47 protein-coding genes, 2 tRNA genes, 1 other RNA gene and 1 pseudogene (2 of these 51 only partly in view) are annotated in these 57,671 nt (G+C 71.3%); 22 read left to right on the forward strand and 29 right to left on the reverse strand.

Features of this window, described 5'->3' with window-relative positions:
• Positions 1–74 carry the beginning of an HAD domain-containing protein gene (locus ACH4PY_RS03570; RefSeq protein ID WP_398176070.1) on the reverse strand. The gene continues 433 nt to the left of window position 1, outside the view, so 74 of the gene's 507 nt are visible here — the first part of the coding sequence; it begins with the start codon at positions 72–74; the stop codon falls past the left edge of the window.
• Between the two features lie 565 nt (positions 75–639).
• On the opposite strand from ACH4PY_RS03570, the gene ACH4PY_RS03575 reads away from it, so the two are divergent.
• The 4 genes from ACH4PY_RS03575 (at position 640) to ACH4PY_RS03590 (ending at position 9,466) form a co-directional block, all read left to right on the forward strand.
• A complete protein-coding gene (locus ACH4PY_RS03575) occupies positions 640–2,661 on the forward strand; it encodes an ATP-dependent nuclease (protein ID WP_398175444.1) in 2,022 nt (673 codons plus the stop codon).
• Positions 2,654–4,126 carry a UvrD-helicase domain-containing protein gene (locus ACH4PY_RS03580; protein WP_398175446.1) on the forward strand — a complete coding sequence of 491 codons (1,473 nt, stop codon included), beginning with the start codon at positions 2,654–2,656 and terminating at the stop codon, positions 4,124–4,126. The genes ACH4PY_RS03575 and ACH4PY_RS03580 overlap by 8 nt, the downstream gene beginning before the upstream one ends.
• An 88-nt stretch (positions 4,127–4,214) precedes the next feature.
• Complete coding sequence (locus ACH4PY_RS03585) at positions 4,215–7,901, forward strand: hypothetical protein (RefSeq protein ID WP_398175448.1); 3,687 nt, start codon at positions 4,215–4,217, stop codon at positions 7,899–7,901.
• 341 nt (positions 7,902–8,242) lie between these two features.
• A complete protein-coding gene (locus tag ACH4PY_RS03590; protein WP_398175450.1) occupies positions 8,243–9,466 on the forward strand; it encodes a hypothetical protein in 1,224 nt (407 codons plus the stop codon).
• A gap of 80 nt (positions 9,467–9,546) precedes the next feature.
• On the opposite strand, the gene murF is transcribed toward ACH4PY_RS03590, so the two are convergent.
• The 7 genes from murF to ACH4PY_RS03625 form a co-directional block, all read right to left on the reverse strand.
• A complete protein-coding gene (gene murF / locus ACH4PY_RS03595; RefSeq protein ID WP_398175452.1) occupies positions 9,547–10,935 on the reverse strand; it encodes a UDP-N-acetylmuramoyl-tripeptide--D-alanyl-D-alanine ligase in 1,389 nt (462 codons plus the stop codon).
• Positions 10,932–11,570, reverse strand: coding sequence for a C39 family peptidase (locus ACH4PY_RS03600; protein WP_398175454.1), 639 nt, complete (start codon positions 11,568–11,570; stop codon positions 10,932–10,934). Before ACH4PY_RS03600 ends, murF begins: the two co-directional genes overlap by 4 nt.
• Positions 11,571–11,586: 16 nt before the next feature.
• Positions 11,587–12,414 carry a D-alanine--D-alanine ligase gene (locus ACH4PY_RS03605; RefSeq protein WP_398175456.1) on the reverse strand — a complete coding sequence of 276 codons (828 nt, stop codon included), beginning with the start codon at positions 12,412–12,414 and terminating at the stop codon, positions 11,587–11,589.
• 356 nt (positions 12,415–12,770) lie between these two features.
• Entirely contained in the window at positions 12,771–12,920 is a 150-nt protein-coding gene (locus ACH4PY_RS03610) for a hypothetical protein (RefSeq protein ID WP_398175458.1), read from the reverse strand.
• Between the two features lie 53 nt (positions 12,921–12,973).
• A tRNA-Ala gene (locus ACH4PY_RS03615) sits at positions 12,974–13,061 on the reverse strand.
• Between the two features lie 133 nt (positions 13,062–13,194).
• On the reverse strand, positions 13,195–13,437 hold the full coding sequence (locus ACH4PY_RS03620) for a hypothetical protein (protein ID WP_398175460.1): 243 nt from the start codon (positions 13,435–13,437) through the stop codon (positions 13,195–13,197).
• Positions 13,438–13,516: 79 nt separating this feature from the next.
• On the reverse strand, positions 13,517–14,047 hold the full coding sequence (locus ACH4PY_RS03625; RefSeq protein WP_398175462.1) for an ATP-binding protein: 531 nt from the start codon (positions 14,045–14,047) through the stop codon (positions 13,517–13,519).
• A 130-nt stretch (positions 14,048–14,177) separates the two neighbouring features.
• Here ACH4PY_RS03625 and ACH4PY_RS03630 point away from each other — a divergent pair, with 130 nt between their 5' ends.
• Complete coding sequence (locus ACH4PY_RS03630) at positions 14,178–15,287, forward strand: helix-turn-helix domain-containing protein (RefSeq protein WP_398175464.1); 1,110 nt, start codon at positions 14,178–14,180, stop codon at positions 15,285–15,287.
• Positions 15,288–15,493: 206 nt separating this feature from the next.
• Here ACH4PY_RS03630 and ACH4PY_RS03635 read toward each other — a convergent pair whose 3' ends face one another.
• The 5 genes from ACH4PY_RS03635 to ACH4PY_RS03655 all read right to left on the reverse strand — a co-directional run bounded on the left by ACH4PY_RS03635 (position 15,494) and on the right by ACH4PY_RS03655 (position 22,278).
• Positions 15,494–15,856, reverse strand: coding sequence for a mCpol domain-containing protein (locus tag ACH4PY_RS03635; protein ID WP_398175466.1), 363 nt, complete (start codon positions 15,854–15,856; stop codon positions 15,494–15,496).
• A gap of 1,177 nt (positions 15,857–17,033) precedes the next feature.
• Positions 17,034–18,752, reverse strand: coding sequence for a relaxase/mobilization nuclease domain-containing protein (locus ACH4PY_RS03640; protein WP_398175468.1), 1,719 nt, complete (start codon positions 18,750–18,752; stop codon positions 17,034–17,036).
• The gene (locus tag ACH4PY_RS03645) at positions 18,749–19,432 is read right to left on the reverse strand and encodes a plasmid mobilization relaxosome protein MobC (RefSeq protein WP_398175470.1); all 684 of its coding nucleotides are present in this window, start codon (positions 19,430–19,432) and stop codon (positions 18,749–18,751) included. The genes ACH4PY_RS03640 and ACH4PY_RS03645 overlap by 4 nt, the downstream gene beginning before the upstream one ends.
• Positions 19,433–19,777: 345 nt before the next feature.
• Positions 19,778–20,587, reverse strand: a complete 810-nt coding sequence (locus tag ACH4PY_RS03650; RefSeq protein WP_398175472.1) for a DUF2637 domain-containing protein — start codon at positions 20,585–20,587, stop codon at positions 19,778–19,780.
• A 386-nt stretch (positions 20,588–20,973) separates the two neighbouring features.
• Positions 20,974–22,278 carry a DUF3631 domain-containing protein gene (locus ACH4PY_RS03655; RefSeq protein ID WP_398175474.1) on the reverse strand — a complete coding sequence of 435 codons (1,305 nt, stop codon included), beginning with the start codon at positions 22,276–22,278 and terminating at the stop codon, positions 20,974–20,976.
• Between the two features lie 381 nt (positions 22,279–22,659).
• On the opposite strand from ACH4PY_RS03655, the gene ACH4PY_RS03660 reads away from it, so the two are divergent.
• The 3 genes from ACH4PY_RS03660 (at position 22,660) to ACH4PY_RS03670 (ending at position 24,939) form a co-directional block, all read left to right on the forward strand.
• Entirely contained in the window at positions 22,660–23,178 is a 519-nt protein-coding gene (locus tag ACH4PY_RS03660; protein WP_398175476.1) for a helix-turn-helix domain-containing protein, read from the forward strand.
• Between the two features lie 209 nt (positions 23,179–23,387).
• The gene (locus ACH4PY_RS03665) at positions 23,388–23,693 is read left to right on the forward strand and encodes a helix-turn-helix domain-containing protein (RefSeq protein WP_398175478.1); all 306 of its coding nucleotides are present in this window, start codon (positions 23,388–23,390) and stop codon (positions 23,691–23,693) included.
• A 10-nt stretch (positions 23,694–23,703) separates the two neighbouring features.
• On the forward strand, positions 23,704–24,939 hold the full coding sequence (locus ACH4PY_RS03670) for a tyrosine-type recombinase/integrase (protein ID WP_398175480.1): 1,236 nt from the start codon (positions 23,704–23,706) through the stop codon (positions 24,937–24,939).
• A gap of 88 nt (positions 24,940–25,027) precedes the next feature.
• On the opposite strand, the gene ACH4PY_RS03675 is transcribed toward ACH4PY_RS03670, so the two are convergent.
• Together ACH4PY_RS03675 and ACH4PY_RS03680 are read right to left on the reverse strand one after the other, a co-directional pair.
• Positions 25,028–25,816 carry an HNH endonuclease gene (locus ACH4PY_RS03675; protein ID WP_398175482.1) on the reverse strand — a complete coding sequence of 263 codons (789 nt, stop codon included), beginning with the start codon at positions 25,814–25,816 and terminating at the stop codon, positions 25,028–25,030.
• 179 nt (positions 25,817–25,995) lie between these two features.
• Positions 25,996–26,083, reverse strand: a tRNA-Ser gene (locus ACH4PY_RS03680).
• Positions 26,084–26,155: 72 nt separating this feature from the next.
• Between ACH4PY_RS03680 and ffs the strand changes: the two genes are divergently transcribed.
• The 9 genes from ffs to ACH4PY_RS03725 all read left to right on the forward strand — a co-directional run bounded on the left by ffs (position 26,156) and on the right by ACH4PY_RS03725 (position 35,555).
• Positions 26,156–26,252: signal recognition particle sRNA small type (ffs, locus tag ACH4PY_RS03685), an RNA gene on the forward strand.
• Positions 26,253–26,294: 42 nt separating this feature from the next.
• Positions 26,295–28,526 carry a DNA polymerase III subunit gamma and tau gene (locus ACH4PY_RS03690; RefSeq protein ID WP_398175484.1) on the forward strand — a complete coding sequence of 744 codons (2,232 nt, stop codon included), beginning with the start codon at positions 26,295–26,297 and terminating at the stop codon, positions 28,524–28,526.
• 398 nt (positions 28,527–28,924) lie between these two features.
• On the forward strand, positions 28,925–29,257 hold the full coding sequence (locus ACH4PY_RS03695) for a YbaB/EbfC family nucleoid-associated protein (RefSeq protein ID WP_078861873.1): 333 nt from the start codon (positions 28,925–28,927) through the stop codon (positions 29,255–29,257).
• A 94-nt stretch (positions 29,258–29,351) separates the two neighbouring features.
• The gene (gene recR / locus ACH4PY_RS03700) at positions 29,352–29,951 is read left to right on the forward strand and encodes a recombination mediator RecR (RefSeq protein ID WP_398175486.1); all 600 of its coding nucleotides are present in this window, start codon (positions 29,352–29,354) and stop codon (positions 29,949–29,951) included.
• Positions 29,944–30,678: a DUF5063 domain-containing protein gene (locus ACH4PY_RS03705; RefSeq protein ID WP_398175488.1), complete on the forward strand. Its 735-nt coding sequence runs from the start codon at positions 29,944–29,946 to the stop codon at positions 30,676–30,678. The genes recR and ACH4PY_RS03705 overlap by 8 nt, the downstream gene beginning before the upstream one ends.
• A 225-nt stretch (positions 30,679–30,903) precedes the next feature.
• Positions 30,904–32,217 (forward strand): aspartate kinase, encoded by a 1,314-nt coding sequence (locus ACH4PY_RS03710; RefSeq protein ID WP_398175490.1) that lies wholly within the window; start codon positions 30,904–30,906, stop codon positions 32,215–32,217.
• Positions 32,218–32,558: 341 nt separating this feature from the next.
• Positions 32,559–33,335: a SigE family RNA polymerase sigma factor gene (locus tag ACH4PY_RS03715; RefSeq protein WP_398175492.1), complete on the forward strand. Its 777-nt coding sequence runs from the start codon at positions 32,559–32,561 to the stop codon at positions 33,333–33,335.
• Complete coding sequence (locus ACH4PY_RS03720) at positions 33,332–34,561, forward strand: hypothetical protein (protein WP_398175494.1); 1,230 nt, start codon at positions 33,332–33,334, stop codon at positions 34,559–34,561. Before ACH4PY_RS03715 ends, ACH4PY_RS03720 begins: the two co-directional genes overlap by 4 nt.
• 112 nt (positions 34,562–34,673) lie before the next feature.
• Positions 34,674–35,555 carry an SURF1 family protein gene (locus ACH4PY_RS03725; protein ID WP_398175496.1) on the forward strand — a complete coding sequence of 294 codons (882 nt, stop codon included), beginning with the start codon at positions 34,674–34,676 and terminating at the stop codon, positions 35,553–35,555.
• Here the strand turns inward: ACH4PY_RS03725 and ACH4PY_RS03730 are convergent.
• The 4 genes and pseudogenes from ACH4PY_RS03730 to ACH4PY_RS03745 form a co-directional block, all read right to left on the reverse strand.
• The gene (locus ACH4PY_RS03730) at positions 35,535–37,283 is read right to left on the reverse strand and encodes a S9 family peptidase (protein WP_398175498.1); all 1,749 of its coding nucleotides are present in this window, start codon (positions 37,281–37,283) and stop codon (positions 35,535–35,537) included. The two genes, ACH4PY_RS03725 and ACH4PY_RS03730, sit on opposite strands and share 21 nt — an antisense overlap.
• A 662-nt stretch (positions 37,284–37,945) precedes the next feature.
• Positions 37,946–38,374, reverse strand: a pseudogene (locus ACH4PY_RS03735) (universal stress protein); the annotation flags it as partial.
• Between the two features lie 188 nt (positions 38,375–38,562).
• Complete coding sequence (locus ACH4PY_RS03740; protein ID WP_398175500.1) at positions 38,563–39,156, reverse strand: TetR/AcrR family transcriptional regulator; 594 nt, start codon at positions 39,154–39,156, stop codon at positions 38,563–38,565.
• 11 nt (positions 39,157–39,167) lie between these two features.
• Complete coding sequence (locus ACH4PY_RS03745) at positions 39,168–39,755, reverse strand: GNAT family N-acetyltransferase (RefSeq protein WP_398175502.1); 588 nt, start codon at positions 39,753–39,755, stop codon at positions 39,168–39,170.
• A gap of 93 nt (positions 39,756–39,848) precedes the next feature.
• On the opposite strand from ACH4PY_RS03745, the gene ACH4PY_RS03750 reads away from it, so the two are divergent.
• Complete coding sequence (locus ACH4PY_RS03750; RefSeq protein WP_398175504.1) at positions 39,849–40,751, forward strand: NAD(P)-dependent oxidoreductase; 903 nt, start codon at positions 39,849–39,851, stop codon at positions 40,749–40,751.
• 114 nt (positions 40,752–40,865) lie between these two features.
• Here ACH4PY_RS03750 and ACH4PY_RS03755 read toward each other — a convergent pair whose 3' ends face one another.
• A complete protein-coding gene (locus ACH4PY_RS03755) occupies positions 40,866–41,534 on the reverse strand; it encodes a hypothetical protein (RefSeq protein WP_398175506.1) in 669 nt (222 codons plus the stop codon).
• 376 nt (positions 41,535–41,910) lie between these two features.
• On the opposite strand from ACH4PY_RS03755, the gene ACH4PY_RS03760 reads away from it, so the two are divergent.
• Together ACH4PY_RS03760 and ACH4PY_RS03765 are read left to right on the forward strand one after the other, a co-directional pair.
• Entirely contained in the window at positions 41,911–42,957 is a 1,047-nt protein-coding gene (locus tag ACH4PY_RS03760) for an ArsR/SmtB family transcription factor (RefSeq protein ID WP_398175508.1), read from the forward strand.
• Positions 42,958–43,192: 235 nt separating this feature from the next.
• Positions 43,193–44,416 (forward strand): S8 family peptidase, encoded by a 1,224-nt coding sequence (locus ACH4PY_RS03765; protein ID WP_398175510.1) that lies wholly within the window; start codon positions 43,193–43,195, stop codon positions 44,414–44,416.
• Positions 44,417–44,720: 304 nt separating this feature from the next.
• Here the strand turns inward: ACH4PY_RS03765 and ACH4PY_RS03770 are convergent, their stop codons facing one another.
• The 4 genes from ACH4PY_RS03770 to ACH4PY_RS03785 are packed head-to-tail and all read right to left on the reverse strand — an operon-like array spanning position 44,721 to position 48,497.
• A complete protein-coding gene (locus tag ACH4PY_RS03770; protein ID WP_398175512.1) occupies positions 44,721–45,341 on the reverse strand; it encodes a response regulator in 621 nt (206 codons plus the stop codon).
• On the reverse strand, positions 45,338–46,822 hold the full coding sequence (locus ACH4PY_RS03775) for a sensor histidine kinase (RefSeq protein WP_398175514.1): 1,485 nt from the start codon (positions 46,820–46,822) through the stop codon (positions 45,338–45,340). Before ACH4PY_RS03775 ends, ACH4PY_RS03770 begins: the two co-directional genes overlap by 4 nt.
• The gene (locus ACH4PY_RS03780; RefSeq protein WP_398175516.1) at positions 46,780–47,637 is read right to left on the reverse strand and encodes an ABC transporter permease; all 858 of its coding nucleotides are present in this window, start codon (positions 47,635–47,637) and stop codon (positions 46,780–46,782) included. Before ACH4PY_RS03780 ends, ACH4PY_RS03775 begins: the two co-directional genes overlap by 43 nt.
• Positions 47,637–48,497: an ABC transporter ATP-binding protein gene (locus ACH4PY_RS03785; RefSeq protein WP_398175518.1), complete on the reverse strand. Its 861-nt coding sequence runs from the start codon at positions 48,495–48,497 to the stop codon at positions 47,637–47,639. The genes ACH4PY_RS03780 and ACH4PY_RS03785 overlap by 1 nt, the downstream gene beginning before the upstream one ends.
• 179 nt (positions 48,498–48,676) lie before the next feature.
• Between ACH4PY_RS03785 and ACH4PY_RS03790 the strand changes: the two genes are divergently transcribed.
• Positions 48,677–50,158: a DUF2252 domain-containing protein gene (locus ACH4PY_RS03790; RefSeq protein ID WP_398175520.1), complete on the forward strand. Its 1,482-nt coding sequence runs from the start codon at positions 48,677–48,679 to the stop codon at positions 50,156–50,158.
• 57 nt (positions 50,159–50,215) lie between these two features.
• Positions 50,216–50,623, forward strand: a complete 408-nt coding sequence (locus ACH4PY_RS03795) for an SHOCT domain-containing protein (RefSeq protein ID WP_398175522.1) — start codon at positions 50,216–50,218, stop codon at positions 50,621–50,623.
• Positions 50,624–50,793: 170 nt separating this feature from the next.
• On the opposite strand, the gene ACH4PY_RS03800 is transcribed toward ACH4PY_RS03795, so the two are convergent.
• From ACH4PY_RS03800 to ACH4PY_RS03820, 5 genes are all read right to left on the reverse strand, one after another.
• Positions 50,794–54,894, reverse strand: coding sequence for a molybdopterin-dependent oxidoreductase (locus ACH4PY_RS03800; RefSeq protein ID WP_398176072.1), 4,101 nt, complete (start codon positions 54,892–54,894; stop codon positions 50,794–50,796).
• A 201-nt stretch (positions 54,895–55,095) separates the two neighbouring features.
• A complete protein-coding gene (locus ACH4PY_RS03805) occupies positions 55,096–55,731 on the reverse strand; it encodes a DJ-1/PfpI family protein (protein WP_398175524.1) in 636 nt (211 codons plus the stop codon).
• A gap of 3 nt (positions 55,732–55,734) precedes the next feature.
• Positions 55,735–56,748, reverse strand: a complete 1,014-nt coding sequence (locus tag ACH4PY_RS03810; protein ID WP_398175526.1) for a GlxA family transcriptional regulator — start codon at positions 56,746–56,748, stop codon at positions 55,735–55,737.
• A gap of 164 nt (positions 56,749–56,912) precedes the next feature.
• Positions 56,913–57,320 (reverse strand): rodlin, encoded by a 408-nt coding sequence (locus tag ACH4PY_RS03815; RefSeq protein ID WP_398175528.1) that lies wholly within the window; start codon positions 57,318–57,320, stop codon positions 56,913–56,915.
• A gap of 193 nt (positions 57,321–57,513) precedes the next feature.
• Positions 57,514–57,671: the final stretch of a hypothetical protein gene (locus tag ACH4PY_RS03820; protein ID WP_398175530.1), read on the reverse strand. The gene runs 256 nt beyond the window's last position; only the last 158 of its 414 coding nucleotides appear in the window; the start codon falls outside the window, past its right edge — the gene reads right to left on this strand; the stop codon is at positions 57,514–57,516.

The following is a 57,671-nucleotide window of genomic DNA, read 5'->3' on the forward strand; positions in this document are numbered from 1 at the left end:
TCCCGAGTCGCCCCGAAGGGGATGAGCGGTCCGTCCACGTCAAGAAAAAGGATGGGCCGCGCCCGGGGAACGATCACCTCTGCACCGTACGGGCAGACGGACCGCCTGCGAAGCGGACCGACGTCCGCCCGAACACAGTCGTGCCGCTGACGCCGCTCCAAACGTCGAAGGGCCCCACCGCGAGCGATGGGGCCCTTCGACGTCGTGCCCGGTGAGGCACTGGCGGAGGATACGAGATTCGAACTCGTGAGGGGTTGCCCCCAACACGCTTTCCAACTGTTGGGCCGGGTGTTCGGGCGGGTTCGTCACCTTTCTGAGCTGCGATGACGCACCGGCTAGCGGGCCTTCCGGACATCCCTGAACGGGGTTGAATGCAACCCAAACTGCAGCCCTCGACACTGATCAGTTGGCCATAACTTGATCACAACCTGCTGCCGTTAGGCCAGGTATGTAGGAGGACCTGCTCAACGGCTCTGGGGACGTTGCCCCGTCGCAAAGCTTGGGCGCACGTTGGCCATGTTCCCCCGCAAGGAGCCCAGTTGCATGGTGTTCAACGGAGCAATCTTGGGAGATGCACCGCGTTCGTGTGCGGGGTGATGATAGGACAGGGCTGTTGGTCTGCGAGTGGGGGCGGCGCGCGTGCATCTGAGCCGGGTGGAAGTCAAAGGGCTGCGCGCGAGCGCCGAGGCGGAGATTGTCTGCGATCTTCCCGGCCGGTTCAGCGTCCTGATCGGTGCGAATGGGGTCGGGAAGACCACCGTCACCGATGCCCTCTACCTGGCCCATCCCAGCCGGTTCCCCAGCCTGCCGCGCCCGAGTGCGGCTGTACTGGGCGGAGGCGAGCGCAGCATTTCGGTCCAGTACACCCTGGATGCCGACCCGCGCGCTGAAGGGGCCTTGGGCCATCAGCTCCATGCCATCCATCACAATCCACCTGGCACCGTTGCGCAGCGCTGGAGCACGACCTTGACCCGAAGCTTGGGCACTGTCCAAGCGCAGGCGGGTCAGCGACAGGGGCCACTCGACACGCTCGATCCCTTCAAACTCCTGTATCTGCCTGCGTGGCGTCATCCTCTAGATGAGCTCGCCCGGCGTGAGGTCCGCATCCTGATCGAGTTGCTGCGCGCTCAGCAGGAACGCTTGGACGGACGCCGGAGTTTGGTATCGCTGCGGGCGCGGGCATCCCAGTTCTTGGAGGACCTGGCCAAGAACAGCATCATCGAAGCCGTTGAGGAGCGTATCGGCGCGCACCTGTCGGCGATGTCGGCGGGTGTGAGTCGGCGGTGGCCCTATGTACGAGGGCAGGTCATCGACGACGCTTACCTGGCCCGTGTTCTGGAGCTGATGCTCGCGGTGATCGAGGGCCGGGGCCAGGCACGCCCATTGGAGGTCTCCGGCCTGGGATACGTCAACCTCCTCCACATCGCCGTCACGCTGGCCGCAATCCCTGACCCAGCCACGCGCGCCACAGGCACGCCCGACCCCGGTACCGGGCCGGCGCCCGATTCCGATGACGTAGAGGAGGCTGCCCGCCAGGCCCGCGAGCAGCTCCTGCAGGCACAGGCCGAGGCCGAGTCCGCAGAGGACTCGTTCTTCCCGCCAGACCCCTTTCACGCCACGGTTGTCATCGAGGAGCCCGAGGCCCACCTACACCCGCAGCTTCAGCACGCCCTGGTCCGCTACCTGCGCGGCGTATCCGCTCGGCGACCAGAACTGCAGATCGTCCTGTCCAGCCACGCCACCGACGTCATCACCTCCTGTCGTCCAGAGGAGATCGTGGTTTTGCGCCGGACTGCCGACGGCCGCCGGGTCTGCCGTCCCATCGCCACAATACCGATGGCTAAGCGTGACGAAACGCTGCGCATGACGCGGCTCCATCTGGACACCAGCCGCTCTGCCGCCCTGTTCGCTGAACGTCTGGTACTAGTGGAAGGCGTGACCGAGGTGGCCGTACTGCGGGAGTTCGCCCGCGCGTGGGCCGCCCAGGACGCGGACAAGCAAGCCTTCGTCGAAGCCCTGAGCATCGTGCCCATGGGAACGAAGGTCGGGGCTTGGGCGGTGCGGCTGCTGGCGACCAAAGATGCTGAACTGTGCACCAAGATCGCCGTCCTCCGCGACAGCGACCTGGACTTCGGCGCTGTCCCTGCCGATCCGACCTGGATCACAGAACACAACCCCGACGTCGCCCAGGCTTTCATCAGCCATCCCACTCTCGAGCCAGCCATCACCGCAGGCAACGAGAAGCTAATCGCTCACGCTCTGGACGACTTGTCCCTGTCGGTGCCCAACCCACTGAATCCCGAGTCAGTCCACGTTCTGTTTCGCAGCGCCCGCAAGGCCACGGACGGCAAACCCGCCACGGTCGCCGGGACGGGGGCAAAACGCAAGGCTGAGTTCGCGCTTGCACTCGCCCAGCAACTCGCCAATGCCAACGAAGCATTGAACCACCCAGTCGTACCAGAGCACCTGGAGGCGATGTTCGGCTTCCTGTACCCGGCACCAGCTGCCGCCATCGAGCCGGATGTCCAACCTCAGCCGGACGAGTACGACAGGGATCTTCTGGATGCCTTTGACGACTCAGGTGACCTCTTCCCTCCGGCGGCTAGCCCCTGGTTCAGTCCGACACCTGACGTCACTGGTGGGGTCAAGCCCAGTGGCTGAAGCTGTCCTGGACAGACTGACTCGCGAACAGCTCATTGCCGCCGGGACAGACCTTCACCGTCTCTACATCGAAGCCGCTCCCGGTTCCGGAAAGACCACAGTTTCCGCATACCGCTTCGGCGCGCAGCGCTTTGCTCTAGCCAGCGACCCGCGCGCGGTGGTCGCCGTCAGCTTCACTCGCTCCGCCACTGCGGAACTACGCGCGCGCGTGCGTGCGACCTGGGGCCGTGCCGCGATCAACCCGCCACACCGCATCGTCACCCTCGACACAGTCATCTACGACCTGTTGGCCCATCTCCTTCACACCAAGACCCTTCAATGGCCTGGCGGTCACACCGACCTTGAGGTCCTGGATACATGGAAGGCCCACTACGCGACCCGTTACACGGCCAGGGAACCCGTCGTCGAACTCAAAGACCGCCAGATCGTTACTGCTCACACCTACCGTCACACCAAGGGCAACCACCTTGCCCAGCCCGACTTCGACGCTGCCGTGAGAGATGGTCGATGCACCCACGACAACGTTCGCGCGATCCTCGAACAGGCCCTGGCCGAACCGGAGATATATGACTGTCTGCTCGACTACTTCGCCACCACTACGCGCGCTCTGATCGTCGACGAGATATTTGACGCCAACAGCCTCGACCTGGCCGTAGTCGAACTCGCTGCCCGAGCCGGACTGCATGTCACCGTCGTCGGTGACCCCTGGCAGGCCCTTTATGGTTTCCGAGGTGCTCGCCCCGACCTCGTACCCGACCTCATTGACCGCGCCGGGATGGTCACTCTTCAGCTGACGGCATCCTTCCGTTGGCGCACTCCTAGCCAAAGACTCTTGGCCGCAGCCCTGCGGCGAAGCGAATCCACTACGGTACCCAGCGCCGCGCTGGACGGCGTCGACGTTGTTTTGGCCCGCGAGTGGAGGCCCCTGTGGAATACGCACCCCCGCGTACTACCCCTCGCGTTTCGCTCCGCCAGCGGCAACACGCAAGAAGCGGCCTCCACGCTGCTGCTCAACCAGCTCACCCGCAGTGCTTTCGGTGAGCACGCCACCTATGCGGCCGATGCTGCCGCGACCCTGCGGTTGGACGAGGAGGCCCGTGCTCGCCTGGAGCCCCGCCTGGACGCGACTCTTGCGCAACTCGCAGACGACGAGGGCCTGGCAGGCACTCTCGCGGCTCTCACGGCCGCCATCGCCACCGAGTCGTCAGTCAAAATCCCTGGCAAACACCCGCTACACATCGAGCGCCTGGGACAGTTGCGTACCCGCCTCCTCCACCCCTTTGATGATCTCGTACTCGGCCTGACCACCCATCAGGCCAAAGGGCGAGAGTGGGACTCCGTTGCCGTGCGACTCGAGGTCAGCGATACAAGAGCCCTGTACAGCGGGCTGGATCGGGACAATGAGGATCACCGCAAGCTCTACGTGGCACTAACCCGCGCTCGCTGCCGCTCGCTTGCGGTATGAGATCGGCATGCGGTGCACCACATTTGATCTTGAGCTGACTTGTCAGTGCTGGCATCTACATTGATGAGTCTGTGCGAAAGGGGGGCCCATGGGCACCGACGGCGGGCGGATAGCGGCCCGGGGGTTTCAGTACCAGTACCTGCGGACGCTGGAAGCGCTGCTCGCCTCCTCGGGTGAGGGATCGGTGGTGGCCTGCAGGATTGAGGGCCCGGTGCAAGCAGTCACCGCGCTGGACAACGTTGACGCAGTCGACTTCGACCTGGTGGATGCCGAGGGCAACTCGGTGGTGGCGGTTCAGGTCAAGAGCGCCGCTGCGGGCCGGGAGATGCGCGCTCCCCGAGCGCTGGAGATCCTGCTGGACCTAGTCTCCAAGTTCTCGTCGCGACGCTACGAATTGGTAACCAATGCCGCCCCGGACGTGCGGTGCGAGCGCCTGGCGGCTGTCTTGTCCGAGTTCCGGGGGCAACCGCAGGCACTGCGAGACGAACTGGAGGCGCTGTTCGCAAAGGCGCCAGCGATGCTTGCTAGGATGAGAGCCCTGTCCCCGGACCAGTGGGCGAGGCTAACCCAGACGCGGATCGACTTCGACGGCCGCGACGACGCCCAACTGCGCGAGGAGCTGAACCTTCGGCTGCGCTTTTTGCGGGGACGCACCGGGCGTGGGCTGTCCTCTCGCTCAGGCGGTTTGGTGCTCGGATTCCTGGTAGCCGAGGTGCTTCGCCGAGCCGCTGATCCGGGAGCCGCGTCCTGGTCGCTGACGGACTTCAACCAGTGCCTTCTGGTCGACGAGGATGTGCTGTGCACGGCTTTAGGCCGTCAGGACTTCGGCGTTGTCGTGGGCCCGTTTCCCCCCGTGCCCGAGATCGAGCGGCCGGAGTTGGTGGACCAGGTGGCGGCGGCTTTCAGTGGAACGACGCCTGCAGTGCCGGTGTGCGTAGTCAGTGGCCTGTCGGGGATCGGGAAGTCCAGCTTGGCTGCGTCGTACGTTGCCCAGCATGCCTACCGTTACGACCTAGCCTTCTGGTTGGACGCGTCCACGCCAGAGTCGCTGGCGGGCTCGTTCCAGCGGCTGCTGGCGCACCTTGGCGGTGGTGACGAGGTGCTGACTGACCCGATTCTCGTGCGTGAGCGCGTCCACACTCGGCTCCAGAGCTTGCCGGGGCCGTGGCTGCTGGTGTTCGACGATGCGAGCCCGGCACAGGCGGATGCTTGGTTGCCCCGGCAGGGGCGGGGCCATGTGCTGGTGACCTCGCTGGCGCGATCCTGGCGCAAGGTCCAAGGGCGCGTTGAGGTGGAGCCGCTTCCACCGGAGCGGGCGCTGGAACTGCTGGAGCTGAGATTGGAGCTTGACGGGCAATCAGCGCAGAGGCATCTGCACGCTTTGAGCGACTTGGCGGAGGCACTGGGCCGCTGGCCGCTGGCGATTGAGCTGGCGGCCGGCTATCTGCTGACATGCGGTATCGACCCAGCTCACCTGGATTCTTATCGATCCCGACTCCTGTCGGCTGCACTGGATGACGACCGGTCGCTGCCGCCCGGGTATCCCAAGACGCTGGTGGGTGCGGTCCGGCTGAGCCTGGATCGGCTATATACCCGTGCGGAGGGCCACCCCGAGGTGGCAGGGGGATCTGTGGCCCTGCTGCGGGTCATGTGCTATCTCGCGCCCCAGCGCATCCCTCTTCACCTATCTGCTGCCTGCGTCTTCATCCCCGTCGAGCACATCCCGCCGGGGGGGAGTGTCCTGGCTCTTGATGAAACTTCGAGCCCGCTGCGGGAGATGCTGCGGGAGCTGTTCGACATCTCATTCGTTCGACCAGACGCCCCGCTACCGTTGCCTACCGACGACCGGTTGGCGCGGATCCCTGGCATCAGGGACAGCCTGTCTATTAATACGGTTCTGCAGCTGATTCTGCGCCGCATGTTCGCCCAGCGCTCTGCCCCCGACCAGGCACTCGTGTGCGCCGGCGCTCACACCAACAGCTGGCTGCTCCACGCGCTAGACCACGGCTTGAGCGAATGGGCCTGGGAGCTGTCTCAGCACGCTACGGCCCTGGCGGAACACGTTCAGGAACTGGAACTCATCAGCACTGCTACCGCTGCCTTGCTGGGCAACCTCGCCGGCTTTCATAGCCGGCACGGCCAGCACGGTATAGCTCGTGACCTGCTGGAGCAGGAGCTCCGCTGGCAAGTCAAATCTCCGTCCGCTAACCCCTTGATTACGGCCCAATGCAGAATTCAACTTGCTTCCCTGATCAATGCCACGGCCCCCACGGAAGTCTGCGAGCACATCGTTCGCCACTTGGCCCCGGTCCTGCCCTACCTGGAGAGCTACGCAAGCGAAGATCCAGGAGGTGCGGCACGGCACGTCACCGACAGTGTGCTCATCCTCCAGGTCCGTTCCAGTCGCTCCCCCGGGCATAGCGGAATCGACAATCTGCTGGAGCAGTTTCGGGCCCTGGCAAGCCGTCTGCCGCTCAGTCCATATCTGCGCACGCACTACCAGACCCATGAGGTCGGTGAACTTCTTGCGGAGGGTCAGGCTCCCGAAGCTGAGCAGGTCGCCACCGACACGCTCACTCACCTGGAAGATCATCTATGGTCGAATACGGCGGCTGACGCACGACGATTTTTGATCGAGGCGCTGGCCGTCCAGGACAAATGGACTGAGGCCAACTCGCAGTACACCTTATTCCGGGTCTACTTGGGACCGCAGAGCCTATACCGGTTCTCGGTCAACCATCTGGTGCACAACGTCGGACTTGCGTGTGCAACGCAGTGGGTGCTCGTTGACAATGCGGCGGCAGCCGAACTGCTGCACCGCATCATCGACGACGTTAGCCCCTACCTGGACCAGCTCGCCGATGACGAATTCGAGAGGACTCGGTTCACGCTGCTGCACGCGGTCCACAGCGCTGCACGCGTGCTCCAAGACGATTCCCTTGCGGCAGACGGGGCGAACGATTTCCTACACTTGATGGAGAAATTGGAGGGCCAAGAGTTTTCGGCCAACCCCGAGCAGCAGTCCGCGTGGGATGTTATTCTCCTCGGTCTCCCCGTACGTATCGGTGCTCATCTCACTCAGAAGGCTCATGAAGCGAGCCAAGCACAAGGGCAGGCAGCGATTGACGCGCTGCCTGCCAGTATGGCATTCGATCTACAGGAAGCAGTTCGCGACGAGCGGGCGATGGCGCACCTCGCGCTATCCACCGACCCCGCTTTCGCGGGGGGAATGACCAGCAATGTCGACTTCCTCGCCCCAAAGATCCCTGCCCTCATGGGACCGCGAGCGATTCTACTCCTCGAACCAGAGACAATGCTTCTCGTCAACACTCCCCAGGACGAGACGATTGAGGCGCACCTCCACAGGGTGTGCGGGCGGGGATTTCGTCTTCTTCGGGGACCGCACTCTGTTGTTCCCGTTGCCTCGGAGTTGAGCTTACTCCCCGACGGGCCAACAGTGGTCCTCGAAGACAGTGAGGGAACTGTGCTGGCCCGTGCCAGCGCGCTGCTGACTGGCGCCTGGCGCGATGCCGCGCGACGCCGGGGCACCGTATGGGTGATGTACGGATTCGCTTTCAACCTAGCCGGTGTGTATAGCAGTGGACAACTCCTGGCCATTCCGCAGGCTGCTGCGTCGGCTTTCCGGCTAGGCTGCGCTCAGGGGCAAATCGCGTCCGCCATCGTTCCCTGGGCGGAAATTCTACCTCCGTCTCACTCGCGGAAACGCGCTCCTCACCGACAGAAGAGCCGCAAGAAGGTCCGACGCAAGAAGTAACCTTTGGCTTTTCCCTCAGAATGCTCGAGCACCGCTTATCCGTCGTGCTAGACCTGCGAAACACCGAGTCGCCACCTGTGGCACTGGCCATTGATTGAGCGAAAGTGATATCTCAGCGCCGCTGATCCGCGGGTGGTGCCGTCCCGGGAAGATCACGCTGGGTTGGCACTTGAGCGGCGGCTGCCTGGCCGATGCCGTAGGCCGAGTCGGCAGAGTTCAGGCTAGTAGCCTTCGAATCCGTCTGGTCGACGAACCAACTCCGCCCCCTCGACGCCCGGTGACCTACTACATCGCAGAAAATCAGCGGGGGTTGTCGGCGGCGCGGTCTACGATCGTTGGTCATGGTGGTATACACGAGCCAGGACCGGACGGATGCGTCGCCGAAGCGAGCCGCAGAGACGGACGCCGAGTTCTTCGGGAGGATCGCCGGTCCTTTCTGGGACCAGGTGCGGGATGTGATCAATGAGTGGTGGTCGCACCTCCCAGAGCACGCTCAGCCCGGCATCCGTAGTCGGCTGCTGGACCGGAACTCCGACAAGAACGTCTTCTCCGCGCTGTGGGAGCTGTACCTGCACGAGATGCTGCTCGGTTCCGGATGCACTGTGGAGATCGAGCCCGACATAGGCACCCGCGGCAAGAACCCCGACTTCCTGGTCACCCGCGACGGCGAGCAGTTTGTCGTCGAGGCGATCTGGACGGCCCAGCGCCTTAGCGACTCCGCGTCCCACCCCCTCCCGCCTCAATTGGCCGACGCCATTGATTGCGTGCCAAGCCCCAACTTCTTCGTGTCCTACGAGCTTGATAGAGCCGGATCGGCAACGCCGCCGCAGAAGCGGCTGAAGGCCGAGCTGACGCGGTGGCTCGCAAGCCTGGATCCCGACCAAGTCCTTGCCGAACACGAGCGCAAGGTTCCACTGCCGAAACACACCTGGCAGGACGGTGACTGGAGCGTCACGTTCCAGGCCTTCCCCCGCGATCCCGGCGCGCGAGGTAACCCAACAAGCAGGACGATTGGCATCCATCCCGTGTCGGACGGGCTCGACGACCAGCCGGGGCGGGTGCTTGACGCAGTCAGGAGGAAGGGCGGGAAGTACGGCGACGTGGCGCTTCCATTTATCGTGGCAGTTGGCCACGCGGCCTTCTTCCCTGAAGATGAGGACACCGAAACGGCGCTGTACGGAACCTCCGTTGAGTACGCCCACGCTGGGACACCGACCTTCGGCCGAAAGCGCGACGGCTACTGGACTGCAGCCTCCGCCCACGGCCATGGCCGGGTCAGCGGCGTACTCACCGTCCACAACCCAGCGCCCTGGACTTGGACGAAGAATCCACCCGTCCTCTGGCAAAGCCCAGACCCCAGCTCGCTTCCAGCCCCCATCCTCCCTAGCTGGGCAACTGCACAACTGGTCGACGTCCACGTCGCACGCCGGCCAGCGGCTTCCTCAGTCCATGCTGTTCTTGGTCTGCCGGAGTTTTGGCCTGTCGGCGAGGCCTTTCCCCGACGCAACCCCAGCAATGCAGGCGGATCTGCCGCAGCGATCCGCTCAGGCAGCGGCGCGGCCTGAGCAGCGGCTACGACACGACCACGGCCGAACGCGGACAACCGCATTGGATCATGGAGAGCACTCCTCGTCGCCCGACCACGTCAGGCGTGCTTATTGCCGACGCAGGTGAGGGTCGCCAGTTCGCGAGCCACGGCTTCCAGACCGAGGGCGTTGGCACCCTTGATCAGGATGACGTCGTCCGGTTCGAGGAGTGCATTCACGAAGGGGGCGAGGGGGCGGCCGGCGGAGGCGCGGTGAACTTTCATGCCGACCGTGCGGGGCATCTCGCCCAATGCCTCGGCGTGTTCGCCGCCGACGAGGACGAGGTGGGTGATGCCGCTCTTGGCCGCGGCCTCGCCGACGTGGTCGTGCCACGCGGGTGCTTCGTCGCCGAGTTCGGCCATCTCGCCGAGGACGGCGATGGTGCGGCGGCCGGCGGCGATGTCCTGCATGGCCTGGAGCGCGGCGAGGACGGATTCGGGGCTGGCGTTGAAGGCGTCGTTGATGACGGTGACACCGTCGGGGCGGGTCGTGACTTCCATGCGACCGCCGGACGTCAGCTCGGTGCGGGTCAGGCCCTCGACGACGCGCGTGAAGGGGACGCCTGCGGCGAGGGCGATCGTGGCGGCGGCGAGGGCGTTGGTGACGTTGTGGCGGCCGTGGACGGCGAGCTGCACCGGGGCGCGGTCGGCGCCGTGGCGGAGAATGAAGTGCGGGCGGCCGTCGTCGCCGGTGCGTACGTCTTCGGCCCGGACGTCGGCGTCGCCGGTGCCGAAGAACATGACGCGGGCCTGCGTCTGCCGCGCCATGGGGACCACCAGCGGGTCGTCGGCGTTGAGGACGGCGACGCCGTGCGGGGGCAGGCCCCGTACGATCTCGGCCTTGGCGTCGGCGGTGGCCTCGCGGCTGCCGAACTCGCCCGCGTGCGCCGACCCGATGCCGAGGACTGCGGCGATCGTCGGTGGGGCGATCTCGCACAGGGCTGCGATGTGGCCGCGTCCGCGGGCGCCCATCTCCAGGACGAGGTACTGCGTGTCCGCGGTGGCCTGAGTGACGGTGACGGGGAAGCCGATCTCGTTGTTGAACGAGCGCGGGGTGGCGACGGTCGGCCCGTCGAGCGCGAGGATGCCGCTGAGCAGGTCCTTCGTGGTGGTCTTGCCCGCCGAACCGGTGATCCCGATGACGGTGCCGGGGTAGCGGGCGGCGACCGCGCGGGCGGTGTCGGCCATCGCGGTCAACACGTCGGCGACGATCACGGCCGGGACGCCGACCGGGCGTGCCGCCAGCACGGCGACGGCGCCGTCGGCGACGGCCTGCCGCGCGTAGTCGTGGCCGTCGGCGGTGCGGCCGGGCAGGCAGGCGAAAAGGCCCCCGGCGGTGACGTTTCTGGAGTCGAAGAGCAGGGGTGCGGTCACGAGGGTGTCGGGGTCGGCGTGGTCGAGGGTGCCGCCGGTGGCAGCCGCGATGTCGGCGAGGGTCAGAGGGATCACTGTGCGCCTTCCGTCCGGTTCCCGAGCACGACTCCGCGGCCGGCGTAGAACCGTTCCAGCGTCGCCCACGACACGCGCGCATGCTGCTGCGACAGCCCGGGGAGGCCGGACGGGTTGTTGAGCTCCACCCCTTCGGCGTCGGCGTTGACGACCAGGACCAGGTGGCCGCCCTTGCTCGGGGGTTCGGCCTCGGGGGTGCGGACGCCGGGGTGGACGGAGATCATCACCAGTCGGCTGGCGGCGATCTCCTCGCGGATTTCGGCGAAGGTCAGCTCCGGAGCGACCTCCGTGTGGAAGCCCCACCGGTGGGCGACGTAGTCCGCGAAGGGCCGGTAGATCAGCCCCTTCACCTGCTCGCCGTTGCGCACGTACGCCCCCGCGGCCTCCAGCTCCCGCACGAGCGGCACGGACGGCGGCACGTCCAGGCCCCAGTGGTCCAGCGCCATCCGCAGGCACGCGACCCCGCACATGCGCCGTGCCCAGAACGCGTACTCCTCCACCGAGTCGGCGCCGGACTTCTGCCACAGCGGATCGTCGGCCGCCGACCTGGTGCCCGTGACGAACTCGGGTACCAGGTCGACGGATTCCCACTGCGAGTAGTACGGAATGAGCGGTTTTGTCGTGGAGCTTGTCATAGCTCCATAGTCTTGCCTACGGAACGTAGGACGGCTTGGTGAACGCGGTCGCGACGACGTGTCGGATCAGGTCGTCGTACGAGATGCCCGCTGCCTTCGCCATGGTGGCGAGGTTGCCGTGCGGGGACAGGCCCGGGACGGTGTTGATCTCCAGCATGGCCGTCCGCCCCGAGGGGGCCGCCATGAAGTCGACCCGGCTCAGCCCGTGCGCGCCGACCAGGTGGTGCGCACGCCGAGCGGCCACCTCCATCTGCCGGACCATGGTGCCGGGAAGGGCGGACGGGCACGTCTCACGGCGGAGGCCGGGGTCGTGCTTGGCCTCGTAGTCGTAGAACTGCCGGTCGGTCTGCACCTGGTGGACGGGCAGCGTGATCAACGTGCCGTCGATTTCCAGCAGGCCGACGCTGCACGGGTGGCCCGAGACGAGTTCCTCGACGAAGAACTCCTCGTACTCGCCCGTGCTGCACTTCTCCAGGGCGCCGAGCAGTTGCGTGTCGTCCTCGGCGACGCTCGCCTCCAGGCTGCCGCCGCCCGAGACCGGCTTGACGAACCAGGGACCGGGCAGGGTGTAGCGGATCGTGGTCGAGGCGGTGGCCACCGACCAGTCCCGCCGCACCTCGATCCATCGCGGTGTGTCGATCCGGTCGTTCGCGACGATCTTCTTGAACGTCGGCTTGTGCATTCCCACGGCGCAGGCCAGGACGCCGGCACCCGAGTACGGGATGCCGACGGTGTCCAGTAACCCCTGGACCTTCCCGTCCTCGCCGCCCAGACCGTGGGTCGCCAGCAGAGCCACGTCGATTCGGGAGGCCAGCTCGCCCCATCTGATGTCTCCGACGTCCATCAACAGGACCTGGACTCCCTGCGATTCCAGAGACTTGAAGGCCGCCTCGGCTGAGGCGACGGAGCCCGCACGTTCCGGGGACTGTCCTCCGTAGAGGACGCCGACTCTGTCTCGTTGTGCATCGAATCGGCGCTGAGCAGTCGGTGCCATATACGCTCCTAGGTGATTGGAGTGTGCTTCGATCGCGGTCCCGGCGTGGCCGCTGCCCTGCGTTCTGGCGAGAAGGAGGGGTGGTCGGCCGCGCCGGGCACCTGGGGTTTCAGCAAGGCCAGGCGTTCAGCCCGACTGGGGCCGGTGGGGCGGCGTGCGCGGGATGGGATCCGGCGTCGGCGGAGGTCCTGGCCTTCCCTTGCCGCTCACTTCTTCCGGCGCTCCTGCCGGGCAGCTTCCCGGCGCTCGGCGCGGTTGCCCTGGGGGTCCGCCTTGATCACGACCTGCTTCACCTTCGGGCTGTGCATGGCATCCCCGATGGGTGCCGCGCCGCCGCTGGAACCCTTCTTCGACATGCTGAAGTACCTCTCTGGTGGTCGGGTCGCGGCTGCCGGGCAGACAGCCGCGGTCCCCTTGCCTGGATTCGAACCAGGGACTTCCGAACGCTGCGGCACGACTCGCTTGTCCGGCGCTCTGCCGGGCTGAGCTACAAGGGGTAGATGGTCCGGCTCCGCCGGGCATGAGGGCGGAGCCGGACCGCCCCCTCCTGGCCGCAGGGACAGCCGGGAGGAGGACCCGCCCTCTTCGGTGATGTCCGGGGCGGGGTCTGCGGGGGTGTTCTGGCGACGGTCAGGGGCGGCGTCTGTGCCTGCCTCGTTGCGGGCCGTGGCTCCAGCGGACGGCCTTACCGTCCAGCCCTTCGGACATGTTGCTGCCGAGGCGGTCGTTGATGATCTGGTCCGCGAGCTGGACCATGCACGACTCGCAGGCGTACAGGTGCGCGGTGGTGCCGCCCACGGTGGCCGGCCCGACCCAGAGGACCCGCGCGGACGTCCGGCCGCACCAGAGAGCCAGCACCGTCCTGTCTGCCAACGGTTGCCGTCGTCCGTACGCGCGACGACCGAGAGCCTTTCGGGCGGGGGCGGGCCGGGGCGGAGGCCGAGGAGACTCGTCATGCTCCGACCGCCAACCCTTGGGCCTGTAAGTCCGCCTGCACAGTCAGACGCGCCCACACCAGCTTGCCTGAGGTGGGCGACGGCGGCGTGTACCCCCACTTCGCGGCGAGAGTGCTGATCAGCAGCAATCCCCGGCCGCCCTCGGCGTCCTCGGAGGCGTCGACGGGGACGGGCGGACGCGGATCGGAGTCGTAGACGCCGACGGTCAGGCCCCGCTCGGTGTACCAGAGCAGCAGGTTGCACACCTTGCCCGGCGGCGCCTCGTCCGCGGGCTCGTCGTCGGGCAGCCCATTCGAGAACTCTTCGTCCGGCAGTTCCTCCTCGGGGCCCTGGGCGTCGGGCTGTGCCGTGTGCATGATGGCGTTGGTCAGCAGCTCCGAAGCAACAAGGACGGCGTTCGCCGAGTCGTCGTCGGGCAGCCCCCACTTCGTGAGCACCGCCTTGACGTGCGCGCGCCCCTGGCGCACGGCGGACGGCGACGACGCCAGATCCAGGCGACTGTGTAACGGCGATTCACCGCTGATCATGACCACCCTCCCCATCTCGTCCGGCGGCTTCGGCGGTTGCGCTCCGTGTCCGCTCGCTTGCGGGCACGTACCAACCATCGAGCACCGGGGAAGGGCTCAGTAGTGGCATTCGTAGTGGCATCCTGGCCGTATGAGCATCGGACGGTTGATCAAAGACCTGCGGATGGCGCGAGGATGGAGCCAGGGACGGCTGGCCACTGAGATCAACCAGCAGTTCGGCACGTCGCTCACCCGGGAATACATCTCCCGGCAGTGGGAGAGCTGCAAGTCCACGCCGAGTGGTTACTACCTCCGTTGCCTGTCCGCTGTCCTCGATGTCCCGCTCTCCGTCTTAGAGGATGAAGTGAAACGAAGGACTTTCATCTCCGACGTCGCCGCCACCGCGATAGCACCGGTCGTCGCGGGCGACTTGCTGATGTCGGGCTTTTCCGCACGGCTCCAGGGCGGCCCTTCCGCCGATGCCTGGGAAGACCGGCTGACCACCTACGGCACCGACTACATGAGCATGGGCGCCGCCGACATCCAGCGGCGGGTGGCCGGCGAACTGGTCGTGATCCAGCAGCAGCTCGACCGGCCACAGCTGTGGGCCGTCGCCGCACGGCTGATGACCCTCTACGCCAAGACCTTCCCCGGCAGCGACGGCTCCAAGGCCGTCAACTGGTACCGCATGGCGGCCGAGGCCGCCGACGAATCAGGCGACACGGCGACCCGGGTGTGGGTCAGAGGCAGGGCGGCCATCGCCCTCGGGTACGAGGGCGCATCGCTCGGCATGGCCGACGTCTTCGCCGGACAGGCAATGGCCATCGGCGACGGCCAACCGTCTCTCGGGCTGCTCAACGCCGTGATGGGCAAGGCCCACGCCGCGGCGATCCGGGGCGACCGGGCCGCCGCACTCGCGCTCGCCGACGAAGGGCGGCGCATCCACGACGTCTCCGGCTCGTACACGCAGACGTCCGACTACGCCGTGCCGTGGTGGCGCATGAATGTCTTCCTCTCGCTGCTCCTCGCACGCCTGGGCGACGAGAAGGGCGCGGTCGAAGCGCAGGACGCCGCCCGCCGGGAACTCCCAGCGTCCCTTCCCCGCTTCGCCACCCACCTCGAACTCCACCGCGGGCTGATGATGGCCCGCGCTGGCGACAAGGCGGGCGGCCTGCGCTACGCCACCACGGCCATGAACGCGCTCCCGCCCGAGAAGCACAGCCTGACGCTCCGCATGCTCATGGACGAGATCCGGGCGTAATCCGTCCACCAGCGACGGGCCGAAGGTTGAGGAGGGCGGGACCGCTGCTCTGCCGCGATGGCGGAACGGATGCGGTGGGCTCGCCATGGTTTGACTCACGGCCGCGATACAGGAGTGACGTCAAAGGGGGAGGCCTTGGTTGAGATGGAGGTCGCATCCAAGGCCAGGGATCGACAATGGCGCATTGCGACAAAACCATAACGCCGTCAATCGTGCGAATAGACTACTACGCGATGCTTCCCTGTGGCTTTAGCCATCCTCAGGGCGATGAAGGTTTCACGGAGGGTGTCACCGATTCCAGCCGAAAATGTAAACCGACCTGGGCGTTGAAGGCTCGAAAGTAGATTGCCAAGCGAATCAACACAGGATTCCTCTACTCGGGCCAAAATGCTGTCACCCCCTGTTGACACGACATAAATGCCCGGGGCTTTGGTTAGCGCCTCGGCCAACTCGTCGACGGCTACGGAGACCTCCTTGGACGACGTCACGAATGCGTCGATGTCATTCGCAAGGAGATGCGCCTCGATCTTGCTCCCGATGTCGTCTCCGTCGATAATCAAATAAGGCAATTCGGCTCCAGTGTTCGGCGGCTGCCAATTATACGTACTCGATTATTTGGGTCCTCGAGATGGATGGCATTAGGGCGCCGAGCGCGAAGGCGAGCGATGTCGGGGCTGAAATGAATAGTCGCCCATCGGGACTGGAACCATTCGATGCATGCATCGACGAGAGGTGGCCTAGCCAGTAGTGCAGGATCTGCCGCAGTAGTTCATTGTATGCGCGGTGATCGTTGGGGAAATTTGAGCACTCTACTACGAGTGCTGTGCTACAGATGTCGCCAGCTGTGACCTGGTAGTGAGCGTGAACGCCCGTGCTGGCGGCCCCCCGCGCCTCATTGGCGTGACCGGCAGCATTGGGTGAGATGCAAACGATGAGTGCATGTCTGTTCGCGTTTCCAGGATTCAACGTCTCGATCTGAATTTGCACCGAATTGGGAAGCTGGTAGAAGGTATCCGATGTGCGTGGCCCCGCCGGAGTTCCGACAAGTTGAAGCGGGGGAAGTGCCCCTACTGAGCCCGAGTTTGAAACCTGATGCACCGCAATGTCCTGGAAGTCGTGAATCCTCAAAGAGGCTCCGCTGGTGCTATTGAACACCTCCCGTCCAAGGTGGTATGAATTTACGAGACCGCAGGTAAGGTAAAAGGAAATCTGGCTCGATCTTTTTGGGTTTTCCTCCCTGAGTCGAGCCTCAATTACCTTCTGTGTTAGCTGTCTTCGGTCTACTCCTGGCCCCGAATATAGATCATCTGCATTCACATAGAAAAAGCTAATGTGTCGGCCACGGGCTTCTGTCGCGTACTCGACCAGCCTTGCATCAGACCACCCGGAAGTTGGCTCTGGTTGTAGGAATACCGCGACTCCGACTCCGGAACGCCCGTGAAGGCTAATCCAGCTGACGGCGAGGACAAGAAACCCTGCAAGGGAGATGCTTACTTCAGTTGTCCTGCCGCCGGGAATCATGCTAAGAAAGTCGGGGAGCGTTGAAGCCACGATTGCAGTTCCGATAGCCGCAATCAATGCGGCTAGAATTGCCCGGTCTTCATTTACCCTTCGGTAGCTTCGCCTGATGCGGCCCACCCTCACACCTCTGCCTCAATTGCGTAGTCAGTGCCGGTGGCGGCAATCTACCGCTACCCGTGTCCGCGCACCGGTGCTGGCCCGAAGTGCTTCGGGACAGCAGCTGCTTCAGCGTCCGCGGTGCTGTCGGGGTTCAGCCGTGGGTCGGCTTACTTCGGCGGGTGGTTGACCGTTACTGCGGGGGATGTTGCCTGCGGTGTGGGAGCGGAGGCGGGCGGCTTCGGCTCGGGGGTTGGGGGCGGGGTTGCGGCTGGTGTGTTGGATGCGGCCGAGGAGGACTTGGGCGGGGAGGCGGGCGGTGTGGAGTTCGCGGCGGGCGGCTGCTTCGGTGAGGAGGGTGCGGGGTTGGTGGCCGGCGGCGTGGGCGTCGGCGAGGACGGTGGCCAGGGCGGGCCAGTTGGGGTCGGTGAGGATGCGGTCGGCGTGGTCGGGGATGGCGGTGCGGACTTCTCCGGCGAGGGTGTTGGTGATCTCCAGGGTGGGTTGGCGCTCGCTGAGGGCGGTGAGGTGGTCGGCGACTGCGTGGTCGTAGGCGGTTTGCAGGTGGGCCGCGCTGGCGCGGGCGGCTTCGGCCTGTTGGCGGTGGCCTTGGGCCTGGTGCCAGCGGGCGGCCAGCACGACGGACCAGACCAGGGTGGTGAGCAGGACGTCGAGGGCTGCGCCGTCGGGGCTGGTGGCGGCGTGGGCGATGTCGCGGGCGGCGTGCCGGAGGCCGGCGGCGGCGTGGTGGTCGGCCCGGATGCTCGATCGCTGCGCGCGGGCGAACGCGATGCCGGCGGCACGCAGTTCGGCCCGCAGCGCGGTGGGTGCGGTGTGGGCGGTGGCGTCGATGATCTCGCCGAGGGCGGTGATCTGGCCCTGCGCGACGGCCGGGCTGGCGGTGCCGGTGAGGTGGTCGTGGAGGGTGTCGAGGGCGTCGGTGGCGTGCTGCCACGGGTCGCCGGGGCGGTTGCGGCGGGCGGTCGGGTGGTCCTCGGGGGTTCCGGTGGCCAGCCGGTCCTGGAGTTTGGGCAGGGACAGGTCGGGGGCGATCTTGCTGCCGGAGATGTAGACCTGCTGTCCGTCGGCTTTCAGGTCTCCGGGGCGGCCGACGGCGTAGCCGCGCAGGTCGCCGGAGGGGTAGCGGCTGATCTTCACCTCTACTCCGTCGGCCTGGAGGTAGTCGAGCAGCTCGTCCACGCCGGCGGCGTGCGGGATGGCGGCGCGGATGCGCTGTTGGAGCCATTCGCGGCTGGTCTGCTCCCAGCCCAGGCGGTCGGCCTTGTGCATCTCGGCCTGGGTCGGGAGGCGGTCGCCGGTCCGGTCGCCGGGGGCCACCTGGTGCAGGCCCAGTTCCTTCTCGATGAGGCGGGCTTCGGCCTGGGCGCGCATGCCGCAGTTGTGGATCTTGGGGCGGCGGCCGTCTTCGCGGACAGTGGTGGCCACGATGTGGATGTGGTCGTCGGCGTGCCGCACGGCGATCCACCGGCAGGCGAGCGGGTCGCCGTCGGGGGCGATGCCCGCGACGTGGACGATGCGGCGGGCGATCTCGCCCCACTCGGCGTCGGACAGGTACCGGTCGCCGGGGGCGGTGCGGACGGGGCAGTGCCAGACGTGGTCGGTGACCTTCCTTCCGAAGCCTTCGTTGCGCAAGGCGACGGGGGCGTCGAGGACGTCGCGGAGCTGGGTGAGGGTGGCGTCCTGGTCGCGGCCGGGGTCGGGCAGGCCGAGGGGGCTGAAGGAGGCGACGACGTGCGGGTCGCGGTGCTCGTCGTGCCGGCCGGGCCCGTAGAGGTAGGCCAGCAGTCCGCGGGTGTTGCTGCCGGGGTTCTTCACCGAGGGGATCACGCGTCCTCCCGGTCGCTGGTCGCGGTGGGTTCGGTGGGCAGCAGGAGGGCGCGGGCGATGTGGGTGAGGAGGCGGTCCAGGCGCTCCAGCCGTTCGCGGATGTCCGGCTCGATCCGGTTGTCGCGGTGCAGCACGTAGACCATCTGGTTGATGTTCACGCCGATCCGGTTGATCTCGTACCGGATCTTCGCGCGGAACTCCTGCACCTCTTGCTTCTCGGTGTGCAGCGGAAGGTCGACGCTGAACGCGCCCCGGATGAACGCCAGCGCGACATCCGCCAAGTAACCCGACAGGGTCTTCCCGTAGCCGTGCCGCTCGGCGGCCGACAGCAGCTCGGCGTGCTCGGACTCGGTGAAGCCCACCGGGCCGACCCGCAGGGTTCGGCGCTTGCCGTTGAAGCGGCGGATCTTGCCCTTCGGCACCGGCTGTGTGCCGGCAGGAGTGGCGAGCTGGGGCACGTCGAGCGCGGGAACGCCCGTGTGGGTGAAGGCGGCGCTTGCCACGTGCGGCTGGGCTGTGACGGCGCTGCGCGGGCCGTCGTGGCGGTCGTCGCAGGGTGTGTCGTGGTGGGCGGCGGCAAGGACGGCACGCTGGACGGCGTCGAGTTCGTCCGGGTCGGAGCCGCTCGCGGCGCCGGCCTCCCCGCCCGGCGCGCCCTCGCGCCGGGCCTCCTCCGCCACCCCCGGGGCGGAGGACCCCAGACTCCGGCCGACAGTCGGAGACTGGGTACAACTGGCTCCGCCAGGAGCCGTGTTACCGAACGCCCGCCGCCACAGGCCGGACAGCTTACGACGCACGGCAGCGTCCTCGCCGCCCTGCTCGGCGTCCCGGCCGGTCTTCGGGTGGGGTTTCACGATGCTCTCCAGCGGGGGGTTCTCGATGTGGCGGATGACGGGATCAGGTCCTCTCGTTGCACGGGTCATGGTTCGGGCTAGGTGCGGTTTGGCCGGGCCGCGTTTGCGGTGTAAGGGGCGGTGCCCGGATGTGCGGAAGTCCGTGGCGGTGCGGACTTCCGCACATCCGGATCAGGCGTCCGAGGGGTGGGCCCGCGCGGGCTCCTGCTGCGGGGGAACTGTGGCGTGGGCTTCCTCGTGCCTGAGGTGCTGCATCAGTTCGGTGAGGCGGGCGCTGCCGCAGGGGGTGTGTGCGTCTTGCAGTGCCTGTTTGACCACGGCGATGCTGAGGCCGTGCTGGGCGACGGCCGGGCGGGCTATGGCGAGCAGCTCGTCCATGGTCGCCGCGGGTGGGCGCCCGGAGCGCTTACCCGACGTGGGCAGCTTGGCGCTCGCGGGCTCGGCCCGTGCCGGCGCCGGGGTGCGGGCGGGAATGGTCGCCCGAGGCCGGACTCGCGAGGCGGGCACTGCGCTGGTCGACGCCGGTGGCTGGTGTTCCTCCGAGGGTGGGGTGGGGGTGTGGAGGTGGCGTAGGAGGGTGGGTCCGACGGCTCCCCAGCCGAGAAGGAGTGCGGGGGCGACGGTGTCGAGGGCGGCGCGGCCGTAGTGGCGGGCGAGCAGGGGCTCGGCGGTGTTGAGGGCGACGGTGAGCAGGCCGCACAGGTGCATCAGGCGGGTGGCTGAGCGCAGGTGGGTGGGGTCGGTGCCGTGGGCGGCCAGGTGGTGGAGGGCGACGAGCAGGCCGACGACGGACAGGTCGACCATCGGCGCGATCAGCGGGGCGATCGGGCGGGGGACGCCGAGCCGGAGGGCGAGGGCCCAGACGTTGCCGAAGCTGAACACGAAGGCGAGCGCGGCGATGACCGCCATCACGACCGTGATCGTCGTACGGGCGAACGCGCCCGTGGCGACAGGGCGGGCGTCCGGCGGGGTGGAGGGCATGCGGCAGAGATTCCTTTACCGGGAGAGGGTCTTGCTGAAGATGCGTCTTGTCCGTCTCGGCCGTTGCATCGCAGGTCAGGGCGGGTACGGCATGGATGCGCGGGCTGCACGCGCCGTGCCCGCTTCCGTCTTGGGACGGTGACCCGTCTTGCCGGTAGGCCCTTTGGCCTGCGGTTATGCGGCAGGGACGGTTGGGACGGCATGAGACGGAGGTGGCTGCCGTCCCGGGGCGGCCTGCCGCCCGTACGGGGCGTGTACGGGGCGGCGGGCCGGTGTCCGTTCGGGGTGTCGTGGCGTCTTGGGCCCCGGCCGCGTCCCGGGCGGCCGTTGCTGTGGCCTGCGGGTTTACGGCAGGGACGGCTGGTACGCGACCTGGGGCGGGCGGGTCAGCGCGGGGTGCCCTCTCTCGGGGCGGTGGGGTGGACGGTGGGGCAGTAGCGTCGCCAGGCGTCGGCGAACTTGTTGCGCATGTAGCCCTTGCGCTGGGTGCCGTCGCCCATGCGGACGTTGCCGGAACAGATGCCGAACTCGCGCAGCATCCCGGCGAGGCCGCGCGGCGTCAGGCCGCTGCGGCCCCATTCGCCCCAGGGTGCTTCCGGGTCGCCGTTGAGGGCGAACAGGAGCTGGTCGGTGGCGATGCTGTCGGGATCACCGCCGGCGTGAAAGATGCGGCGGATGTCAGCGAGGATGCGCGCGCCGCTGGGCTGAACCTCCTCCGACTCAGCCTCGGACGCGACGAGGCCGGCGCACGCCTGCCGTGCCCGCCGGGGCCAGGAGCCGCCCGCGAGGTCGGCGACGATGACCAGCGGCTCCCAGGTGTCCGCAGCGCGGTCCTCGACCGGCATCTGCGGTTCGAGGTGCAGGGCCCGGTCGGTCAGGGGCTTGATCCAGCGGGCCAGTTCCGTGCGCATCGCGCGCAGGGCGGGGCTGTCGCGCTTGGTGCGGTACGGCGAGACGCGCTCGCCCTCGGCACGGCGTCGCATCCGGATCACGATGGAGCGGTCCATGATCGTGTCGGGGAGGTCGCCGATGCCTGCGATGGCTGCCATGGCGAAGGTGTGGAACCGGTGCGGGGTGTGGTCACTGCCCACCACCCGCAGCACATAGCGGTCCCGCTGGTGCCCGGCGTTGAGCAGGCCCCGCATCTCCTCGTTCTTCTCGGCCATCTTCGGGCTGCCGAAGATCGTGTCGGCCTCGTCCACGAGCAGGGTGGGCGGCTCCTCGGTGATGGACCGGAAGACCGCTGCCGGGGTGGAGTTGACGGTGAGGACGGGGCTGTGGACGGTCTCGGCGAGCACGTCCAGCAGCCGGGACTTCCCGCACCGCTTCGCAGGTCCCACCACCGCCAGGCGCGGGGCGTGCTGCCACGCGGCCTGCAGGTGGGACGCGGCGACCCACAGTGTGGTCGCGTCCAGGGCCTCGTCCGAGGGCAGGACCACGAACCGGGCGATCAGCCCCCGCAGCCGCGCCAGCAGCTCGTCGCCCTCGGTCGACGGCGCGTCGGGTATCTCCGGCGGACAGGTGGGCTCGTCCGGCGCGGGCCCCTGCGCGGGGGGAGGGGGCGGGGGTACGGCGTCGGGGTGGGATGGCCGATGGCCGCCGCCCGGCTGCGCGACGGGCGGCCAGGTGCTGGCCGACGGGATGGTGCTCGGGGCTGCGGGGCCGTGGCCGGAGGCAGTACCCTCGTTCACGGAGACTCCTTGCTCGGCGGGTCCCGGGGGGCAACCCGGTCCGCCGCTGGCTGACTGTCCTGGGATGGGCGGTGACGAGGTTTCCGTCAAGCCCCCGGTGTTGGTAGCGCCGGGGGCTTTGTGCTGCGCGGCGTCAGTCTCGACGCTCAACCTCCCTCAGGTTGGGATCCCAATGCGGGATTAGAACATTCATATCACCGCCGCGCACCACCAGTCAAGCGCTTCTGGCATTTTCAGAGCATGCGATTCCAGCATGTTGGCCGCTCAGGGCATTGTCACGATCGCATAACGAACATCTCAACCGTTTGCGGCATGGATTCTTGATGCGATACAGTTTTGGTCTACCCCGGCGCGTCGAGACCGGGCCGAAGGGAGGCCGACATGTCCAGTCCGAACGCGCACCGCTACACGCCGCTTGAGGGCGAGGCCCTGATCGCGCACAACATGAAGGTGCTGCGGAAGGCTGCTCGCCTGTCGCAGGAAGACCTGGCCGAGCGCATGACCCGGCTCGGGTTCAAGTTCCACCAGACTCAGATCGCCAAGATCGAGAACGGCACCCGCCTGCTGCGTTTCGACGAGGTCGTCGGCCTGGCCAAGGCGCTCAACGTCTCCGCTCCCCACTTCATGACCGAGGCCGTCGCCGGCCCCGACGAGCCGGACTACGAGTTGCAGGAGGCCGGCTACCGGGTCCAGCAGGCCGAGCAGGAGTTGAAGACCGCTCACGACATCGAGCAAGGTGCCAGAGCCCGGCTCGAAGAGGCCGAGCGCGAGTACGACGAGATCGCGCAGCGCCTCGCGGCCCAGGGAGTCGACGTCGGCGAGGACACCGGACCCGAGTGGTACCCCGCCCCGAACTCCCCCTGGGACCCGTTGGGCAAGGGGCCGTCCGACGGCCAGTAGGAGGTCTCCTCCCGCTGCCACGGCCCCGCTCAGCCGTCCTCCCCGCGCAGACCATTGGCCGCTTCCCCATCGGCCCGGCCTCGCCGCACACCCGCATCGGTCCTCGGCGCTACCAACGCCGAGGACCGGTACGCGGGATCGCTTCGTTCACCGCCCATCCCGCCAGTCAGCACGGCAGCGCGTTGCCCCGCGCCGCCGAGAGGAACCCCATGCCTGAAATACCCCTGCCCATCGCCTTGCTGGCGGACGCCATCGGCGTCACCCAGCAGGACCTGCTGCGCGCCCTCCACGCCAGCACGTCAGCCGCGCACGACCCCACCCTCGTCGCGCTCACCCCGGAGGAAGCCGCCCGACGCCTGAGTGTCGGCCGGACCACCCTGTTCGCGCTCATCGCCTCCGGCGAGATCCCCTCCGTGAAGATCGGCCGCTCGCGCCGTGTCCCGGCCGAGGCGCTCAACGACTACGTCGTCGCCCGTGCCCAGCTCACCCGCTCGACCGTCGCTCTCGCGGCCTGAGGGGGCGGGCATGGCAAAGTCCCGGCAGCCCAACGGCGCCTCCTCGATCTACCTCGGCAATGACGGGAGGTGGCACGGCTACGTCACCGTCGGCGTCAAGGACAACGGCAAACCCGACCGCCGCCACGTCAAGCGGAAAACGCGCGCCGAGACCACCAAGGCGGTCCGCGAACTGGAGAAGGAGCGCGACGCGGGCCGCGTCCGCAATGCCGGCCAGACCTGGACGGTCGAGTCCTGGCTGACCCACTGGGTCGAGAACATCGCGGCCCTGCACGTCTCCGAGAACACCCTCGACGGCTACCGCGTCGCCGTCTACCACCACCTCATACCCGGACTCGGCGCACACCGCCTGACCAAGCTGGAGCCCGAGCACCTGGAGCGCTTCTACAAGAAGATGCAGGACAACGGGAGTTCAGCGGGTACCGCCCACCAGGCCCACCGCACCGTCCGTGCCGCCCTCAACGAAGCCAGGCGCCGCCGCCACCTCACCGAGAACCCAGCCACCATCGCCAAGGCGCCCCGGCTGGTAGAGGAAGAGGTGGTGCCGTACACGGTTGAGGAGGTGCAGCGCCTCCTGGAGGTGGCCGGCCGCCAGCGGAACGCCGCGCGGTGGGTCATCGCCCTGGCGCTCGGCCTCCGGCAAGGCGAGGTGCTCGGCCTCAAGTGGACGGACGTCGACTTCGACCTCGGAGTGCTCGTCGTCCACCGCGGCCGGCTCCGGCCCCGCTACCAGCACGGCTGCGGCGACACGTGCGGCCGCAAGCCCGGCTACTGCCCGCAGAAGGTCAACGTCCGCCGAGAGACGAAGGAGACCAAGTCCCGCGCCGGACGGCGCCCCATCGGTGTCCCCGACGAGCTGATGAAGCTCCTCGTCCAGCACCGCGAGAAACAGGACCGGGAACGCACCATCGCCCGCGACCTGTGGGTCGAGAAGGGATACGTCTTCACCTCACCGACCGGGGAGCCCCTCAACCCCAACACCGACCACCACAGGTGGAAGGAGCTGCTGGAGGCAGCCGGACTCCGCGACGGCCGCCTGCACGACGCCCGTCACACCGCGGGCACCATCCTGCTCATCCTTGGCGTCCCCGACACCGTCGTCGACGCGATCATGGGCTGGGAACCCGGCCAGTCCGCCCGCATGCGCCGCCGCTACCAGCACCTGACCAACCGCGTGCTCACTGATACGGCCAGTAAGGTCGGTGGCCTGCTGTGGCCCTTGGCTGAGAAGCCGCCCGGCGACTGACGCGGGCCCCAGTTCGGCGATGGGTCGGCCCGTACGCATCTGGCTTCGGGTCGACCCTTTCGAACTGACGGCGTGCGCCACGGATGTCCTAGTCTTCGGCGCTCTGCGATTCGCCCTGCCCGGAGGTGAAGGGCCGACCGTCCTGATCCGCGACGACGGCCTGCGATGCAGGCTGAATCTCGACCCGCAGCATGGGCCATGCCATGGGGTCGCCTCGGCCATCGACGTAGAGCATGTGGCGCACATGTGCGCCCACGAGAAAGTCCTTCTCCGCGAGGTCGCGGATGTTGTGCTCCAGCGTTTTCTCCGCGTCCCGGTTCTCCCGCACGCTGTGGAGCTCCGGGGCGATGTCCAGGTAGTCCCGGAGGAGGTCCAAGAACTCAACGATCAGCGACTCGTCATCGTCAGGGAGGCCGTCGGGCATGGCGTACTCGAACGTCACGCTCGTCTTGATCATGTTCCACAGGGGGTTGCCACGAGTGATCAGTGCCAGCACCCGAGGCTGTGGGAAGGCTGGATCGGGGATGAGTCTCGGGCCGCCTGCAGCCTCTTCGTCCAACGAGCGACGGACCCAAGCAGCGTGCTGCTCCTTGATCTCTCTGAGTCGCTCGACCGTGAAGTGGTTCGGCTGGTCATCGATCTGCTTGTGGTGCTTGCTGCACAACAGCAGCAGATTCGTATGGCTGTTCCTGGAGTCGTCGTCTAGGTTCGCCGCCCGTGGACCGCCCTGGGAACGGGCCACGATGTGTGCTTCCTCACCGAAAACGGACGGATCGTCGCAGTCTGTTCCTGGGGTGATCACTTCGCCGCGGCAGATTGCACATCTCCCACCGGCTTCAGCCCACACGATCTTGCGCGTTTTCTCGGAGACCCCCATGCGTGGCACCTTGCCAGAGCGCCCGGGTCGACGCAGGAGAACCGGACCGGTCCCCCTGCGCGAAGGGGCTCGTCGAAACTGCCTGAGCGCGGGCAACTGCAACCCAAACTGCAACCCTCGACGTCGAAGGGCCCCACCGCGAGCGGTGGGGCCCTTCGACGTCGTGCCCGGTGAGGCACTGGCGGAGGATACGAGATTCGAACTCGTGAGGGGTTGCCCCCAACACGCTTTCCAAGCGTGCGCCCTAGGCCTCTAGGCGAATCCTCCGTGGGGAACAGTACAAGACGGAGGGGGGTGGGAGCGAACTCGTTCGGGGGTGGGGGGATCGGGTAGGGTGGGCGTAGCCCCTCACGTGGCGCTATCTCGCTGAACTCCCCCAGGGCCGGAAGGCAGCAAGGGTAGGTGGGCTCTGGCGGGTGCGTGGGGGGTCTTTGTGTGGGTGGGGACGGTTGTCGGTGGGCGCGGCTAGGCTCGTGGTGTGTCGCTCGCCCTGTATCGCCGCTATCGCCCCGAGACCTACGCCGAGGTCATCGGGCAGGAGCATGTCACCGACCCGTTGCAGCAGGCCCTGCGGAACAACCGGGTCAATCATGCGTACCTGTTCAGCGGGCCGCGCGGGTGCGGGAAGACGACCAGTGCGCGGATCCTCGCGCGGTGTCTGAACTGTGAGCAGGGGCCGACGCCCACGCCCTGCGGGGAGTGCCGGTCGTGCCGGGACCTGGCCAGGAACGGGCCGGGGTCGATCGACGTCATCGAGATCGACGCCGCCTCGCACGGTGGTGTCGACGATGCCCGTGACCTGCGGGAAAAGGCGTTCTTCGGGCCCGCGGGCAGCCGGTACAAGATCTACATCATCGACGAAGCCCATATGGTCACCTCGGCCGGCTTCAACGCGCTGCTCAAGGTCGTCGAGGAGCCTCCGGAGCATCTGAAGTTCATCTTCGCCACCACCGAGCCCGAGAAGGTCATCGGGACGATCCGGTCGCGGACGCACCACTACCCCTTCCGGCTCGTGCCGCCCGGGACGCTGCGGGACCACCTCGCCGAGGTCTGCCGGCAGGAGGACATCCCCGTCGAGGACGGAGTCTTCCCGCTGGTCGTACGGGCCGGGGCCGGGTCCGTACGCGACTCGATGTCGGTCATGGACCAGCTGCTCGCCGGGGCCGGGGCGGACGGTGTGACGTATGCCATGGCCACCGCGCTGCTCGGGTACACCGACGGGGCGCTGCTCGACGATGTCGTCGACGGCTTCGCCGCCGGGGACGGGGCCGCGGTCTTCCAGGTCGTCGACCGGGTCATCGAGGGCGGGCACGACCCGCGGCGCTTCGTCGCCGACCTGCTGGAGCGGCTGCGCGACCTGGTCATCCTCGCCGCTGTGCCGGACGCCGCCGAGAAGGGGCTCATCGACGCCCCGCGGGACGTCCTGGAGCGTATGCAGGCGCAGGCCTCGGTCTTCGGCGCCGCCGAGCTGAGCCGCGCCGCCGACCTGGTCAACGCCGGGCTGACGGAGATGCGCGGGGCGACCTCGCCGCGGTTGCAGCTGGAACTCATCTGCGCGCGCGTGCTGCTGCCCGCCGCCTACGGCGACGAGCGGTCCGTCCAGGCACGCCTGGAGCGGCTGGAGCGGGGCGGCGCCTTCACCGGCGGGGCCGGTGGTGGTGGCTATCCGGCTGCCGCAGCGCCTCCGCCGGTCGCCCCGCCTGCCCCTGCGGCCCCTCCCGCGCCCGTCGCGCAGCCCGCGCCCGCCGTCCCTCCCGTGCCCGCGGCCCCGCCGCCGGTCGCCCCGCCGCCCGCCGCCCCGCCGGCCTCCGCGCCCGCGCCCGTGCCCCCCGCCGACGCTCCCGCCCGGCGTGGGGCCTGGCCCACCGCCGCGGCGCCCGCGGCCGCGCCGGCCGCCGCTGCCGCGTCCGCGGGGGCCGCTCCGCAGGGCGGCGGCTCCGCGGGGGTCGGGGATCCCTCGCGGGTACGGCAGATGTGGCCGCAGATCCTGGAGGCCGTCAAGAGCAGGCGCCGCCTCACGTGGATGCTGCTCTTCAACAACGCCCAGGTCTCCGGTTTCGACGGCGAGACGCTGCAGATCGGCTTCGACAACCCCGGGGCCCGCAACAGCTTCGCCAACAACGGCAGCGAGGACGTCCTCAAGCAGGCCATCAGCGACGCCCTGGGTGTGCAGTGGCGGATCGAGGCCATCGTCGACCCCTCGGGCGGCGGCTCCGGCCCCGGTCCCGGCCCCGCGGGCGGCTTCGGCGGCGGTGGCGGCAGCGCCCCCGGCGGCTTCGGCGGCGGCGGTGCTCCCGGCGCCCCCCGCCCGTCCGCGCCCCCGCAGGCCCCCCAGGCACCGCCCCCGCCCGCGAGCCCCGACGCGTACGGCTCGGCCCAGGCCCCCGCCCGTACCGCCCCGGCGGCCACCGCGCCCGGCGGGCAGACCGCGCCCGGCGGTCCGGGCGGCGTCGCCGTGGCCGGTCGGGGGACGGCGGTGGCCGCACCGCCCGCGCCCCGTCCCGCCCCGTCCGGGCCCGGGGACGTACCGCCCGGTCAGGCGTCCGGCGGGCAGCGGCCGCGGCTCATGACGGACGAGGTGCCGCCCCCGATCGAGGACGACATCCCCGAGGACGACGACCCCGACCTCGTCGATTCGGCACTCAGCGGTCACGATCTGTTCATCCGCGAGCTCGGGGCGACCGTGATCGAGGAGATCCGGCACGACTGACGGCCCGCGCGGCCCCGGCGCTCGTCCCCGCAGACCGGGACTGACCTGCCCCGCAGCGGGCAGACGGCCCTGCGGATACGCCGCAGGGTCACCGCACCCGCTACTCCCGTCGGAGTCCGCGGGCGGCGCGATCCTCCGTACGGCGTAGGGCGCGGCAGGGGGCGAGCACGTAGGCTCGGCGTGTCACGGACGGCAGGGTGCGAGACGATCGAAAGACGGACCGGGACCGGTATGAAATATCCGGTGCCGGACCGATCCGGGACGAGAACCCGGTACGAAGAAGCGGTACGAACAAGCGGTACGAACAAGCGGTACGAAGAAACGGTACGACAGCCGGGGGCGACCCCGGACCGAAGGACGAAGCCCGTCCGGCGGACGATGCGAGGCAGGAGCGAACCATGATTCCCGGTGGTCAGCCGAACATGCAGGCGCTGCTCCAGCAGGCGCAGAAGATGCAGCAGGACCTGGCCGCGGCCCAGCAGGAGCTGGCCAGGACCGAGGTCGAGGGCACGGCGGGCGGCGGGCTGGTCACGGCGACCGTGTCCGGCGCGGGCGAACTGCGCGCGCTGGTGATCGACCCCAAGGCCGTCGATCCGGAGGACACCGAGACGCTGGCGGACCTCGTGGTCGCCGCCGTGCACAACGCGACGGAGGCGGCACAGGAAGTGCAGCAGCGCAAGCTGGGCCCGCTCGCACAGGGTCTCGGCGGCGGACTGCCCGGACTCTTCTGATCATCGGGCCGTCGGCCCCGCCCGCCCCGGTCCGGCGACCGGACGGCAGGCGGCCGAAGCCCCCACCCCCCTCCTCCCCGAAAGGCGACCCGGCGTGTACGAAGGCGTGGTCCAGGACCTGATCGACGAACTGGGCAGGCTGCCCGGCGTGGGTCCCAAGAGCGCGCAGCGGATCGCCTTCCACATCCTGCAGGCCGATCCCGCCGACGTGCGGCGGCTGGCGCACGCGCTGGCGGAGGTCAAGGCGAAGGTGCGCTTCTGCCAGGTGTGCGGGAACGTCGCGCAGGACGAGCTGTGCCGGGTGTGCCGGGACCCGCGCCGCGACCCGTCGGTGATCTGCGTCGTCGAGGAGCCCAAGGACGTGGTCGCGATCGAGCGGACCCGCGAGTTCCGCGGGAGGTACCACGTGCTGGGCGGGGCGATCAGCCCCATCGACGGGGTCGGGCCGGACGATCTGCGGATCGCGGAGCTGCTGCGCCGGCTCGCCGACGACTCGGTCACCGAGCTGATCCTGGCGACCGACCCCAATCTGGAGGGCGAGGCGACAGCGACGTACCTAGCCCGGACGGTCAAACCGATGGGTTTGCGTGTGACGCGCCTGGCCAGCGGCCTGCCGGTGGGCGGCGACTTGGAGTACGCGGACGAGGTCACGCTGGGGCGGGCCTTCGAAGGGAGGCGGTTGCTCGATGTCTGAGACCGTGGTGAACAGGAGCAAGGAGAGTCCCACCGGCGCGGTGGCGGCGGGCGGCGCCCCGGGCGGCGCCGACCCCGTGGTGGAGCTGCCGCGCGAGCAGGAGCCGGACGAGTACGCCGTCCAGATCGCGGACCAGGTCGAGAGCTTCATCCTCTCGGTCCGCGAGGTCGCCAAGGGCGACGACCCGGACAGCGCGGTGCCGTACCTGCTGCTGGAGGTCTCGCAGCTGCTGCTGGCGGGCGGGCGGCTCGGGGCGCACGAGGACTTCGTGCCGGACGAGCGCTACGAGCCCGACGCCGGGCCCGAGCCCGACGAGGACGACCTGCGGCAGCGGCTCGCGACGCTGCTGGAGCCGATCGACGTCTACTCCGAGGTCTTCGACCCGTACGTGCCCCGGTCCACGCCGGTGGCCTGCCGGATCTCGGACGACATGGCCGACGTGGTGGCCGATCTCACGCACGGCCTCACGCACTTCCGGGCCGGGCGGGTGTCGGAGGCGCTGTGGTGGTGGCAGTTCTCGTACCTGTCCAACTGGGGTTCGACGGCGAGCGCGAGCCTGCGGGCGCTGCAGTCGCTGGTGGCGCACGTACGGCTGGACAGCCCGCTGGACGAGCTGGACGGACTGGACACGGGCGGCGAGGCGGACGACGAGGAGGAGCTGGCGGAGGAGGCCGGCCGCGTCATGGAGGCCGAGCTGGGGACGATGGGGCTGCGACCGGCGCGGTGAGGGCCCGCGGCCGCTGGACGGTTGAGCGCTGAGGGGGAGCGCTGGGGGAGCGCTGGGGGCAATGCTGGGGGAGCGCCGAGGGGCACGGGTGGCCGGTGACGGGCCGGCGTGATCGAGTGATCATCCTCTGGGCGTCACATCTCACCATGCGATACGTTCCGGGCGAATCGTGCCTGCTCGTTAAACTGGGCCGACCGCATTCACATCCCTGAGCGAGGAGCGCACGTGGGCCTTGTCGTGCAGAAGTACGGCGGCTCCTCTGTCGCCGATGCCGAAGGCATCAAGCGGGTCGCACGCCGGATCGTGGACACCAAGAAGAACGGCCATCAGGTCGTCGTGGTGGTCTCGGCGATGGGCGACACGACGGACGAGCTGATCGATCTCGCGGAGCAGGTGTCGCCGATTCCGGCGGGCCGCGAGTTCGACATGCTGCTGACCGCGGGAGAGCGCATCTCCATGGCGCTGCTGGCGATGGCGATCAAAAACCTCGGCCACGAAGCGCAGTCCTTCACCGGCAGCCAGGCGGGTGTGATCACCGACTCGGTGCACAACAAGGCGCGGATCATCGACGTCACGCCGGGCCGGATCCGTACCGCGCTCGACGAGGGCAACATCGCGATCGTCGCCGGCTTCCAGGGTGTGTCGCAGGACAAGAAGGACATCACCACGCTCGGGCGGGGCGGCTCGGACACCACGGCGGTCGCGCTGGCCGCGGCGCTGGACGCCGAGGTGTGCGAGATCTACACCGATGTCGACGGCGTCTTCACCGCCGACCCGCGGGTGGTGAAGAAGGCCCGCAAGATGGACTGGATCGCCTTCGAGGACATGCTGGAGCTGGCGAGCTCCGGTTCGAAGGTGCTGCTGCACCGCTGTGTGGAGTACGCGCGGCGCTACAACATCCCGATCCACGTGCGCTCGTCCTTCTCGGGGCTCCCGGGCACCTGGGTCAGCAACGAACGGCCCGCGGGCCTGGAACCGCGGCCGGTGCCGCACCACGTATCGCAAGGAGGCAGCCCAGTGGAGCAGGCGATCATCTCCGGTGTCTCGCACGACACCTCGGAGGCGAAGATCACGGTCGTCGGCGTGCCGGACAAGCCGGGCGAGGCGGCGACGATCTTCCGGGCCATCGCGGACGCCGAGATCAACATCGACATGATCGTGCAGAACGTGTCGGCCGCCACGACCGCGCTGACCGACATCTCCTTCACCCTGCCGAAGGCCGAGGGCCACAAGGCGATGGAGGCGCTGTCGCGGGCGCAGACCGTGATCGCGTTCGACTCGCTGCGCTACGACGACCAGATCGGCAAGATCTCGCTGGTCGGGGCCGGGATGAAGACCAACCCGGGGGTGACGGCGACCTTCTTCGAGGCGCTGTCCAACGCGGGGGTCAACATCGAGCTGATCTCGACCTCGGAGATCCGCATCTCGGTGGTCACCCGGGCCGACGACGTGAACGCGGCGGTGCAGGCGGTGCACACCGCCTTCGGGCTGGACAGCGACAGCGACGAGGCCGTGGTCTACGGCGGCACCGGCCGCTGACCGCTGCCGCCCGCCGCCGATCCGATGGATGAAAATGTGACGAATCGGATCGGATCTGGCTGAATCCGGTCGGATGGTGGTCTGGACCACTTGAATCCGCCCGTACAACCCTGGAGAATTTCCTCCCCCGTGGCCGCAACCGCAGGCCGCGGGGGAGCGTCTTTGTGTCAGCGCGCCACCGGGTGCTGTCCGGGGTGCTGCACACACCGAATGTGAACGGGGGCCGTCGGTGCAAATCTGGCGCTGAGGGAAGAGCTGGTGCGCATGGGGATATATGACGCTCCGTCGGGCGGGATGCCTTGCGCGTACAACCCTGACAGGGGGATGCGTGTCCAACTGGCGTGGCGGAGGCACTGGCTATCGATACGGCACTGGGACGAGCGGCGGTCGCACCCGTCGTCCGTCCGGCGCGCCCGGCCGACCCGGCCCGAGCGGCACGCCCCGCCGGAACGAAGCGGGCGCCGTACGGAGGGCTCCCGGTGATCGCGCCCTGGCCGGTGGCGGGAGTGACACCCGCCGCGCCCGGCCCGGTGTCGACCGGCGGGGGGCCGGGCGCGGGACTCGCGGACGACGCCGCCGCGGGACGAACAGACGGACGCGAGGGCACTGACGCCGCGATGGCCGCCGGCACCACGGTCGACCACCTCACCGAGACCTACCGCGCCCACTACCGCGCCCTGCTGGGGCTGGCCGCCCTGCTGCTGGACGACACCGCGTCCTGCGAGGACGTCGTGCAGGAGGCCTTCATACGGGTGCACTCCGCGCGCAGCCGGGTCCGCGACCCCGACAAGACCCTCGCCTACCTCCGCCAGACGGTGGTCAACCTCTCGCGCTCGGCCCTGCGCCGCCGCATCCTCGGGCTGAAGCTGCTCTCCAAGCCCATGCCCGACATGGCCTCCGCGGAGGAGGGCGCGTACGAGCTGCTGGAGCGCGACCAGCTCAAGGCCGCGATGCGCTCCCTGCAGCGGCGGCAGCGCGAGGTGCTGGTGCTGCGCTACTTCGCCGACATGACCGAGGCCCAGGTCGCCGAGACGCTCGGGATATCGCTCGGCTCGGTGAAGGCGTACGGCTCACGCGGCATCGCCGCCCTGCGGGTCGCGATGGAGAGCACGACATGACCGCGGTCCCCGACGCACACGACGACGACACCCCCGAAGCCATGGACCACCGGCACCACCGCACCCCCGACGACCCGGACCGCGCCCCGGCTTCCCCGTCCGCCCCCGCCCCCGCCTCGGACGCGGCGGCCGACGCCGGGTCCGGGACCGGCGCCTTCCGCGAGGCCGATCGCCGGGCCGCCGGTGAGGAGGAGGCGCTGCGCGTCCTCTTCCACCAGGCCGTGCGCGACCTGCGGCCCGCGCCCGACGCGCTGGAGCACCTGCGCCACGCCGTGCCCGCGCGGCGGCAGCACCGGCGGCAGGCGATGGCCGGCAGCGTCGCGGCCCTGCTGCTGGTCGGCGCGGCGGTGCCCGCGCTCGTCCACGCCGCCGGCGCCACCGGCGGACCGTCCGCTGCTCCCGCCGGACCCGGGAGCCCCCGCGCCTCCCAGCCGGACGACAACGGCCGCGCCGACGCCTGGGGCACCAGCGGCGACGCCGGGGCGGACCGCACCGGGCCGGGCGACGGCGACTCCGGCCGCCAGACCTCGGCCTCCGGCGGCGACGGCAACTCCGCCGGACCGGTCACCAGCCCCGGCGGCCTGCCGACGCCCGCGGCCCCGGCCTGCTCCAGCGCCCAGCTCGGCAGGGGCAGCAGCAGCGCCGTCCCCGACTCCGACGGGCACATCCACGGCTGGTTCCGCGTCGCGAACGTCTCCACCTCCACCTGCACCGTGCCGCCCGGCCCGGCCACCGTGGGGGCCATCGCCCAGGGCGCCGCCGACCCCGCGCAGATCACGGTCGTCAACCACACCGCGGGCGACGCCGCCACCGAGCTGCCCCCGCCCGCCGACGACGGGCAGCCGCTCGTCCTCGCCCCGGGCCAGACCTACGAGGTGGCCTTCGCCTGGGTGCCCGCCGACACCGGCCCGGGTGGCTGCCCGCCGACCGGCTCGCCGACGGCCAGCCCCACCGCGACGCCCACCCCGACGGACACCGGCGGCCCCGCGGCGGCCGACGGCAAGGACGGCGCAGGCTCCGCCGCCGCGGTGAAGTCGGACGGCCCGGCGGGCAGCGGCCAGTCCGCGGGCACCCCGACCGGGACGGCGGCGCCCGCCACCATCGCACTGACCCACACCCCCGCGGCCGGTGCGCCGCTCATCGTCGGCCCGACCCTCCAGGACGCCTGCGCCGGCACCGTCTACACCACCGCCCCGATCGCGGACAGCCCGCCCGCGAGTCCCTGACCGGCCGGGGCGCGCCGCCCTGACCAGGAGCCGGGCACGGGCCCCAGTCCCGACCGGCTCCCGACCGGGTCCCGGTGGCGGACGGCGCGGAGCTGCCCCGTACCGTGGGGGTGTGTACCGGTTCCTGCTCACCCCGCGCTGGCTGGCTGTCGGCGTGTTCGTGGTGCTCGCCGTCGTCGTGTGCGTCTTCATGGGCACGTGGCAGCTGAGCCGCTTCGAATTCCGGGTGGACCAGCACCGGGACGCCAAGAACTCCCAGGCCCACGCGGCGGAGCAGAAGCCCGTGCCGCTCGGCGGGGTGCTGCCCGACACCAGGGCCGAGGTGCCCTCGGACGCCTCCGGCCGCCGGGTCACCGCGACCGGCCGCTACGACACGGCGCACCAGCTGCTCGTCCCCGACCGCCGGCTCGACGGCCGCGACGGCTACTACGTGCTCACCCCGCTGCGGCTCGACGGCGGCGCCGCGCTGCCGGTCGTGCGCGGCTGGCTGCCGGGCAGGGTGCCCTCGGGCGCCCCGGCGGACGGCGGTGCCGGCGGCGGTGCGGTGCCGGCCGCACCCTCCGGCGAGGTCACCGTCATCGGCGCGCTGCAATACCCCGAGGCGGCGGGCAGCAACGGGGTACCCACCGCGCCCGGCGGGCTCCCCTCCGGACAGCTGGGCATCATCAGCGCCGCGTCCCTGGTCAACCTCCTTCCGTATCCCGTCTACAACGGCTGGATCACCGCGACCGAGGCCGCCACGCCCCTCGAGGCCGTGCCGCCGGTGGCGCCACCGAACAGCGGACTGGACCTCAAGGCCTTCCAGAACCTCGGCTACACCGGCCAGTGGTTCGTCTTCGCCGGCTTCGTCGTCTTCATGTACTTCCGGCTGGCCCGGCGGGAGGCCGAGGCCCGCGCCGACGCCGAGCTGGGTCTGGTGCCCCCGTCCGGCCCGGGCGTGGGGCCCGGGGCCGGAACCGGGGCGAAGGCCGGGTCAGCCGCCCACGTGGCGTAGGGCGAAGGCCAGCTCCAGCCGGACCTGCTTGATGCGCTCCTCCACGACGAGCGAGCCGTGACCCGCGTCGTAGCGGTACACCTCGTGCGGCTTGTCCAGCTCCCGCAGCCGCTCGACGTAGTTGTCGATCTGGCGTATCGGGCAGCGCGGGTCGTTCATCCCCGCGCTGATGTAGACCGGCGCGCTGACCTGCTCCACGTAGCTCAGCGGCGAGGAGGCCTCGTAGCGCTCGGGCACCTCGGCGGGAGAACCGCCGAAGAGCGTGCGGTCGAGCGACTTGAGGGCTTCCATCTCGTCGGCGTACGCCGTCGGATAGTCCGCGACCGGCACCGCGGCTATGCCCACCGCCCAGTCGCCCGGCTGGGTGCCGAGGCCCAGCAGCGTCAGGTAGCCGCCCCACGAGCCGCCGGTGAGCACGAGCCGAGCCGGGTCGGCCAGGCCCGACTCCACCGCCCAGGCGCGGACCGCGGCTATGTCCTCCAGCTCGATGAGGCCCACACGGTGCTTGAGGGCGTCCGTCCACTCCCGGCCGTAGCCGGTCGACCCGCGGTAGTTGACCCGCACCACCGCGAAGCCGTGGTCGAGCCAGGCGGCGGGGCCGGCCGCAAAGGCGTCCGACTCGTGCCACGTCGGGCCGCCGTGGACCTCGAAGACCGTCGGCAGCGGTCCCGCGTCCGGCCCGGCGGCGGGCGGGCGCTGGACCAGGGCGTGGATGCGGCCGCCGGGTCCCTCCACCCAGACGTCCTCCACCGGCACCGAGTCGGGTGCCCGCAGCCCGGCCGCCTCCAGCACGACCGCTCCGGTGGTGGAGCGCACGGCGGGCGGCCGCTCCGCCGAGGACCACAGATACTCCACCGTTCCGTCCGGACGGGAGGTGGCGCCGCTGACCGAGCCGCGCGGGGTCTCCAGCGCGGTCAGCGTGCCGTCCGCCAGGTCGTAGCGGAACAGCTCGCTGCGGGCGTGGTAGTCGTGCACCAGCAGCAGCGCGCCCGCGTCCGGATACCACTCGGCCTGCACGTCGCCCGGCAGGTCGATCGCCGGGAGTATCTGCTCGCCGCTCTCCACGTCCCAGATCAGCGGCAGCCAGCGGTCGGAGCGCTGGTGGCCGACCAGCAGCCGCGGATCGCCGGGCACCGGGGCGAAGCCCCAGCTGTCGAGGCCGAGCTCGCGTTCGCCGCCCTCGGTGTCGTCCAGCTCCGCGACCACCGAGCCGTCCGCGACCCGCAGCACCCGCAGGGCGCTGTGCATCGCGTCACCGTGCTCGGTGTGCTCGATGACGACGAGCGTGCCGTCCTCGGAGAGGTCGCCGACGCCCGCGGACTCCTCGTGCCGGTAGATCTCGTAGGGCTCCGCGCCTTCCGCGGGCACGACATGCACGGTCGTGCCCTCGTCGTCCGTCGAGCGGCCGACGACCGCGACACCGCCGACACCGAGCGCCACGCCCGCGGGATAGGACGGGGCGAGGCCGGGGGCGGCCGGTATGTCCTCACCCCCGCCGAACGGCTGGCGCATCCACACGCCGAACTCGTCCCCGTTCGTGTCCGAGAACCACCAGACCCACTCGCCGTCCCGGCTCAGGGTGCCGTCCGTCGTGCCGTTGGGCCGGTCGGTGACCTGGCGGCGCTCGCCCGTCCGGCGATCCCACGCGTACAGCTCGTACGTACCCGTCACGTCGGAGACGTACAGATTGCGCTCCGGTGCGTCCTCCGCCCACTCCGGCAGGCCCACGCGCGGCGCGCGGTACCTCTTCTCCCAGTCGGGAAGGCGGCCGTGGGGCTCGCGCCGGGACGTGGTGCGCCGCGCGGGGGAGTCCGCGGGGCTCGTGGGGGCTTCCTGCGCCTCCGCGGGGGGCGGGGCCGTGAGGGTGGCCGGCGCACCGGGCGCGGCGGTGGTGGCATCCGGGACAGCCGCGGGCGATGCGGGGGGTAGGGGCTGGGCTGATACGGCGGGCGCCGCTTCGGATGCGGGTGCGGACCCGCTGGCGGATCCGGTCGTCTCGTTCATGCCCTCCATCATGCTCCGCCGGGCAGGCCTCACGAGCGGCCCTCGGCCAGCCTGTGGACAACTCTGGGCAGGGGCCTGACAAAGCGGGGAGCCGCGGTGACATTGAGGCGGGTTGTGTGGGGTTCCGGAGGCCTCGGTGGTCCCGGTGTCCCGGTGCCCCGGCGGTCCCGGAGGCCTCGGTCAGGTCCCGGCCGTCCCGTCGGCCTCGCCGGTTCCGGTCATTCGCCGGACGCGGTGGTCCCGGTGGTCCCGGTGGTCCTGGTGGATCCGCCGGACGCGGCGGTGTCGGTGGTTCCCTCGGCCCCGGCGGTCCCCTCGGCCCCGGCGGTCCCCTCGGCCCCGGTGGTCCCCTCGGCCCCGGCGGCTTCGCCGGGCTCCTCGGTGCCGCGCACCACGACCACCGGGCACTCGGCGTGGACGGTCACGCTGTGGCTCACCGAGCCGAGCAGGGTGGCGCGGAAGGTGCCGCGGCCGCGGACACCGACCACGATGAGATCGGCGTCCTCCTCGTCCGCGCGGTCCAGGATCGCCTGGGCCGCGTTGCCGAGGACGACGACCTGCTCGACGCTCTCCGCCTGCCGCGGCGGAAGGGCTTCCGCGACCGCCTCGGCGAGAGCCTGGGCGGCGGGCTCCTCCATGTCGAGGTCCTCCGGGAGGCCGGGGACGCCCGCCCAGCCGAACGCGCCCGGCAGCTCCCAGGCCATGACGGCGATGAGCCGTCCGCCGGTCAGCTCGGCCTGGCGGCCGGCCCAGCGCAGGGCCTGGACGGAGGGCGTCGAGCCGTCGACCCCGACGATGATCGTGTCGTTCGGCATCCTGTCGGCCTTTCGCTCGCGCGGGCGGGTGGACGGATGAGCGGCTACCCGCTGATTCGGAGCGTAAGCACTGGCCGGGGGCGGCGCGACCGGGGACGGCACGACCGGGGTGGGGCCACCGGCGTTCGCGCGCGGTGCGCTGCCCCGGCCGTACGGAACCCGGCCCTGCGCGCCGCGGGGTCCGGGGCTCAGGCGCGGGCGGCCGCGTCCAGCAGGGGGGTCAGCTCGGTGGTGACCGTGGCCAGGGGCGCGGTGGACTCGTGGGCGCGGCAGAGCAGGATCGCGCCCTCCAGGGTGGAGATCATCAGCGTGGCCAGGGCCGGGGCGCGCTCGGCGGGCACGGCGAGGGTGACCAGGGCGGCGGTCAGCGGGGTGGTCCAGGCCGTGAAGGCGGAGGCGGTCGCCGCGCGGGCCGAGGGGGTGGAGGCCGTGGAGTCGACGGTGGCGGCGGCCACCGGGCAGCCGGTGAGGAAGCCCGTCGACTCGAATTCGTCGATCCACTGCTGCGCCATCGCGGCGAAGAGGGCGCCGGGGGTGGGCTCCGGCAGCGCGGCCAGGAAGCGCTCGACGCGCCTGCCCGCGTAGCCGCCGGCCCAGCGGACGGCCTCGTTGACGACCTGTTCCTTGCCGCCGGGAAAGTAGTGCTGGAGGGATCCGCGCGGGGCCTCCGCGTGGGCGGCGATGTCGCGCATGCCCGTCGCGCCGACGCCGTCGCGCCGGATGAGCTGGGCCGCGGCGAAGACCATACGCTCCCGCGGGCCGTGGGTGCGGGGTGCAGTCATCGCCGGCCTCCTCAGGGTCCGTCCAGCTTATAGACGCCGCTCGGGCCGTCGGAGGTGTACGCCACCCGTGCGACGGGCAGGTGCCGCGCCAGCGCGCCGAGCAGGGTCGGTCTGCCGGGCAGGACGGTCGCCGCGACGCGCCGGACGCCGCGGGCGCGCGCCCGGTCGAGCAGCAGCTCCAGCATTGCGCGGCCGGCGCCCTGCCGCTGCCAGGGGTCGCCGACGAGGACGCCCAGTTCCGCGGCTGTTGCGTCCGCGGGCAGGGCGAGGCTGGCCAGGCCGGTCAGCCGGGCCCGCGAACCGCCCCGGGCGTACGCCACCACCGCGTCGTGGCGCTCGGGGCGGCCCGCGAGCACCTGCTCCAGATACTCCGCGGGCAGGGCGCGTACCGGGCCGAAGAAGCGCAGCCGGACCGTCTCGGGCGAGCAGGCCGCGAACAGGGCGTGCAGCGCGGGCGCGTCGCAGGGGCGGACGGGCTCGGCCCGCCAGCGCCCGGCGGCAGCGGGAGAGGGGGGCGGGGCGCCGTACGCCGTTCTCGCATCGGCCGACGTGGGAAACCGCGGCTGCCGCCGGTCCGACGTGCCTATGACGTTCGTCATAGGCACCAGTATTATGACGCCCGTCATAGGCCGCAACTCGGCCTCGGCCCGTCCCGGGAGGCCCCGGCGGCACGGCGGAAAGGGCGCGACCGTATGCGCGGAACAGGGATCGGCTTTCTCGGGCTCGGCGTCATGGGACGGCCCATGGCGCTCAACCTGCAGCGGCGGCAGCCGGTGGGCGCGCCGCTCACGGTGTGGAACAGGACGCCCGCCAAGTGCGCGGAACTGCGGGAGGCCGGAGCCGTCGTCGCCGCGTCCGCGGCGGATGTGCTGAGCACCTGTGACGTCGTCTTCCTGATGCTCGCGGACGGCGCGGCCGTGGACGACGTACTCGGACGCGGTACCGACGCCTTCGCCGACCGGGTGCGGGGGCGGACGCTCGTGCACATGGGCACCACCTCCCCCGACTACTCGCACGCGCTGGAGGCGGACGTCCGTGCGGCGGGCGGGCGTTACGTCGAGGCGCCGGTGTCGGGATCGCGGGTGCCCGCGGAGGCGGGGCAGTTGGTCGCGATGCTCGCCGGTGAGCCGACGGCCGCGGAGGTAGTACGACCGCTGCTGGCGCCCATGTGCCGGGAGGCCTTCGACTGCGGTCCGGTGCCCAACGCCCTCATCACCAAGCTCGCCGTGAACCTGTTCCTGATCACCATGGTCACCGGCCTCACCGAGGCCTACCACTTCGCCGACCGGCACGGCCTGGACCGGGACCGCTTCCTCGCCGTGCTCGACGCCGGGCCCATGGCCAGCGCGGTCTCGCGGATGAAGGCGCCCAAGCTGCGCGAGCGCGACTTCGCCGTCCAGGCGGGCGCGGTGGACGTGCTGAAGAACAACCGGCTCATCGCCGACGCGGCGCGCGCGGCCGGGCTCGCCTCACCGCTGCTCGACGTCTGCCACGCGCTCTTCACCGAAACCGTGGCAATGGGCCACGGCGACGGCGACATGGTCGCGGTCCTGCACGCCATCGAGGCCCGCACGTCTGTACGCGAGAACGGGTAGGGCAGGTGACGGCGCCGCATATGCCACGTCGTCACCATGTGCCGCGATCCGGCCGCCCGCGTTGCCGTCCGCCGTGCCGGGGTGGGGGCCGGGGCACCGCGGACGGCGGGCCCGTCAGGACAGCGTCGTGCAGATGTCCTCGGAGGGGCCGCTGAGGGCCAGCAGTTCCCTGCTGGTCGTGCCGCCGACCGTGGTGACCTTCACCGACATGAAGGTGCTCGCCACGATCCACTTGTTGTGGACGGGCCGGTCGGTGGTGTGGAAACCGGCCGACCAGTCGTTGCCGCTCAGGACGTACGAGTCGGGGGTGGGATAGGTGATCACCCCCGTGCCGGAGATGTCGCGCACGATGCTTTCGCCGCTGTCCAGGTTGGTGACCTTCATGAGCAGCGGACCGTCCTCGATCGAGAAGACGGGGGTGCCGGCGGAGTCCGTCCAGGTCCGCATCCGCAGGTCGCTCACCGGGAATTCGGTGTGCGTGGGGAAGGCGCAGACCTCGCCCGCGGGGTAGTCCCGGGGCGACTCGTCCGGATGGGTCACCACCGGGCCCTGGAGCCCCCGCACGTTCGCCGGTACGCCCGGCAGGGCCGGGACGGCGGCGTCCGCGGGCGCCGCCTGCGCCTGGGCCGGTGCCGCGAGGACGGTGGCCAGCGCGCCCGCCGCCAGTGCCGCCGCGCCCGCCGCCCGAGCGGCGCTCCGCCGGGCGGTCCGTACGCCCCGTGCGCCCTCGCCCGTGTCCGGGGCGCCTGCCCGGCGTGCCGCGGCCCCTTGCCGTGTCTTCATGCCACGTCCTCCCGTTTCCGTGTACGCGCCGCCGCCCCCTTGCGGCGACGCGGGTCCTGCCGTTCCGCGCGCCGGTCGTGTGCGGCCGCGCGCTGCCGTGCGGTCGGTGTTCCCGTCGCGCGGCACCATGGCCGGTCGCTCTGCCTTATGCGCGCGCGGCACCGCCCGGACGGCGGACGGCCGACCCTGGGCGGCGCTCTCGGGCTCCCCCCGTACGCTCGAAAGCGCCGCGCACACCACCGTGCCGGGCGAGGAGGACGACGGCGGTACGTTTCGGCCCTGGCCGAAGCGAAGGTCGATGCGAAGGCCGGAGCGAAGGCATAAGCGACGCCCGGAGCGGAGGCCGAAGCAGGAACCGCCGGGAAGGGGGACGTCCGTGCGCATCCACTTCACGCTGACCGACCTGGCCCGTACCCGGATCGCGGGCCGCCCCAGCCCGCTGACAGCCACCACCTTCAGCGCCTTCCGGCTCACCCAGCGGGCGGGTGCGCCGCGGCTGGACGACTGGCGGCGGCTCGTACGTGCCGGGTTCGCGCTCCTCGACGCCCCCGCGCCCGCGTCGCCCCGGCAGCGGCCGTGGCAGACGTACTTCGGGCAGCTCACGGCCTCCGACCCGGCCCACCCCGTGCCGCGCTTCCTGCGCCCGCACATCGGCCTGGACAGCCTCGACGACGAGCTGGAGCGGCTGCTCGGCACGCCCTCGCGGGCCTTGCGCGCCGACCTGGAGTACGTCGGACGGCACCGCCCGCTGCCCGGCTGGACCCGCGACCTCGCCGCGGGGGACCCGGCCACGGTGGAGGGCCTCGCCGCGGCCGTCCGCAGCTACCACCGGGTGGCGGTGGCGCCGTACTGGCGCCGGATCTCCGTGGCGCTCGCCGCCGACCGGGCCGCACGCACCCGGCAGTTGGGGGAGGGCGGCATCGAGCGGGTGCTGGGCGGCCTCGGGCCCGGCGTCCGGTGGCGGCCGCCGGTGCTGGAGGTGCGGACGGTGGCGCCGCTCGCGTACGACTACCACCTGCGCGGGCGCGGGCTCGTCCTCGCACCCGGGGCCTTCGGCGGATATGTGCCGTGCGATCCGGACGACGAGCAGCCGACGCTCTACTACGAGGTCGGTGCGGGCGCGGGTACGGACGCGCCGCACCCGTTCGCGCCCGCGGCGGGCGGCGGGGCGCCGTACGAGGGCCTGGCGGCGCTCATCGGGCACAGCAGGGCGGCGGTGCTGGAGGTCGTCGCGGACGGTGTGACGACCGGCCAGCTCGCCCGCCGGGTCGGGCTGTCGCCCGCGTCGGCGAGTGAGCACGTGGGTGTGCTGCGGCGGGCGGGGCTCGTGGTGACGCGGCGCAGCGGCCGATGGAGCCATCACAGCCTGACGGCTCTGGGGGTGGAGCTGTTGCTCGCCGGTGGTGGCGGGGCCGGTGGCTGAGCGGGGCCCGTGGCCCTGCGCCCCCGGAGGGCGGCAAGTCCCGGGGCGCTTGTCGCGCGGTTCTCCCCCGGATTCCGCCCGGGTGCGCCCCACGCGTCCCCGGCGGGAGGCCATTCGGCTGGTCCGGAGGCAGGGGGTACGTGTGTCGGGCGGGGGGAGGGGGGTTGATCGTCAGATCGTAGGAACGCTCGTGCGCGCTCTGCCACGACTGTCGACGTCCCCCTGGGAGCTTCCCATGCGTCTGTTCGCGCGCGGTCTGTCGGCCGCCGCCCTGGTGCTCGCACCGTTGGTGATGGCGGCTACGCCTGCCGTGGCCGCCATTCCCCTGCCCACGCCGGAGGCGCCGCTCGCCCCGCTGCGTACGCACGACAACGCCATCGCCGGGCAGTACATCGTCACGCTCGACAGGACGCTGGACCCGGCGTCGACGGCGCAGAAGATCGGCGTCGCGCCCTTCTTCACCTACAGCAGCGCGCTGCGCGGTTTCGCCATCACGCTCACGGCGACGCAGCTGGACGCGGTGCGCAGGATGCCGGGGGTGACGTCGGTCGAGCAGAACGCCTCGGTGACCGCCTTCGGGCTCGCGCACACGACGGACACCGCGGCGCCGCCGCTCGACCCGACCGGCAGCAGGGTCAAGGCGAACTCGTGGGGGCTGGACCGCATCGACCAGCGGCAGCTTCCGCTGGACGGGCAGTTCAACACGGTGGGCAAGGGCGCGGGCGCGACCGCGTACATCATGGACACCGGCATCGACTACGGGCACAGCGAGTTCGGCGGGCGGGCCGTGCCGGGCTTCGACGCGATCGGCGACGGGCGGGACGGGCAGGACTGCCAGGGGCACGGCACGCACGTGGCGGGCACGGTCGGCGGTGCCACCTTCGGTGTCGCGCCGCAGGCGAAGCTGGTCAGCGTGCGGGTGCTCGGCTGCGACGGGACGGGCAGCTGGGCGGGGATCATCGCCGGGTTCGACTGGGTGGCGAAGAACGCGCAGCAGCCCGCGGTGCTGAACGCCTCGCTCGGCGGGGACTACTCCCCCGCCGTCAACGACGCGGCCGACGCGGTCGCCGACGCCGGGGTGCTGCCCGTGGTGGCCGCGGGCAACAGCAGCGAGGACGCGTGCAACGTCTCCCCGGCGAGCGCGAGCGGCGCCTTCACCGTGGGCGCCACCACGCCCTCCGACCAGCAGGCGAGCTTCAGCAACTTCGGTCGCTGCCTGGACATCTACGCCCCCGGCCAGGACATCGTCTCCGCCCGGATCGGCGGCGGCAGCGTCGCGGAGTCCGGTACGTCGATGGCGAGCCCGCACGTCGCGGGGGTGGCGCTGCTCTACAAGGCGGCGCACCCGACCGCCGGTGCGGTGGAGGTCGGCAGCTGGCTGCTCAGCGCCTCCACGCAGGGCGTGCTGACGGTGAGCGCGGGCTCGCCGAACAACCTGCTCTACACCGGCGGCCTGTGACCCCGCAGCCCCGTACGCGCCCTTCCAGGGCCTTCGCGAGCCGTCTCGTCCCTACGAGGCGGCTCGCGCGTCGTGTGCCCGGCGGTAGCGCACCCCGAGGGGGTCGCGGTGAGCTTCGTCGACACCCGGGACGTCGCGGAGGCCGCCGCGACGTCCCTGACGGAGGACAGCCGGGCGGGGGCGCGTGTACGACCTGACGACGGTACGGAACCTGCGCTGAGGCCGCCCCCCGCCCCGCGGCCGATCCGGCACCTATGGTGACGGCGTGGCAATGTACCGGGCTTTTCGGGGTTCCCGGTCGGGCTCAGAGGAGGTCGAGGCGCATCGCCGAGGTGACGGCGGCGGTGCGGTCGTCGACGCCGAGCTTGGCATAGGCGCGCAGCAGGTGGGTCTTGACGGTGGATTCGCCGATGAAGAGGCGGCGGCCGATCTCCGCGTTGGTGCAGCCCTCGGCGACCAGGCGGAGGATGGCGGTCTCGCGCTCGGACAGGTGCGGGCGTTCGGGGCGGGTGCGCAGGCGGTCGACGAGGCGGGCGGCGACCGTGGGTGCCAGCACCGTCTCGCCGCAGGCGGCGGCGCGGACGGCGTCGGCGAGTTCGCCGCGGGCGAGGTCCTTGAGGAGGTAGCCCGCGGCCCCGGCCTCCACCGCGCGCAGGATGTCGCCATCCGTCTCGTAGGTGGTGAGCACGACGACCCGGCAGGGCAGTCCGGCCGCCGTCATCCGCACGATGGAGTCGACGCCTCCGCCGCCCGGCATGCGCAGGTCCATGAGCACGATGTCCGGGAGCAGCGCGGCCGCCTGCGCCTCGGCCTGCGGGCCGCTCGACGCCTCCCCGACGACGTCCAGGTCGCTTTCCGCGTCCAGCATCGCGCGCAGGCCCTCCCGGACGACGGGGTGGTCGTCGGCGAGCAGGATGCGGATCACGGTGCGCTCCTCGGGGCGTCGGCGGACGGAGGCGGGTACGTGGGCGGGTACGGGGACGGTACGTCGGTGAGGGCGGGCAGTGTGTCGGTGGGGCCGGGCGGCTCGGGCCGTGCGGCGGCCCCGCTCGCCCCCGGCGCCGTCCCGCGGGTCAGCGGCAGGCGCACCGTCACGCACGTACCGGCGCCCGGCGTGCTGCTGACCGTGGCCGTACCGCCCAGCTCCGCGGCCCTGGCGCGCAGGCCCGGGAGGCCGTAGCCGGGGCCCGGCGCGGCCTCGGGGGCGAAGCCGCGGCCGGTGTCGCGGACGGCGAGGTGGAGGGCGTCGGCGGCGTAGTCGACGTCGAGGGCCACGGGGACGGCGGGTCCGGCGTGCCGACGGGCGTTGGCCAGGGCTTCCTGGCAGCTGCGCAGGGCCACGACCTCGACCGCCGGGGGCAGGCCCCGTACGCGGCCGGTGACGGAGACGGTCGCGGGGGCGCCGCTCTGCTCGGCGTGCCGGGCGGCGAGGCGGCGCAGGGCGTCGGGCAGCGTGGCGCCGTCCAGGCCCGTCGGGGCGTTGCCGGCGACGAGGGCGCGGGCCTCGGCGAGGTTCTCCCGGGCGGTGCGGCCCATCAGTTCCAGGTGGCGGCGGGCCTGCTCGGGGTGGGTGTCCAGCTCGCCCTCGACGGCCTGGACGAGCATGACCAGGCTGGTGAAGCCCTGCGCGAGGGTGTCGTGGATCTCGCGGGCGAGCCGCTCGCGCTCGGCGAGGGCGCCGCGTTCGGCGGACAGCCGGGCGATCTCGCCGCGGCTGGCGTCGAGTTCCGCGACCAGCCGGGCCCGTTCCGTGCTCTGCTCGATGATGCGGATGATCCAGCTGCCGAAGACGGCGGAGAAGGCGAGCGTGACCATGCCGAAGACGGAGTTGTAGAACACGTCGTGGGTGCTGGGCCGCCACACGACCGCCCACGCGGCGACCGGCGTGACGTTGACGACGGCCACGGCGGCGAGCGCGCCCGGCACCCGCAGCAGCATGAAGCACTGCGGGACGAGGGCGAAGGTGGCCAGCCGGGTCTCGCCGACGAGGGCGGCGGGCGGCAGGAAGAGCACGACGAGCCCGGCCAGGTAGCGGGCGGCGGCGGTGCTTCCGGTCGTCTCGGCCTGCCGGCGCAGCAGCGGCCGGCCCTTCCACAGGTACCAGGGGATGGGCAGGCAGAACAGGCCCGCCGCGACGACGCGGACGCGCAGCCCCGGGCTCTCGGCGGAGAGCGCGAAGAGGACCGTGCCGAGCCACACCACCGCGAAGTACACGTCCCACGGCAGGAAGCTGCGCTCCCACACGTGCTCGCCGCGGGCGGAGTCCGCGGCGGGCGGTGCGGGAGCGGAAGGCTCGGCCGCGGGCTCCGGTACGGGAGCGGGGGCCGGCACGTACGTCCCCCCGTCCCCGTACGGCGGCGCGCTCACCCGTCGTTCCGGCTCTTCCAGCGGAAGGTCAGCAGGCACAGTACCAATCCTCCGACGCACCAGGCGGCGAGCACCAGGGCGGTGCGCCCGTACTCCCAGCTGCCCGCGGGCTCCAGTGCGGCGGCGGCGTGCGGCAGGAACACCCCGCGCAGGCCCTGGCACAGCCATTTGAGCGGGAAGAACGAGCTGACGGTCAGCATCCAGTCCGGCACGGTGTCGATGAGGATGTAGACGCCGGAGATGAACTGGAGCACCAGGAACGGCAGGACGACCACCGAGGTGGCGCTGCGCGCGGACTTCGGGACGCTGCTGATCGCGATGCCGAGCAGCGCGCACGCGGTGATGCCGAGCACGAAGATCCAGCCGAAGGTGAGCCAGCCGGTGACGTCCGACGGCAGGTCGACGTCGTAGACGGTGGCGCCGAAGACGAGCAGCGCGGCCGTCTCCAGCAGCCCGGTGACGAGCACGAGCCAGATCTTGCCGAGGAAGTACGCGGCCGGTGGCATCGGGGTGCCGCGCAGCCGCCGCAGCACCTTCTCGTCGCGCTCGACGGCGATGGATATGCCCAGCGACTGGAAACTCGTGGACATGATGCCCGCGGCGGTCATCGACGCCACGTAGTACTGCGAGGCGGTCGAGCCGGTGTGCGCCATGTCGTCGTGGAAGATCGACGCGAAGAGGAACAGGAAGACGATCGGGAAGGCGAAGGTGAAGATCACCTGTTCGCGCAGCCGGAAGAAGAGCCTGATCTCCATCGCCCCGCGCGCCAGGCCGAGCCGCCAGGCGCCCGGGAGCGCGGTCCCGTCGGTGGTGCGCGGCTCGGCGGCCGCCTTCGTCGCAGTGGTGCCGGCCATCACGCTGCCCCCGATCCGGCGGGTTCGATGAGTTTCAGGTAGACGTCCTCCAGCGTGGGCCGGGTGACCCGCAGCTCGGGGATCTCGCCGTCGAAGCGGCGGGCCAGCTCGCCGACCGTACGGGTCGGGGTGTCCGTCTCGGTGCTGCGCGCGGTGCCGTCCGGCTCCGCCCAGTGCACGGTCGCCCGGGCCTGCGCGCGCCCGGCGAGCGAGGCGGGCGCGCCCTCCGCGACGACCCGCCCCGCGGCGATGACCGCGAGCCGGTCGGCCAGCGCCTCGGCCTCCTCCAGGTAGTGCGTGGTCAGGATGATCGTGGTGCCCTCGGCCGCGAGGCTGCGGATGAGCGACCAGAACTGCCGCCGGGCCGCCGGGTCGAAACCGGTCGTCGGCTCGTCGAGCAGCAGCAGCTCGGGGCCGCCGATCACGCCGAGCGCCACGTCGAGGCGGCGCCGCTGGCCGCCGGACAGCGCCTTGGTGCGCGCGCCCGCCTTCGCCGTCAGGCCCACCAGGTCGATGACCTCGGCCGGGTCGCGCGGCCGCGGGTAGTAGCGGGCGAAGTGCCGTACGGTCTCGGCGACCGTCAGCTCCGCCGCCGCGGACTCGTCCTGCCAGACGATCCCCACCCTCGCCTGCCAGGCGCGCGACGCGCGGCCCGGGTCCTGCCCGAGCACCGTGACCTCGCCCCCGTCGCGCCGCCGGTGGCCCTGCAGGATCTCCACCGTCGTGCTCTTTCCGGCCCCGTTGGGCCCCAGGATCCCGAACACCTCACCGCGCCGGATGTCGAGATCCACCCCGTTGACCGCGTCCACCTCGCCGTACCGCTTGCGAAGCCCGCGGACCGTCACCACGTCGTCCGTCATGCCTCCACGATCCCGCCGCGCTCGCGGCCCGGGAACGGCCGTACGGCCACGGCGGGGTCCACCGAACGGTGGACAGCGTCCGGGCCGCGGGCCCGCGGCCTGCGCCGGGGCGGGTACGCCCGCGTGGCGGCTTCCGCGGACCGGGGTGATGATGGGGGCACCGGAGGGCGGTGGGGCCCATGGGGCGCAACAACCACGACCCCGCGTCCGCGGGTGAGCTGGCCGCTCCGCGGCGCAGCACCGCGGAGCGCGCGGCGCACGGCAAGTCCGTCAGGCGGCACATACCCCGCTCGGCGCACGCCCGCTACGAGGCGGGACCGGAGCGCTTCGACCCCGTCGCGGTGCTGGAGCGGCAGTCCGCCGACCGGGTGCCCGAGCTGGTGCCGATCCGCTACGGCCGCATGCTGGAGTCGCCCTTCCGCTTCTACCGCGGCGCCGCCGCGATCATGGCCGCCGACCTCGGCGCGGCCCCGCACACCGGCCTGACCTCGCAGCTGTGCGGCGACGCCCACCTGCTGAACTTCCGGCTGCTCGCCTCGCCGGAACGGCACCTCGTCTTCGACATCAACGACTTCGACGAGACGCTGCCCGGCCCCTTCGAATGGGACCTCAAACGCCTCGCGACCAGCCTGGAGATCGCCGCCCGCGCCCGCGGCCTGTCCGGCGGACAGCGCACCGCGGTCGTCCGAGGCGCCGTCGCGTCCTACCGCGAGCGCATGCACCTGCTCGCGGAGATGGACACCCTCGACGTCTGGTACGCCCTCGACGACACCGACCAGCTCGGCGCCCTGCTGCCCGGCGGTCCCCCCGGGCACCCCGGCAAGGCCGTCCGCGAACGCACCGGCAAGGCGCTGAAGAAGGCGCGCGGCCGGGACACCGCGCAGGCCTTCGGACGGCTCGCGCACGTCGTCGACGGGAAGCCGCAGATCATCGCGGACCCGCCGCTCATCACCCCGCTGCGCGACCTGCTGCCGCAGGACGCCGGGCGCGGCAGACGCGGCGGACGCGGCGAGCTGACCGACTGGCTGCGCGAGCTGCTGCACCGTTACGCGCAGAGCCTGCCCGCCGAGCGGCAGCTGCTGCTCAGCCGCTTCGAGGTCGTCGACATGGCGCACAAGGTCGTCGGCGTCGGCAGCGTCGGCACCCGCTGCTGGGTGATCCTCGCAGTCGGCCGGGACGCGCACGACCCGCTCGTGCTCCAGGCCAAGGAGGCCGGGCGGTCCGTCCTCGCGCCGTACACCGGCGGTCCCGGCGCCGGGCGCGGGCACCAGGGGCGGCGGGTCGTCGAGGGGCAGCGGCTCATGCAGTCCGCCGGGGACATCCTGCTCGGCTGGGTGCGCGTCACCGGTCTCGACGGGCGGCAGCGGGACTTCTACGTGCGCCAGCTGCGCGACTGGAAGGGCATCGCCCGGCCGGAGACCATGACGCCCAAGATGCTGCGGCTCTTCGCCCAGGTCTGCGGCGCCTCGCTGGCCCGCGCGCACGCCCGCTCCGGCGACCCCGTCGCCATCGCCGCCTACACCGGCACCGGCGACGTCCTGGACCGGGCGCTCGGCGAATTCGCCGAGGCCTACGCCGACCGCAACGAGGCGGACTTCCGCGCCCTCGCGGCCGCCGCGTCCGACGGCCGCGTGACGGCGGCCGACACCACGTCACCGTGACCGCGGCCGAACCACTTCCCGCCGACCGCACTCACCACGCAGAACCGGAGGCAACCCATGAGCGACACCGTCTATCTCGCGTACGACTACCCCGTGCTCGGCGCCTTCCTGACCGCCTTGTGGGTCTTCTTGTGGGTGCTGTGGGTCTTCCTGCTCTTCCGCATCGTCGTGGACGTCTTCCGTGACGACGACCTGGGCGGCTGGGCGAAGGCCGGGTGGCTGATCTTCGTGCTGGTGCTGCCCTTCCTGGGCGTGTTCGTGTACGTGTGCGTGCGGGGCGGCAGCATGGGCCGCCGCGAGGCGCGGCACGCCAAGGCGCAGCGCGCGGACTTCGACGAATACGTGCGCAGGACCGCCGGGTCCGGCGGCTCCGCGGACGAGCTGGCCAAGCTGGCCGAGATGAAGCGCGAGGGGCACCTGACCGAGGAGGAGTTCCAGCGGGCGAAGGAGAAGATCCTCAGCTGAGCGGGCCGGGCCGCAGGCCGAGGGGCGGGACGGGCCGTGCGTCGCCTACAGCGGGCGGCGCACGGCCCGTCCAGCTGTCGGCGCCCGGCGCACGTCTGTGCCGGGTCCTGCGTCTGTGCCCGGCGCACGTCTGTGCGCGGTACCGCGTCCGTGCTCAGTACCTCAGTACTTCAGTACACGTCGCGTACGTAGCGCTTGTCGGCGGCGAGCTGCTTGAGGTGGGCGGTGGCCGCGTCCGGCCGCAGCCCGCCGTGGGTGGTGGCGATGGTGTGCAGGGCGCGGTCCACGTCCTTGGCCATCCGCGCGGCGTCCCCGCACACGTACAGGTGCGCGCCGTCCTGGAGCCAGGACCACAGCAGGGGCCCGTGCTCGCGCATCCGGTCCTGGACGTACACCTTCGCGCGCTGGTCGCGGGAGAAGGCGGTGTCGAGGCGGGTGAGGGTGCCGTCGGCCTGGAAGGCGGCGAGGTCGTCGGCGTAGTAGAAGTCGGTGGCGCGGTGCTGCTCGCCGAAGAAGAGCCAGTTGGGCGCGCGGTGGCCGCGGGCGCGGCGCTCGGCGAGGAAGCCCAGGAAGGGCGCGACGCCGGTGCCGGGGCCGATCATGACCATCGGGGTGCCGGGGTCGGCGGGCGGCCGGAAGTGCGGGGCGCGGCGGACCTGGACGGGCACCTCGGTGCCGGGCTCGGCGTCGGCGAGGAAGGGCGAGCAGACACCGCCGCGGGCCCGCCCGCCGGGGCTCTCGTACCGGACGACGGAGACGGTCAGCGCTATGGCGTACGGGTCGGTGAGCGGGCTGGACGATATCGAGTACTGCCGCGGCTGGAGCTTCCTGAGCACCGCCGCCCACTCGGCTGCCTCGGCGCGCACCGCGTGCTCGGCGACGACGTCCACCGCCTGCCGTCCCCAGGACCACGCGGCCAGTTCGTCGCTGTTGTCGGGCCGCAGCAGTTTGCGCAGCAGTCGGCCCCGGGCGTGGTCGCGGTCGCGCTCGGCGAGGAAGCGCAGCAGGCCGGGGGTGATGCGGGTGATGTCGAGGTGGTGGGTGAGGGCCTCGCCCAGGCGGACCTCGCCGGTGCCGGGAAGGCTGACGGCGGTGTCCGCGGCGAGACCGGTGACGGCGAGCCACTCGGCCACGAGGGAGGGCGCGTTGACCGGTGTGACGCTGAGCGCGTCGCCCGCCTCGTACGGCAGCGGGACGGGGCTGTCGCGGGTGTCGAGGACGAAGCGGCGCACTTCCTTGGCCGCGCCCGGCAGGCTCAGCAGCCGGTTGCCGGTCAGCCGGGCGGTGCCGGACGCGGACCGCTGCCGGGCGGGCGCGGGCAGCCCGCCGGGTACGGGCACGGGTACGGCCGCGGGTGGGGCCGCGGGCGAGGGTACGGGCACAATCTCGGCTTCGGGCGCGGCCGGCGGCGCGGACAGGGCGGCGAGGACCTGGTCCAGCCACGCGCCCGCCGACGTCTGGTAGTCCGGTTCGCAGTCGGTGCGGGGCGCCAGGCGGATCCCGCCCAGTTCGCCGAGGCGTTCGTCGAGGCGGCGGCCGTGGCCGCAGAAGTCGGCGTAGGAGGAGTCGCCGAGGGCGAGGACGGCGAAGCGGCGGCCGTCGAGCCGCGGGGTGTCGGGCGCGGTGAGGGCGTCCCAGAAGCCGGTGCCGTTGTCGGGGGCGTCGCCGTCGCCGAAGGTGCTGGTGATGAGCAGCAGGTCCGCGGCGGCCGGGAGCGCGCCGGGTGAGGCGTCCGCCATGCCGAGGAGGGTGGCGCGGTGCCCGGTCCCGGCCAGCCGTTCGGCGGCCGCGGCGGCGAAGTCCTCGGCGTTGCCGGTCTGCGAGGCCCACAGCACCACGACGTCCCGCCCGGCGGGCGCCGCCGGGGCCGCGGCCGCGGAGGTGCCCGGCAGCCGCGAGTACATCCCGGCGAGCGCCCCGTTGACCCATTGCGCGTGCTCGGGCGTGAAGGGCGCGTCCGGCGGCAGCACGGGCACCCCGGCGAGGCCCGATCCCAGCCCGGCGAGGAAGCCCACCAGGTAGCGCCGTTCGGGCTCGTCGAGCACGGGCGGGGCCAGGTCCGCCACGCCGAAGACGCTCGCGGCCGCGTGCGGCGCCTGCTCGTCCCCGGTGGGCTCGGGGCCCGCGTCCGGCCCGGGAGGGGGCGTGGCGGGCCCTGGGAGGGCCTGTGCGGGTGCTTCCGCGGCGGGCGCCGCCGCGACGCGGGTGAGCGACACCGCGCAGACCTTCAGTTCGGGCTGGAAGGACACCGGGTCGACCGCGTCGCTCGTCACCGCGTTGACGCTGAGGTATTCGCCGAACAGGTCGTTCCAGTGGAAGGGCGCGAAGCAGCAGCCGGGCAGGACGCGGTCGGTGAGCACCGCGGGCAGCACGGCCCGGCCGCGCCGCGAGGCGACCTCGACCGCGTCGCCCTCGGCGATGCCGAGGGCGGCGGCGTCGGCCGGGTGCAGTTCCACGAAGGGGCCCGGGTTGAGACGGTTGAGCTTGGCCACCCGGCCGGTCTTGGTGAGGGTGTGCCACTGGTGCTGCACCCGTCCGGTGTTGAGCACGAAGGGGAAGTCGTCGTCCGGCATCTCCGCGGGCGGCACGTGCGGGCGCGGGTAGAACACGGCGCGGCCGCTGGGGGTGGGGAAGCGCAGCCCGCCGTCCTCCCGGACGTAGCGGATCGGGTTGCGGTCGGGGCCGTCGGCGGTGGGGGCGGGCCACTGCACGGGGGCGTCGCGGAGCCGCCCGTACGTCACACCACGCAGGTCGTAGCCGGTGAGCGGGTTGTGGGCGCGGCGGATCTCGTCGAAGATCTCCTCGGCGTCCGCGTAGTCGAAGGCGTCCCCGTAGCCCATGGCCCGCGCGACGCCCGCGATGATCCGCCAGTCCGGCAGGGCCTCGCCGGGCGGATCGAGGGCCTTGCGGGCGAGCGTCAGATTGCGCTCGCTGTTGACCAGGACGCCCTCGGACTCCGTCCACAGCGCGGCGGGCAGCACGACGTCGGCGTACGCGTTGGTCTCGGTGTCGGCGAAGGCGTCCTGGGTGACGACGAACTCCGCCGCCTCCAGGCCCTCGATGACGGTGCGGCGGTTCGCGACCGAGGCGACGGGGTTGGTGCAGATGATCCAGCAGGCCCTGATGTCGCCGTCCGCCATCCGCCGGAACATCTCCACGGTGCCGCGCCCGACGCCGTCCGGCCGGACCGTGCCCGGCGGCAGGCCCCACAGCTCCTCGGCGAAGGCGCGGTCCTCGGCGACCAGCACCGAGCGCTGGCCTGGCAGACCCGGGCCCATGTAGCCCATCTCGCGCCCGCCCATGGCGTTCGGCTGGCCGGTCAGCGAGAAGGGGCCGCTGCCGGGGCGGCAGATCGCGCCCGTCGCCAGGTGCAGGTTGATCAGGGCGTTGGTGTTCCACGTGCCGTGCGTGGACTGGTTCAGGCCCATCGTCCAGCAGCTCACCCAGTCGGCCGCCCCGCCGATCAGCTCGGCGGCGCGGCGGATGTCCTGCTCGGCCAGGCCGGTCGTCGCGGCGACCGCCGCCGGGGTGTAGTCGGCGAGGAAGTCCGGCATCGCCTCCCAGCCCTCGGTCCAGCGCGCGATGAAGTCCGGGTCGGTGGCGCCCTCGGCGTGCAGCAGGTGCAGCAGGCCGTTGAGCAGCGCGAGGTCCGTGCCGGGGCGCAGCTGGAGGTGCAGATCGGCCTTCGCGGCGGTCGCGGTGCGCCGCGGGTCCACCACGACGAGCTTCGCGCCCTTCTTGACCCGGTCCATCAGCCGCAGGAAGAGCACGGGGTGGCAGTCGGCCATGTTCGCGCCGATGACGAGGAAGACGTCGGCACTGTCCAGGTCCTGGTAGGAGCCGGGCGGGCCGTCGGCGCCCAGCGACAGCTTGTAGCCGCTGCCCGCGCTCGCCATGCACAGACGTGAGTTGGACTCGATCTGGTTGGTGCGGACGAAGCCCTTGGCGAGCTTGTTCGCCAGGTACTGCGCCTCCAGGCTGAGCTGGCCCGACACGTACAGCGCCACCGCGTCCGGGCCGTGCTCGTCGACGATCGCGCGCAGACGGCGGCCGGTCTCCTCGATCGCCCGGTCCGCGGGCGAGGGCACCGGTTCCGCGCCGCGCTCGGCGCGCGTCAGGGCGGTCGTCAGGCGGCCGGGCGCCGCGAGCATGTCGGCGGTCGTCGCGCCCTTGGTGCACAGACGGCCGTGGTTCGCCGGGTGCGAGGCGTCACCGCGGGCCCGCAGGACGGTCCGGCGGCCGTCGGAGGCCGCCCCCACCTCCAGGAGCATGCCGCAGCCGACGCCGCAGTACGCGCACGCCGTGCGCACCGTCGTGGTCACCTGCGGGTCCTCCCACCCGCGGCCGCCGCGGCCGCGCCCGTGCACACGCTAGGCGCAGCCGATTTCGCCTGGGTCACTCCGCGGGCCGGTTGGGGTTACGCGCTCCTTACACGCCGGGGAGCGGGGCGGTGAGGGGCCCCGCCGGGGGCGTCAGAGGGCCGGGACGCGCAGCTGGGTGGCGCGCAGGGTCTCGACCAGGGACGGGGGAGCGGTGGTCACCGAACCGGCGCCGTACGGGGGCTCGGGGGCGTACTCGACGACGAGCTGGATCGCCTCGGCCACCGCGTCGCCCGCGATACGGCCGGTGAGGGTCAGGGCGAGGTCGATGCCCGCGGAGACGCCCGCGGCCGTGGCGTACTTGCCGTCGAAGACGACCCGGTCCGTGCTGGGCACCGCCCCGAGCAGCGGGAGGTGTTCGAGCGCGAGCCAGTGGGAGGCGGCCCGCCGCCCCGTGAGCAGTCCGGCGCCTGCCAGCAGCAGCGATCCCGAGCACACGGACGTGGTCCAGGCCGTCCCGGGATCGACGGCCCGCAGCCAGTCCAGGATCTCCGGCACGCCGAGCGCGGCCTGCGTACCGGGCCCGCCCGGCACCAGCACCAGATCGGGCGCGGTGACCTCGGTGAGCGGCTTGTCCGCGGTCACGGACAGCCCCATGTCGGTGCGTACGGGCCCGGCCTGGACGGCGGTGAAGACGACCTCGGCACCCGGGATACGGGACAGGACCTCGTACGGTCCGACGACGTCGAGCGCGGTGAAGTCCTCGTAGAGCAGGGCGGCGATCTGCACGGTTCAGCTCCTGACGCTGTGGAAGCGCCGGCGGTACTCCGCCGGCGGGAGGGCGAGGGTGCGGAGGAAGGCGCGGCGCATCGCCTCGGGGGTGCCGTAGCCCGCGGCGCGGGCGACCTCGGCGATCCCGCCGTCGGTGTCCTCCAGCAGCCGCCGGGCCGCTTCGAGACGCGCCCGGTCGACGTACCGGCCGGGCGGCACGCCGACCTCCGCGCGGAAGGCGCGGGCGAACTGCCGGGGGGAGAGCGCCGCGCGGGCGGCGAGCGCGTCGACGGACAGGTCCGCCTCCGGGTGCTCGGTGATCCAGCGCTGGACCTCGCGCAGCGGCTCGCGCTCGGCGACCTGCGCGGCCAGCTGCGTGCTGAACTGCGCCTGGCTGCCCGGCCTGCGCAGGAAGACGACCAGGCCGCGGGCGACCGCGAGCGCCGCGTCCCGCCCGAGGTCCTCCTCGACGAGCGCGAGCGCCAGGTCGATCCCGGCGGTGACGCCCGCGGACGTCGCATACTTCCCGTCCCGTACGAAGATCGGCTGGGGGTCCACGTCTGTGCCGGGGAAGCGGCGGGCCAGCGTGGCGCAGTAGGCCCAGTGCGTGGTGGCCCGGCGGCCCTCCAGCAGCCCCGCCTCGGCGAGCAGGAACGCCCCCGTGCACACCGACACCACGCGTACGGCGTCCGGCGCGAGCGCCGCGACCCGGGCGACGGCCTCCGGGTCGGGCCGGTGGGTGCCGGAGCCACCGGGCACCAGCAGGGTGCCGGGCGGCGCGGCGGTGCGCAGGTCCTCGTCGGGCAGCAGCCGCAGTCCGGCGCTGGTGCGGACCGGACCGCCGCCCAGGGACGCGGTCCGCACCCGGTAGGGCGCGGGGTCCGACGCGGTGGACGAGGCGGCGGCGAAGACCTCGACGGGCCCGGTCACGTCGAGGCTCTGCACGCCGTCGAAGAGCACGACGAGCACGTCGTGGGACGGGCGGCCGCCAGGGGGGCGGGGCGGGCCGCCGGCGGGTTCTCCGTGGCCGGTCACGTCCTCAGCGTGGCAGCGGCCCGGGGACGGCGGCAATGACGGATCTCCCACCTTTCCTGCCATCGCCGCACCCACCGGACGGTGTGCCCGCGGGCATGCGAAAGGCCGCCGGCGAACATGTCGCCGGCGGCCTTCGGTGCACCGCGCGGGGCGGTGCGGACGTGTCAGCCGTTCGCGGTGCCGTTGCCGGACAGGACCGGGATGTCGTCGACGATGTGCGACAGCGGCTCGTCGCCCTGGGCCTGCGTCGAGTTCTCGGCGCACTGCTGGTTCTGCGGCGAGGTCAGCACGTTGACGTCCTGGACGGTGACCGGGATCAGGCCGATCAGCGAGCCGACGTTGGCCTTGACCGGAACGCCGAGGCACGGCTTGTTGAGGCTGCCCTGGACCAGGCTCAGCTGCGGGCTCTGGGTGCCGCCGGTGACGGTGTTGCCGTAGTTCTGCTCGGCGCCGTTGCCGTTGACCGTGGTGGTGCCCTGGTCGTCACCGAGCGCCATGGCCGGGGCGGCGGTCATGCCGACGGCGGCGACGGAAGCGGCGAGGGCGGCTCCGGCGAGCATCTTCTTGATCATTGTGTGTCCCTTTGCGGTGCTCGGTGGCACGGTTCGTGGAAGGTCTGAGCGATCTGATCAACCGCTCAGGGAGGGTTTGGTTCCGGCGATTCACTCCGATGGTGGAGCGGGCCCGCCGCTGCCCTGACGGCCCGTCGGTCCGCGGCTCGACCCTCGGACCTGCGGGCCCGCGGACCTACGGGCCGACGGCGGGTCAGCCGCCGAGGCCGCCCAGCGGCAGCCCGCCGAGCAGACCGCCCAGCGGCAGCCCGCCGAGCAGCGAGGCGCCCGGCACGGCGTTGGTCAGCATGTCGGACGAGGCGAGGTCCCGGGTGGCGCCGGTGGCGTCCCCGACCAGCCCGGCCGCCGGGG

It is taken from the genome of Streptomyces sp. NPDC021224 (assembly GCF_044332905.1).
Lineage (GTDB): Bacteria > Actinomycetota > Actinomycetes > Streptomycetales > Streptomycetaceae > Actinacidiphila.

What these genes read in the sequence shown, in the direction of transcription:
- ACH4PY_RS03585 (WP_398175448.1), top strand. Translation starts at nt 4,215, where the DNA reads ATGGGCACCGACGGCGGGCGGATAGCGGCCCGGGGGTTTCAGTACCAG.
- ACH4PY_RS03590 (WP_398175450.1), top strand. Translation starts at nt 8,243, where the DNA reads ATGGTGGTATACACGAGCCAGGACCGGACGGATGCGTCGCCGAAGCGA.
- ACH4PY_RS03600 (WP_398175454.1), bottom strand. Translation starts at nt 11,570, where the DNA reads ATGACAAGCTCCACGACAAAACCGCTCATTCCGTACTACTCGCAGTGG.
- ACH4PY_RS03605 (WP_398175456.1), bottom strand. Translation starts at nt 12,414, where the DNA reads ATGGACGTCGGAGACATCAGATGGGGCGAGCTGGCCTCCCGAATCGAC.
- ACH4PY_RS03610 (WP_398175458.1), bottom strand. Translation starts at nt 12,920, where the DNA reads ATGTCGAAGAAGGGTTCCAGCGGCGGCGCGGCACCCATCGGGGATGCC.
- ACH4PY_RS03625 (WP_398175462.1), bottom strand. Translation starts at nt 14,047, where the DNA reads ATGATCAGCGGTGAATCGCCGTTACACAGTCGCCTGGATCTGGCGTCG.
- ACH4PY_RS03630 (WP_398175464.1), top strand. Translation starts at nt 14,178, where the DNA reads ATGAGCATCGGACGGTTGATCAAAGACCTGCGGATGGCGCGAGGATGG.
- ACH4PY_RS03650 (WP_398175472.1), bottom strand. Translation starts at nt 20,587, where the DNA reads ATGCCCTCCACCCCGCCGGACGCCCGCCCTGTCGCCACGGGCGCGTTC.
- ACH4PY_RS03660 (WP_398175476.1), top strand. Translation starts at nt 22,660, where the DNA reads ATGTCCAGTCCGAACGCGCACCGCTACACGCCGCTTGAGGGCGAGGCC.
- ACH4PY_RS03665 (WP_398175478.1), top strand. Translation starts at nt 23,388, where the DNA reads ATGCCTGAAATACCCCTGCCCATCGCCTTGCTGGCGGACGCCATCGGC.
- ACH4PY_RS03670 (WP_398175480.1), top strand. Translation starts at nt 23,704, where the DNA reads ATGGCAAAGTCCCGGCAGCCCAACGGCGCCTCCTCGATCTACCTCGGC.
- ACH4PY_RS03675 (WP_398175482.1), bottom strand. Translation starts at nt 25,816, where the DNA reads ATGGGGGTCTCCGAGAAAACGCGCAAGATCGTGTGGGCTGAAGCCGGT.
- ACH4PY_RS03695 (WP_078861873.1), top strand. Translation starts at nt 28,925, where the DNA reads ATGATTCCCGGTGGTCAGCCGAACATGCAGGCGCTGCTCCAGCAGGCG.
- ACH4PY_RS03705 (WP_398175488.1), top strand. Translation starts at nt 29,944, where the DNA reads ATGTCTGAGACCGTGGTGAACAGGAGCAAGGAGAGTCCCACCGGCGCG.
- ACH4PY_RS03720 (WP_398175494.1), top strand. Translation starts at nt 33,332, where the DNA reads ATGACCGCGGTCCCCGACGCACACGACGACGACACCCCCGAAGCCATG.
- ACH4PY_RS03740 (WP_398175500.1), bottom strand. Translation starts at nt 39,156, where the DNA reads ATGACTGCACCCCGCACCCACGGCCCGCGGGAGCGTATGGTCTTCGCC.
- ACH4PY_RS03745 (WP_398175502.1), bottom strand. Translation starts at nt 39,755, where the DNA reads ATGACGAACGTCATAGGCACGTCGGACCGGCGGCAGCCGCGGTTTCCC.
- ACH4PY_RS03750 (WP_398175504.1), top strand. Translation starts at nt 39,849, where the DNA reads ATGCGCGGAACAGGGATCGGCTTTCTCGGGCTCGGCGTCATGGGACGG.
- ACH4PY_RS03755 (WP_398175506.1), bottom strand. Translation starts at nt 41,534, where the DNA reads ATGAAGACACGGCAAGGGGCCGCGGCACGCCGGGCAGGCGCCCCGGAC.
- ACH4PY_RS03765 (WP_398175510.1), top strand. Translation starts at nt 43,193, where the DNA reads ATGCGTCTGTTCGCGCGCGGTCTGTCGGCCGCCGCCCTGGTGCTCGCA.
- ACH4PY_RS03780 (WP_398175516.1), bottom strand. Translation starts at nt 47,637, where the DNA reads ATGGCCGGCACCACTGCGACGAAGGCGGCCGCCGAGCCGCGCACCACC.
- ACH4PY_RS03785 (WP_398175518.1), bottom strand. Translation starts at nt 48,497, where the DNA reads ATGACGGACGACGTGGTGACGGTCCGCGGGCTTCGCAAGCGGTACGGC.
- ACH4PY_RS03790 (WP_398175520.1), top strand. Translation starts at nt 48,677, where the DNA reads ATGGGGCGCAACAACCACGACCCCGCGTCCGCGGGTGAGCTGGCCGCT.
- ACH4PY_RS03795 (WP_398175522.1), top strand. Translation starts at nt 50,216, where the DNA reads ATGAGCGACACCGTCTATCTCGCGTACGACTACCCCGTGCTCGGCGCC.
- ACH4PY_RS03800 (WP_398176072.1), bottom strand. Translation starts at nt 54,894, where the DNA reads ATGCTCCTGGAGGTGGGGGCGGCCTCCGACGGCCGCCGGACCGTCCTG.
- ACH4PY_RS03815 (WP_398175528.1), bottom strand. Translation starts at nt 57,320, where the DNA reads ATGATCAAGAAGATGCTCGCCGGAGCCGCCCTCGCCGCTTCCGTCGCC.